This is a genomic window from Streptococcus sp. 2022WUSS083 (assembly GCF_044427155.1).
Lineage (GTDB): Bacteria > Bacillota > Bacilli > Lactobacillales > Streptococcaceae > Streptococcus > Streptococcus hashimotonensis.
Map to the genome: position 1 here is coordinate 288,358 of NZ_JAOTGK010000002.1, position 57,671 is coordinate 346,028.

The 57,671-nt window shown below is 42.2% G+C and carries 52 protein-coding genes, 1 tRNA gene and 1 pseudogene (2 of these 54 only partly in view); 43 read left to right on the forward strand and 11 right to left on the reverse strand.

The window, feature by feature from the left end; translation table 11 throughout:
* From ODU41_RS03405 to ODU41_RS03420, 4 genes and pseudogenes are all read left to right on the forward strand, one after another.
* On the forward strand, positions 1-551 hold the 3' end of the coding sequence (locus ODU41_RS03405) for a bifunctional metallophosphatase/5'-nucleotidase (protein WP_398578652.1). 1,474 nt of this gene lie to the left of the window's left edge; only the last 551 of its 2,025 coding nucleotides appear in the window; its start codon lies beyond the left edge, outside the window; it ends in the stop codon at positions 549-551.
* Positions 552-901: 350 nt separating this feature from the next.
* Positions 902-7,045, forward strand: a pseudogene (locus tag ODU41_RS03410) (DUF445 family protein); the annotation flags it as partial.
* A 762-nt stretch (positions 7,046-7,807) separates the two neighbouring features.
* Positions 7,808-7,927 (forward strand): LPXTG cell wall anchor domain-containing protein, encoded by a 120-nt coding sequence (locus ODU41_RS03415; RefSeq protein ID WP_172089091.1) that lies wholly within the window; start codon positions 7,808-7,810, stop codon positions 7,925-7,927.
* 260 nt (positions 7,928-8,187) lie between these two features.
* Positions 8,188-8,259 (forward strand) — tRNA-Arg (locus tag ODU41_RS03420).
* Positions 8,260-8,365: 106 nt separating this feature from the next.
* Here the strand turns inward: ODU41_RS03420 and ODU41_RS03425 are convergent.
* The 4 genes from ODU41_RS03425 to ODU41_RS03440 all read right to left on the reverse strand — a co-directional run bounded on the left by ODU41_RS03425 (position 8,366) and on the right by ODU41_RS03440 (position 10,770).
* Complete coding sequence (locus ODU41_RS03425) at positions 8,366-9,550, reverse strand: chloride channel protein (protein WP_141591102.1); 1,185 nt, start codon at positions 9,548-9,550, stop codon at positions 8,366-8,368.
* On the reverse strand, positions 9,540-9,818 hold the full coding sequence (locus ODU41_RS03430) for a chorismate mutase (RefSeq protein WP_024413316.1): 279 nt from the start codon (positions 9,816-9,818) through the stop codon (positions 9,540-9,542). Before ODU41_RS03430 ends, ODU41_RS03425 begins: the two co-directional genes overlap by 11 nt.
* Positions 9,819-9,899: 81 nt before the next feature.
* Positions 9,900-10,169, reverse strand: a complete 270-nt coding sequence (gene rpsN, locus ODU41_RS03435; RefSeq protein WP_002940393.1) for a 30S ribosomal protein S14 — start codon at positions 10,167-10,169, stop codon at positions 9,900-9,902.
* Positions 10,170-10,308: 139 nt separating this feature from the next.
* Positions 10,309-10,770, reverse strand: a complete 462-nt coding sequence (locus tag ODU41_RS03440) for a flavodoxin (protein ID WP_012775265.1) — start codon at positions 10,768-10,770, stop codon at positions 10,309-10,311.
* Positions 10,771-10,864: 94 nt separating this feature from the next.
* Here ODU41_RS03440 and ODU41_RS03445 point away from each other — a divergent pair, with 94 nt between their 5' ends.
* From ODU41_RS03445 to serB, 8 genes are all read left to right on the forward strand, one after another.
* Complete coding sequence (locus tag ODU41_RS03445) at positions 10,865-11,809, forward strand: bifunctional oligoribonuclease/PAP phosphatase NrnA (protein WP_398578653.1); 945 nt, start codon at positions 10,865-10,867, stop codon at positions 11,807-11,809.
* Positions 11,796-12,824: an FAD:protein FMN transferase gene (locus tag ODU41_RS03450; RefSeq protein ID WP_398578654.1), complete on the forward strand. Its 1,029-nt coding sequence runs from the start codon at positions 11,796-11,798 to the stop codon at positions 12,822-12,824. The genes ODU41_RS03445 and ODU41_RS03450 overlap by 14 nt, the downstream gene beginning before the upstream one ends.
* Positions 12,825-12,942: 118 nt before the next feature.
* Complete coding sequence (locus ODU41_RS03455; protein WP_012027466.1) at positions 12,943-13,185, forward strand: type B 50S ribosomal protein L31; 243 nt, start codon at positions 12,943-12,945, stop codon at positions 13,183-13,185.
* A 498-nt stretch (positions 13,186-13,683) separates the two neighbouring features.
* A complete protein-coding gene (locus ODU41_RS03460; RefSeq protein ID WP_012027447.1) occupies positions 13,684-14,913 on the forward strand; it encodes an FtsW/RodA/SpoVE family cell cycle protein in 1,230 nt (409 codons plus the stop codon).
* A gap of 13 nt (positions 14,914-14,926) precedes the next feature.
* Positions 14,927-15,466 (forward strand): DJ-1 family glyoxalase III, encoded by a 540-nt coding sequence (locus ODU41_RS03465; protein ID WP_015647132.1) that lies wholly within the window; start codon positions 14,927-14,929, stop codon positions 15,464-15,466.
* Positions 15,467-15,648: 182 nt separating this feature from the next.
* Positions 15,649-17,601, forward strand: a complete 1,953-nt coding sequence (gene gyrB, locus ODU41_RS03470; protein ID WP_015647131.1) for a DNA topoisomerase (ATP-hydrolyzing) subunit B — start codon at positions 15,649-15,651, stop codon at positions 17,599-17,601.
* Between the two features lie 88 nt (positions 17,602-17,689).
* Positions 17,690-19,414 (forward strand): septation ring formation regulator EzrA, encoded by a 1,725-nt coding sequence (gene ezrA / locus ODU41_RS03475; protein WP_013730450.1) that lies wholly within the window; start codon positions 17,690-17,692, stop codon positions 19,412-19,414.
* A gap of 51 nt (positions 19,415-19,465) precedes the next feature.
* Positions 19,466-20,101: a phosphoserine phosphatase SerB gene (gene serB / locus ODU41_RS03480; RefSeq protein ID WP_029171555.1), complete on the forward strand. Its 636-nt coding sequence runs from the start codon at positions 19,466-19,468 to the stop codon at positions 20,099-20,101.
* Between the two features lie 173 nt (positions 20,102-20,274).
* Here the strand turns inward: serB and ODU41_RS03485 are convergent, their stop codons facing one another.
* On the reverse strand, positions 20,275-20,925 hold the full coding sequence (locus tag ODU41_RS03485) for an HAD family hydrolase (RefSeq protein WP_248017644.1): 651 nt from the start codon (positions 20,923-20,925) through the stop codon (positions 20,275-20,277).
* Positions 20,926-21,032: 107 nt separating this feature from the next.
* Here ODU41_RS03485 and ODU41_RS03490 point away from each other — a divergent pair, with 107 nt between their 5' ends.
* Together ODU41_RS03490 and ODU41_RS03495 are read left to right on the forward strand one after the other, a co-directional pair.
* A complete protein-coding gene (locus tag ODU41_RS03490; protein WP_398578655.1) occupies positions 21,033-22,160 on the forward strand; it encodes a glycerate kinase in 1,128 nt (375 codons plus the stop codon).
* The gene (locus ODU41_RS03495; protein WP_228475201.1) at positions 22,151-22,321 is read left to right on the forward strand and encodes a hypothetical protein; all 171 of its coding nucleotides are present in this window, start codon (positions 22,151-22,153) and stop codon (positions 22,319-22,321) included. Before ODU41_RS03490 ends, ODU41_RS03495 begins: the two co-directional genes overlap by 10 nt.
* A 64-nt stretch (positions 22,322-22,385) precedes the next feature.
* Here the strand turns inward: ODU41_RS03495 and ODU41_RS03500 are convergent, their stop codons facing one another.
* Complete coding sequence (locus ODU41_RS03500) at positions 22,386-22,838, reverse strand: DUF1694 domain-containing protein (RefSeq protein WP_024387228.1); 453 nt, start codon at positions 22,836-22,838, stop codon at positions 22,386-22,388.
* Positions 22,839-22,987: 149 nt separating this feature from the next.
* Between ODU41_RS03500 and eno the strand changes: the two genes are divergently transcribed.
* A complete protein-coding gene (gene eno, locus ODU41_RS03505; RefSeq protein ID WP_002935704.1) occupies positions 22,988-24,295 on the forward strand; it encodes a surface-displayed alpha-enolase in 1,308 nt (435 codons plus the stop codon).
* Between the two features lie 365 nt (positions 24,296-24,660).
* Positions 24,661-25,308, forward strand: a complete 648-nt coding sequence (locus ODU41_RS03510; protein WP_398578656.1) for an HAD family hydrolase — start codon at positions 24,661-24,663, stop codon at positions 25,306-25,308.
* 27 nt (positions 25,309-25,335) lie between these two features.
* On the opposite strand, the gene ODU41_RS03515 is transcribed toward ODU41_RS03510, so the two are convergent.
* Positions 25,336-25,521 (reverse strand): hypothetical protein, encoded by a 186-nt coding sequence (locus ODU41_RS03515; RefSeq protein WP_002935693.1) that lies wholly within the window; start codon positions 25,519-25,521, stop codon positions 25,336-25,338.
* Positions 25,522-25,584: 63 nt separating this feature from the next.
* Positions 25,585-26,589: a lactonase family protein gene (locus tag ODU41_RS03520; protein WP_277697041.1), complete on the reverse strand. Its 1,005-nt coding sequence runs from the start codon at positions 26,587-26,589 to the stop codon at positions 25,585-25,587.
* A gap of 135 nt (positions 26,590-26,724) precedes the next feature.
* On the opposite strand from ODU41_RS03520, the gene ODU41_RS03525 reads away from it, so the two are divergent.
* The 3 genes from ODU41_RS03525 to budA are packed head-to-tail and all read left to right on the forward strand — an operon-like array spanning position 26,725 to position 29,830.
* Positions 26,725-27,891, forward strand: coding sequence for an AI-2E family transporter (locus ODU41_RS03525; protein ID WP_012775254.1), 1,167 nt, complete (start codon positions 26,725-26,727; stop codon positions 27,889-27,891).
* The gene (locus tag ODU41_RS03530) at positions 27,881-29,110 is read left to right on the forward strand and encodes a tetratricopeptide repeat protein (RefSeq protein WP_029172460.1); all 1,230 of its coding nucleotides are present in this window, start codon (positions 27,881-27,883) and stop codon (positions 29,108-29,110) included. The genes ODU41_RS03525 and ODU41_RS03530 overlap by 11 nt, the downstream gene beginning before the upstream one ends.
* A 3-nt stretch (positions 29,111-29,113) precedes the next feature.
* Entirely contained in the window at positions 29,114-29,830 is a 717-nt protein-coding gene (gene budA, locus ODU41_RS03535) for an acetolactate decarboxylase (protein WP_398578657.1), read from the forward strand.
* 27 nt (positions 29,831-29,857) lie between these two features.
* Here the strand turns inward: budA and ODU41_RS03540 are convergent, their stop codons facing one another.
* A complete protein-coding gene (locus ODU41_RS03540; RefSeq protein WP_105201818.1) occupies positions 29,858-31,519 on the reverse strand; it encodes an NFACT family protein in 1,662 nt (553 codons plus the stop codon).
* Positions 31,520-32,343: 824 nt separating this feature from the next.
* On the opposite strand from ODU41_RS03540, the gene trpX reads away from it, so the two are divergent.
* From trpX to ODU41_RS03600, 12 genes are all read left to right on the forward strand, one after another.
* Positions 32,344-33,342: a tryptophan ABC transporter substrate-binding protein gene (trpX, locus tag ODU41_RS03545; RefSeq protein ID WP_398578678.1), complete on the forward strand. Its 999-nt coding sequence runs from the start codon at positions 32,344-32,346 to the stop codon at positions 33,340-33,342.
* A 22-nt stretch (positions 33,343-33,364) separates the two neighbouring features.
* Positions 33,365-34,231: an ABC transporter permease gene (locus tag ODU41_RS03550; protein WP_398578658.1), complete on the forward strand. Its 867-nt coding sequence runs from the start codon at positions 33,365-33,367 to the stop codon at positions 34,229-34,231.
* Entirely contained in the window at positions 34,228-34,986 is a 759-nt protein-coding gene (locus tag ODU41_RS03555) for an ABC transporter ATP-binding protein (RefSeq protein ID WP_398578659.1), read from the forward strand. Before ODU41_RS03550 ends, ODU41_RS03555 begins: the two co-directional genes overlap by 4 nt.
* Positions 34,987-35,168: 182 nt before the next feature.
* Entirely contained in the window at positions 35,169-35,654 is a 486-nt protein-coding gene (locus ODU41_RS03560) for a prolyl-tRNA synthetase associated domain-containing protein (RefSeq protein ID WP_015647096.1), read from the forward strand.
* 5 nt (positions 35,655-35,659) lie between these two features.
* A complete protein-coding gene (locus ODU41_RS03565; RefSeq protein ID WP_002935678.1) occupies positions 35,660-36,064 on the forward strand; it encodes a lipoprotein in 405 nt (134 codons plus the stop codon).
* Between the two features lie 255 nt (positions 36,065-36,319).
* Entirely contained in the window at positions 36,320-37,981 is a 1,662-nt protein-coding gene (locus tag ODU41_RS03570; RefSeq protein WP_014638334.1) for a ribonuclease J, read from the forward strand.
* Between the two features lie 64 nt (positions 37,982-38,045).
* A complete protein-coding gene (locus ODU41_RS03575; RefSeq protein WP_114866378.1) occupies positions 38,046-38,822 on the forward strand; it encodes an alpha/beta hydrolase family protein in 777 nt (258 codons plus the stop codon).
* 65 nt (positions 38,823-38,887) lie between these two features.
* Positions 38,888-39,583, forward strand: coding sequence for a M57 family metalloprotease (locus ODU41_RS03580; RefSeq protein WP_398578660.1), 696 nt, complete (start codon positions 38,888-38,890; stop codon positions 39,581-39,583).
* A gap of 10 nt (positions 39,584-39,593) precedes the next feature.
* Positions 39,594-39,959, forward strand: coding sequence for a hypothetical protein (locus ODU41_RS03585; protein ID WP_014638331.1), 366 nt, complete (start codon positions 39,594-39,596; stop codon positions 39,957-39,959).
* A 100-nt stretch (positions 39,960-40,059) separates the two neighbouring features.
* Positions 40,060-41,958 (forward strand): ABC-F family ATP-binding cassette domain-containing protein, encoded by a 1,899-nt coding sequence (locus tag ODU41_RS03590; protein WP_398578661.1) that lies wholly within the window; start codon positions 40,060-40,062, stop codon positions 41,956-41,958.
* Positions 41,959-42,155: 197 nt separating this feature from the next.
* Positions 42,156-42,632 (forward strand): DUF3955 domain-containing protein, encoded by a 477-nt coding sequence (locus ODU41_RS03595; protein WP_398578662.1) that lies wholly within the window; start codon positions 42,156-42,158, stop codon positions 42,630-42,632.
* Position 42,633: 1 nt separating this feature from the next.
* Positions 42,634-43,461, forward strand: coding sequence for a putative RNA methyltransferase (locus tag ODU41_RS03600; protein WP_398578663.1), 828 nt, complete (start codon positions 42,634-42,636; stop codon positions 43,459-43,461).
* Positions 43,462-43,499: 38 nt separating this feature from the next.
* Here ODU41_RS03600 and gatD read toward each other — a convergent pair whose 3' ends face one another.
* Entirely contained in the window at positions 43,500-44,285 is a 786-nt protein-coding gene (gene gatD, locus ODU41_RS03605; RefSeq protein WP_398578664.1) for a lipid II isoglutaminyl synthase subunit GatD, read from the reverse strand.
* Positions 44,285-45,628 (reverse strand): lipid II isoglutaminyl synthase subunit MurT, encoded by a 1,344-nt coding sequence (gene murT / locus ODU41_RS03610; RefSeq protein WP_398578665.1) that lies wholly within the window; start codon positions 45,626-45,628, stop codon positions 44,285-44,287. The genes gatD and murT overlap by 1 nt, the downstream gene beginning before the upstream one ends.
* A 181-nt stretch (positions 45,629-45,809) precedes the next feature.
* Here murT and cdaA point away from each other — a divergent pair, with 181 nt between their 5' ends.
* From cdaA to ODU41_RS03670, 12 genes are all read left to right on the forward strand, one after another.
* The gene (gene cdaA, locus ODU41_RS03615; protein ID WP_024399762.1) at positions 45,810-46,664 is read left to right on the forward strand and encodes a diadenylate cyclase CdaA; all 855 of its coding nucleotides are present in this window, start codon (positions 45,810-45,812) and stop codon (positions 46,662-46,664) included.
* The gene (locus ODU41_RS03620; protein WP_024399761.1) at positions 46,654-47,358 is read left to right on the forward strand and encodes a YbbR-like domain-containing protein; all 705 of its coding nucleotides are present in this window, start codon (positions 46,654-46,656) and stop codon (positions 47,356-47,358) included. Before cdaA ends, ODU41_RS03620 begins: the two co-directional genes overlap by 11 nt.
* A 12-nt stretch (positions 47,359-47,370) precedes the next feature.
* On the forward strand, positions 47,371-48,720 hold the full coding sequence (glmM, locus tag ODU41_RS03625) for a phosphoglucosamine mutase (protein WP_044669590.1): 1,350 nt from the start codon (positions 47,371-47,373) through the stop codon (positions 48,718-48,720).
* A gap of 145 nt (positions 48,721-48,865) precedes the next feature.
* Positions 48,866-50,410, forward strand: coding sequence for an ABC-F family ATP-binding cassette domain-containing protein (locus ODU41_RS03630; RefSeq protein ID WP_009910410.1), 1,545 nt, complete (start codon positions 48,866-48,868; stop codon positions 50,408-50,410).
* 215 nt (positions 50,411-50,625) lie between these two features.
* The gene (locus ODU41_RS03635) at positions 50,626-51,273 is read left to right on the forward strand and encodes a class I SAM-dependent methyltransferase (protein WP_044670467.1); all 648 of its coding nucleotides are present in this window, start codon (positions 50,626-50,628) and stop codon (positions 51,271-51,273) included.
* A 176-nt stretch (positions 51,274-51,449) separates the two neighbouring features.
* Positions 51,450-52,229 (forward strand): serine protease, encoded by a 780-nt coding sequence (locus ODU41_RS03640; protein ID WP_244227894.1) that lies wholly within the window; start codon positions 51,450-51,452, stop codon positions 52,227-52,229.
* Between the two features lie 370 nt (positions 52,230-52,599).
* A complete protein-coding gene (gene sstT, locus ODU41_RS03645) occupies positions 52,600-53,805 on the forward strand; it encodes a serine/threonine transporter SstT (RefSeq protein ID WP_041179221.1) in 1,206 nt (401 codons plus the stop codon).
* Positions 53,806-53,905: 100 nt separating this feature from the next.
* Positions 53,906-55,306, forward strand: coding sequence for a dipeptidase PepV (gene pepV, locus ODU41_RS03650; protein WP_044694083.1), 1,401 nt, complete (start codon positions 53,906-53,908; stop codon positions 55,304-55,306).
* A gap of 40 nt (positions 55,307-55,346) precedes the next feature.
* A complete protein-coding gene (locus tag ODU41_RS03655; protein WP_074391459.1) occupies positions 55,347-55,805 on the forward strand; it encodes a GNAT family N-acetyltransferase in 459 nt (152 codons plus the stop codon).
* Entirely contained in the window at positions 55,792-56,370 is a 579-nt protein-coding gene (locus tag ODU41_RS03660; protein WP_074391458.1) for a uracil-DNA glycosylase family protein, read from the forward strand. Before ODU41_RS03655 ends, ODU41_RS03660 begins: the two co-directional genes overlap by 14 nt.
* 71 nt (positions 56,371-56,441) lie before the next feature.
* The gene (locus tag ODU41_RS03665; RefSeq protein ID WP_208546283.1) at positions 56,442-57,224 is read left to right on the forward strand and encodes a YgcG family protein; all 783 of its coding nucleotides are present in this window, start codon (positions 56,442-56,444) and stop codon (positions 57,222-57,224) included.
* A gap of 72 nt (positions 57,225-57,296) precedes the next feature.
* Positions 57,297-57,671: the 5' portion of a LemA family protein gene (locus ODU41_RS03670; RefSeq protein WP_208546282.1), read on the forward strand. The gene runs 207 nt beyond the window's last position; 375 of the gene's 582 nt are visible here — the first part of the coding sequence; the start codon lies at positions 57,297-57,299; its stop codon lies off the right edge, out of view.

Genomic DNA, 57,671 nt, shown 5'->3' on the forward strand with positions numbered 1-57,671 from the left:
AAGAAAATCCTTACAAGGTTGTTAAAGCCTTCAAAGAAGATGGAACAGAGATTGTTCCGACAGAAACCTATACACTTGTCATCAATGACTTCCTATTTGGTGGTGGGGATGGTTTCTCGATTTTCAAAGAAGCTAAGCTGATTGGCGCTATCAATCCAGATACAGAAGTATTTGTGGAGTACTTGACTGATTTAGAAAAAGCAGGTCAAACGATTAGTGCAACTATTACAGGTAGAAAAGCATTTGTAGAGAAGTACGTAGAAGAACCAAAAGCAGAAGAAAAAGGAGATGCTGCTGGGACAACTACCGATACGAAAATACCTGAAAAAGCAAGCGACGGTGGCGGTAGTGTAGCAAATCAGAAAGCAAACGAGCAACCGGCACCATCTGGAAGTATGGCTCCTATTTTAAATAAGAAAGCTGAAAAAGCATCAGGAAATCAAACACTTCCAAATACTGGTCAAGAAGCCCTAGGCTCCCTTCTTATTAGCTTGGGTGGCTTAGTTTCACTCGGAATGGCTGTCTCAATGAGACGTAAGGAAGGGGAATAATTTTTAGATTATATAACAGATTTTGTAATATTTATATGCAAAAAGTCAGGGTGGTTTGTCCTGGCTTTTTAATTTCATTCATGCTGAATAAACGATTACATAAAATAAAATGCTATATTAATATACACAGAGTAAGCGTATTCTTATTTGATGTACGTATAATCAATTGACAAACTAGTATTTTTGGGATAGAATGGGGTGCTGAGTGTTAAAATATCTATGCTAAATATATATAGGAGTATAAAGGTGTAGCTGTTTATTCAACTTAGGAGAAGTTATATGGGGGAGCTAACATGAGTAGCAAAAAAAGGAACGATTATACAGAAGTCTCGCGCAAAAGCCGAGTAAAGATGCACAAATCTGGAAAACATTGGGTGCGTACGGTGATGTCACAAATTGGACTTATCCAATTAGGCAAACAAACTACTTCTGAAAAAACTAAGGTGAAACTGTCTCCAACACCACAACAAGTTTCTGCAACAAAAGTATTACGTGGTTTGATAGCTGCGAGTGCTGTAGTTGGTGGTGGGGTCTCTGTAGACCAAGTCCTTGCAGAGGATACGGTGATGGCAACCGAAGTAACCACCTCTGTGTTGGTTAATGAAGATACCGTGAGCATGAGCAATGTTAATGCTGATTCAGATACAACTTCACAATCGCACAGTATCTCTGAATCGACAAGCAACTCAGAATCGGTTAGTCAATCAATTTCTACAAGTGAATCTGTTTCAGAAAGTGAAGCAATTTCCACAAGTGAGTCAGTATCAGCTAGTGAATCAGCCCTAAGTTCGGAAACTGCTAGTACGACTAGCCGAACTACTGGTATTATTTATCGTGTTGAATATGTAGATGAAACAGGAAAAGTGGTTAAAAAATATCCACGTTCAGCAATGGTAACCACTACTGATTTGATTGCCAAAACAACTGTGACCGAAACAGCAACACAAATTCCATCAGGCTATCGCTTGGCTGAGAACCAGTCAAGTGTTGCAGAAAAAGAAGTTGTTGAAAAACAGACGAATGTTATTCAATTCCGCATAGAAAAAGCTGAAACTACAAGTACGGTATCATCTAGTGCATATACTACTTTACGTGCAGCAGTTAATGGTTCCAAAGCTTCTTTAAATACTAGTGTGACATCCAAATCATTGGATGAATTAAAAAGTTTTAGTGCAACTGATTTATTGATTGTTGAATCAGGCTATAGTGCTCAACTAAACTATATTAGAGTTGGATCAAAATACGTACAAACTCTTGCTGAAGCCATTGAAAAAGGTTTGACAGGGACATATCAATTTAATTTCACGATTATTGATAATTCTACGGGTTCACATTATACAAAACCTGATGGACAGGTAGATATCGTTACAGCTAGTCTTTCAGTTACGAAGGTAGATAGCACTTCCATCTCACAAAGTATTTCAGCATCTGAAAGTGAATCGAAATCTATCTCTACTTCAGAGTCACTTTCCAATTCAATTTCAACCTCTATTTCTGAGTCGATTATTGAATCTGTTTCTGAGTCTGTGTCAAATTCAGAGTCACTTTCCAATTCAATTTCAACCTCTATTTCTGAGTCAGTGCGCGAGTCAGTAGTCGAATCGGTATCAGAATCAGTGCGCGAGTCGGTAGTTGAATCGGTATCAGAATCAGTTCGTGAGTCAGTAGTTGAATCCTTGTCGGAATCAGTCCGTGAGTCAGTAGTTGAATCGCTATCAGAATCAGTGAGTGAATCCGTTTCAGAATCTATCTCAGAGTCAGTTAGCGAATCTATTTCTGAATCCGTCTCTGAGTCAATTTCAGAATCCGTCAGCGAGTCTATCTCAGAGTCAGTGAGCGAATCTATTTCGGAATCTACATCTGAATCCACATCTGAATCAATTTCCGAGTCAGTTAGCGAATCGATTTCCGAATCCGTCTCAGAATCTATCTCTGAATCCACATCTGAGTCAATTTCAGAGTCGGTTAGCGAGTCAATTTCAGAATCCGTATCAGAATCTATCTCAGAGTCAGTAAGTGAATCTATCTCTGAGTCGGTAAGTGAGTCTCTTTCAGAATCCGTATCAGAATCTATCTCCGAGTCTGTAAGCGAATCAATTTCTGAATCTACATCAGAGTCAATCAGCGAATCAGTATCTGAATCGGTAAGCGAGTCGATTTCAGAATCCGTATCAGAATCCATCTCCGAGTCTGTAAGTGAATCAATTTCTGAATCCACATCTGAATCAATTTCCGAGTCAGTCAGCGAATCGATTTCTGAATCTACGTCAGAGTCAATTTCCGAGTCAGTCAGCGAATCGATTTCAGAATCAGTAAGTGAATCTATCTCCGAGTCAGTCAGCGAATCGATTTCAGAATCTGTATCTGAATCAATTTCTGAGTCAGTATCAGAATCAATCAGCGAATCCGTCTCTGAGTCTATCTCCGAGTCAGTAAGCGAATCGATTTCAGAATCCGTATCTGAATCTATCTCCGAGTCAGTAAGTGAATCAATTTCAGAATCTGTATCAGAATCTATCTCTGAGTCAGTAAGCGAATCAATTTCAGAATCTGTATCAGAGTCCATCTCAGAGTCAGTAAGCGAATCAATTTCAGAATCTGTCTCTGAATCTATCTCTGAGTCAGTAAGTGAATCAATTTCAGAATCTGTATCAGAGTCCATCTCTGAGTCAGTAAGCGAATCGATTTCAGAATCCGTATCTGAATCTATCTCTGAATCAGTGAGTGAATCAATTTCAGAATCTGTCTCTGAATCTACATCAGAGTCTATCTCTGAATCAGTGAGTGAATCAATTTCAGAATCCGTATCTGAATCTATCTCTGAATCTACATCTGAGTCTATCTCTGAATCAGTGAGTGAGTCAATTTCAGAATCTGTATCAGAGTCCATCTCTGAGTCAGTATCAGAATCAATCAGCGAATCCGTCTCTGAGTCTATCTCTGAGTCAGTAAGCGAATCGATTTCAGAATCTGTATCAGAATCTATCTCTGAATCTACATCTGAGTCTATCTCTGAATCAGTGAGTGAGTCAATTTCAGAATCTGTATCAGAATCTATCTCTGAATCTACATCAGAGTCAATTTCTGAGTCAGTAAGTGAATCAATTTCAGAATCTGTATCAGAGTCTATCTCTGAATCTACATCAGAGTCCATCTCAGAGTCAGTAAGTGAGTCAATTTCAGAATCTGTATCAGAGTCCATCTCAGAGTCAGTAAGCGAATCGATTTCAGAATCCGTATCAGAATCTATCTCTGAATCAGTGAGTGAGTCAATTTCAGAATCTGTATCAGAATCTATCTCTGAATCAGTGAGTGAATCAATTTCAGAATCCGTATCTGAATCTATCTCCGAGTCAGTCAGCGAATCGATTTCTGAATCAGTCTCAGAATCTATCTCCGAGTCGGTAAGCGAGTCAATTTCCGAATCTATCTCTGAATCTACATCAGAGTCTATCTCTGAATCAGTGAGTGAGTCAATTTCAGAATCTGTCTCTGAATCAATCAGCGAATCAGTTTCTGAGTCAATCTCTGAGTCAGTTTCAGAATCAATTTCAGAATCTGTATCAGAGTCTATCTCCGAGTCAGTAAGCGAATCTATTTCTGAATCTACATCAGAGTCTATCTCTGAATCAGTGAGTGAGTCAATTTCAGAATCTGTATCAGAATCTATCTCTGAATCTACATCAGAGTCAATCTCAGAGTCAGTAAGCGAATCTATTTCAGAATCTGCATCAGAATCAATCAGCGAATCCGTCTCTGAGTCAATTTCCGAGTCAGTAAGCGAGTCGATTTCAGAATCCGTCTCTGAATCTATCTCAGAGTCAGTAAGTGAATCAATTTCAGAATCTGTATCAGAATCTACATCTGAGTCTATCTCTGAATCAGTGAGTGAGTCAATTTCAGAATCTGTATCAGAATCTATCTCTGAATCTACATCTGAGTCTATCTCTGAATCAGTGAGTGAGTCAATTTCAGAATCTGTATCAGAATCTATCTCTGAATCTACATCTGAGTCTATCTCTGAATCAGTGAGTGAGTCAATTTCAGAATCTGTATCAGAATCTATCTCTGAATCTACATCAGAGTCCATCTCTGAGTCAGTCAGCGAATCGATTTCAGAATCCGTATCAGAATCTATCTCAGAGTCAGTAAGTGAATCCATTTCAGAATCTGTATCAGAATCTACATCTGAGTCTATCTCAGAATCAGTGAGTGAGTCAATTTCAGAATCTGTATCAGAATCTATCTCTGAATCTACATCAGAGTCCATCTCTGAGTCAGTAAGCGAATCGATTTCAGAATCTGTATCAGAATCAATCAGCGAATCCGTCTCTGAGTCAATTTCCGAGTCAGTAAGCGAGTCGATTTCAGAATCCGTATCAGAGTCTATCTCCGAGTCGGTAAGCGAATCAATTTCTGAATCCACATCAGAATCTATCTCAGAATCGGTAAGCGAATCCCTTTCTGAATCTACATCAGAGTCAATTTCCGAATCCGTCTCTGAGTCAATTTCCGAGTCAGTCAGCGAATCGATTTCAGAATCTGTATCAGAATCAATCAGCGAATCCGTCTCTGAGTCAATTTCCGAGTCAGTCAGCGAATCGATTTCAGAATCCACATCTGAATCTATCTCCGAGTCGGTAAGCGAATCGATTTCTGAATCCGTCTCAGAATCTATCTCAGAATCGGTTAGTGAGTCAATTTCAGAATCCGTATCAGAGTCCATCTCAGAATCGGTAAGTGAATCCATTTCAGAATCCGTATCTGAATCTATCTCCGAGTCAGTGAGTGAATCCATTTCTGAGTCAGTCAGTGAGTCAATTTCAGAATCCGTATCTGAATCTATCTCCGAGTCAGTGAGTGAATCCATTTCTGAGTCAGTCAGTGAGTCAATTTCAGAATCCGTATCTGAATCCATTTCCGAGTCAGTCAGCGAATCGATTTCAGAATCCGTATCAGAGTCCATCTCTGAGTCAGTCAGCGAATCAATTTCTGAATCTACATCTGAATCAATTTCCGAGTCAGTCAGCGAGTCGATTTCAGAATCTACGTCAGAGTCAATTTCCGAGTCAGTCAGCGAATCAATTTCAGAATCAGTAAGTGAATCTATCTCTGAGTCGGTAAGCGAATCAATTTCTGAATCCGTCTCAGAATCTATCTCCGAGTCAGTGAGTGAATCCATTTCTGAGTCTACATCAGAATCTATCTCAGAATCTGTATCTGAATCAATCTCTGAATCGGTAAGTGAATCGATTTCAGAATCTGTATCTGAGTCTATCTCCGAGTCAGTAAGTGAATCTATCTCAGAATCAGTAAGCGAGTCAATTTCAGAATCCACATCTGAATCCATTTCCGAGTCGGTCAGCGAATCAATTTCTGAATCTACATCAGAGTCCCTTTCCGAGTCAGTAAGTGAGTCGATTTCTGAATCAGTTAGCGAATCAATCTCTGGATCGGTCAGCGAATCGATTTCAGAATCCACATCTGAATCTATCTCAGAGTCAGTCAGCGAGTCCCTTTCCGAATCTGTATCAGAGTCCCTTTCCGAGTCAGTTAGCGAATCGATTTCAGAATCCGTATCAGAGTCCCTTTCCGAGTCAGTCAGTGAGTCCGTTTCAGAATCTACATCAGAGTCCATCTCAGAGTCAGTCAGCGAATCCCTTTCAGAATCTGTATCAGAATCTATCTCAGAGTCGGTCAGCGAGTCGATTTCAGAATCTACATCAGAGTCCATCTCAGAGTCGGTCAGCGAATCGATTTCAGAATCTACATCAGAATCTATCTCCGAGTCAGTGAGCGAATCCCTTTCAGAATCCGTATCTGAATCTATCTCTGAATCTACATCAGAGTCTATCTCCGAGTCAGTTAGCGAGTCTATTTCAGAATCGGTCAGCGAGTCTATTTCAGAATCCGTATCTGAGTCTATCTCCGAATCAGTCAGCGAATCGATTTCAGAATCAGTATCTGAGTCTATCTCCGAGTCGGTAAGCGAATCCATTTCTGAATCTACATCAGAGTCCATTTCCGAGTCAGTTAGCGAATCGATTTCAGAGTCTACATCAGAGTCCATCTCTGAATCAGTCAGCGAATCTATTTCAGAATCAGTATCTGAGTCTATCTCCGAGTCAGTCAGCGAATCGATTTCAGAATCTACATCAGAGTCTATCTCTGAATCAGTTAGCGAATCTATTTCAGAATCTATCTCCGAGTCGGTTAGCGAGTCTATTTCCGAATCAGTCTCTGAGTCCATTTCAGAATCTGTATCAGAGTCTATCTCCGAGTCGGTAAGTGAGTCCCTTTCAGAATCAGTAAGTGAATCGATTTCAGAGTCTGTATCAGAATCCATCTCTGAGTCAGTCTTTGAGTCCCTTTCAGAGTCAGTAAGTGAGTCTCTTTCAGAATCCGTATCTGAATCTATCTCCGAGTCGGTCAGCGAATCTATTTCAGAATCTGTATCAGAGTCTATCTCCGAGTCAGTAAGTGAATCTATCTCAGAATCAGTCAGCGAGTCGATTTTTGAATCCACATCAGAGTCTATCTCCGAGTCGGTCAGCGAATCGATTTCAGAATCAGTATCTGAGTCTATCTCCGAGTCGGTCAGCGAATCGATTTCAGAATCCGTATCTGAATCAATTTCCGAGTCAGTCAGCGAGTCGATTTCAGAATCTATATCTGAATCTATATCTGAATCAATTTCCGAGTCGTTAAGTGAATCGCTATCAGAATCCGTCTCAGAATCCGTCTCCGAGTCAGTTAGCGAATCGATTTCAGAATCTGTATCAGAGTCCGTTTCCGAATCTACATCTGAATCTATCTCTGAATCGGTAAGCGAATCGATTTCAGAATCTGTATCTGAATCAATCAGCGAATCAGTTTCTGAGTCCATCTCTGAGTCAGTTTCAGAATCAATTTCAGAATCTGTATCAGAATCTATCTCTGAATCAGTGAGTGAGTCAATTTCAGAATCTGTATCAGAATCTATCTCCGAGTCGGTAAGCGAATCGATTTCAGAATCAGTCTCTGAATCAATTTCCGAGTCAGTCAGCGAGTCTATCTCAGAATCAGTAAGTGAGTCGATTTCAGAGTCTGTATCTGAGTCAATTTCCGAGTCTGTTAGCGAGTCGATTTCTGAATCTACATCAGAGTCTATCTCCGAGTCAGTCAGCGAATCCATTTCCGAATCTGTATCAGAATCTATCTCTGAGTCAGAATCAACTCCATCTCGTCAGTCTCAAACTCCACGTAGACAAGGCGTATTGCCAAATACAGGTGAACAGTCTTCAGCTTGGGCTGGAATCCTTGGGGCAGGTCTTCTTCTTGGTGGTTTGTATAAACGCCGTAAAAAAGAAGAGGAAGAACAAGATGGTGTGAAATAATCTAGTTTATTTCGGAAAATAAATCCCAAATAGCGAAGTTCCCTTTTTGAGGAAGCTTCGCTATTTTTTAGTTGAAATATGTAGTGAAAAGATTCATTGGTAAAATAAATGAAATATAGTAATAATTATAAAGAATGTAGAGGAAGATTATTACAGAAGTAGCAAGTAGTGAACTATCATTAAATTTTTATCATGGTAGTATTGCTAGTATAATCTACTCTTGCAATCTGCTCTCTTATGGGTTACAATAGAGAGGCAGACTTCCCTTAGTTAAATGGATATAACAAATTCCTCCTAAGAATTAGTTGCAGGTTCGATTCCTGCAGGGGAGATAAAAATACAACAAAAACCCTTGAAATATCAATGTTTTCAAGGGTTTTGTTTTTTTCTAAAATATGAGCGAGGGGCAAGAAAGGGGCAAACTATGAATCCAATAGTTCATCTCACCTGCACCCCATAAATAGTCTGTTTTCTGTTTATAAGATAGGCTATGGCAAGTACAGGAATAGCATAGGGCAGGATATTAGCGCCGAATACTTCATAACTAATGAAGAGAGGAGCCAGTAAGTTATTGGTGGCTGTTCCAAATACGGCACAATACCCAAGGGCTGCAACAAGTTCAGTTGGTAGACCTAGTAATCCTGCTAAAACAGCCCCAGAACTTGCTCCAATCGCAAAGAGTGGAGTAACTTCGCCTCCTTGAAAACCTGCAGCCAAACAAAGACAGGTGAGTAGGAGTTTTAGTAGCCAATCGTAAGCAAACACTTGTTTCCCAGCTAAACTGGCATCAATCAAATTGGTCCCCAAACCAGCATAACGACCTTGATGGAAGAAAAATAGTAGAATGGTCAATCCAACTCCCATGATAGCTATTTTAATGTAAGGATTTGGAAGCCATCGAGTTGAGATGCTTTTTGCTTGCGCCAGAAACCAAGCAAATAAATTACCGACAACTCCAAAGCAGATGGCAATCAGAAGCCATTTAAAACTATCTGTAAAATGGAATGAGGTAGTAGCGATGGCATGCGAAAATTTCTCCAATCCCAGTAAGTGGGAAGTAGTAGAAGCCGTGAAAGCGGCAACTAGACAATAGGGGAGACTAGTCCAAGAATATTGGCCAACGACTAATACCTCAATGGCAAAGAAACTAGCAGCCAATGGTGTTTGAAATAGCCCAGCAAAACCTGCGGCCATACCAATCTTTGTTATCATGTCTTTGGGCAAGTGTGTGAAACCATGTTTTTGTAACCAATGCGAGAGACTGGCACCAAGTTGGACAGCTACCCCCTCACGACCAACGGAAGCACCAAAAAGATGACTGAGCCAAGTTGTAGAGATGATGAGCGGAATGAGAACTGGAGAAATTTGCACATTCTCCCCTTGTCCAGCTTTGAAGATTAAGCCCATGCCTGCATGGACTTCCCTCCCCCATTTTTGATAAATGAAAACAATCACTATCCCTGCAAGTGGTAGAAAGGGGATTAGAAAAGTAAAATATTCAGATCGTAAGTCTCCAACTCCTAGTAGAATTTTCCCAAAGAGTGTGGTGATTATTCCTGCACCGACTCCAATTAAGCTGGAAAAGAAAAGGAGTTGGATGGCTTGTTTCATCTTATTGCTCATGATTCGCTAACTTGGAAGATTGATAGGCTCTTGATTGGGCCATCATATCGCTAAAGGTTGCTTGAATGGCAGAGCGGTAATCATCCTTTTGGACTAATTTTCCAACTCTTTCAAGGACAGCATTTTCTCGGCTGGTATCCAAAACAGGCTTACCTGTTGCTCGTTTGTAGGCTGTGACTTGGTCGACCAACTCCATTCGTTTTTCAAGTAGTTCAACCAATTGGCTATCAATCGTGTTAATCTGTTCGCGGATGCAATCCAAATTCATCTTATAGACCTCCGTATATTGTTTCAGTTGTTTTTTAGTATAGCAAAAAACAAGGCAGAATACTAGCCTTGTTTGAGGAAGTTACCAACTTGCTTTTTTAACCCCAGGAAGTTGACCAAGATGGGCTAATTCACGGAAGGTAATCCGACTCACACCGAATTTTCGCATATAAGCATGCGGACGGCCATCGGTCCTGTCGCGGTATTTCAGTCGATTTGGATTTGAGTCGCGAGGTAATTTTCGAAGTGCTTGATAGTCACCTTTTTCTTTGAGACTTTTTCGCAAATCCGCATAACGTTCGATTAATTCCAACTGTCTCTGATAGCGTGCCATTTTTGATTTTTTAGCCATAAAATTCTCCTTTTTCTAAAAACTTAACCAGTTAATTATACATCAAAAAAATAAAGATTGCAAACAATAGGTGTACAATCTTAATAAGAGGCTAAAAGAAAACAGACTAGACCTATTGATAAGCCAGTCTGTTTGTCAGTTAATTCATTGTATCTAATTTTGCAACAAGGTCTGTCGCGAATTGCTCAAGGTTAACAATATCCTCATCTTCAGCGGCAAGGTCTACCTTAACATTTTCGGCACCCTTAGTTGCACCACGTGAACCCAACATGACATCAAAGTCATCTACTGCACTACAGAAGTCATCATAGAAGGTATCGCCAGAACCACAAACACCGTAGACCTTACCAGTCAAATCTAAGTCAGCTAGGTCAGCATAGAAATCAACAATTTCATCTGGAAGTTCACCGTCTCCACCGTAAGAATAGGTGTAGCTGGCTACCACGATGAGGTCTGCATCCAAGATTTCTTCTGTTTCAATGGTCGTACATTCGTGAACCTGTACTTCCAAACCTAACTCTTCTAGCTTACTGGCGACGATGTCAGCAATTTCTTCTGTGTTACCAGTCATACTAGCGTAAACTATTTTTGCTAGTGCCATAATTTCCTCCAAATTACATAGTAATTCCATTATACCACACTCCCATCATTTTCAAAAGGGGAAGTTTATGCTAAAATGATGAAAAGGAGTTGCTATGACAATTTACAGTAAAATTATTGAAAAAATTCACGAATACGACACAATCATCATTCATCGCCACAAAAGCCCGGATCCGGATGCCATTGGTAGTCAAGTTGGCTTGCAGAAACTCTTGCAGAAGAATTTTCCTGAAAAAACCATCAAGGTAACCGGTTTTGAGGAACCAAATCTTGCTTGGATGGCAGGAATGGACGTAGTTGCAGACCAAGACTATCAAGGAGCCTTGGTTATCGTGATAGACACTGCCAATACGGCGCGTGTGGATGACGACCGCTATACTCAAGGAGATTTCTTGATTAAAATCGATCATCATCCCAACGAAGAGCCTTATGGTGACCTGCTCTGGGTCAATACGGAAGCTAGTTCTTGTAGTGAAATGATTACGGAACTAGCCATCCAATGCCAACTGGAACTAGATGGAGAGATTGCTCGTCTACTCTATGCAGGAATTGTTGGCGATACGGGACGTTTTCTTTATCCGGCGACTAGCTCACGCACTTTTGAAATTGTTGCCCGACTTCGTCAGGAAGATTTTGACTTTGCAAGGATGTCTCGCCAGATGGATACCATTGATTTCAAGATTGCCAAGCTGACAGGTTACGTTTACGACAACTTGGAAGTCGATGAGCACGGTGCAGCACGGGTCATTTTGACACAAGCTATTCTCAAAAAATACGGGGTGACCGATGCGGATACATCATTTATCGTTGGAGCTCCAGGACGGATTGGCACTGTACAATCTTGGGGGATTTTTGTGGAACAAACTGACGGAAATTACAGGGTTCGTTTACGCAGCAAGTACATTCCGATAAACGAGATTGCCAAGCGCCACGATGGCGGTGGCCACCCACTAGCCAGCGGTGCTAACTCTTATTCCCTTTCCGAAAATGAGCAAATCTATCAAGAAATTCAAGAGGTTGTGAGGAATGCAAGCAAGTAGCCGTTCCCTTCGTCTAATGGGAACCATCATAGAAACTAAAATTTGGCACTCAGATGCAGAACCAATTTTAGATCAGGTTGAAGAGTTGCTCTATCTATATAAGGACAGATTCTCTGCCAATGATTTGACGTCAGAATTGATGGAGGTCAATCTAAACGCTGGTGTTCAAGCAGTTCCTGTTGCCGATGACCTGTATGAATTGATTAAATTGGGCAAAGAACACAGTCTGGCTCAGGGATCTTTTTTGAATATAACCATTGGTCCCCTTGTGCAAAGCTGGCGGATTGGATTTAGTGATGCCAAACTTCCAACCCAAGAAATGATCAGTGAAAAACTCCAACTCATCAATCCAAGGGACATTGAATTAGATGATGAGGAGCAGACAGTCTATTTGAAAAAAGAAGGCATGGCGATCGACTTGGGTGCTCTTGCTAAAGGATATGTGGCAGATAAGATTGTCGACTTCCTTAAAAGAATAGGTGTGGAGGCTGGACTGATTAACCTGGGTGGCAACGTCCTGACCTTTGGTCAAGCTCCCCACAATCCAGATGGTTTCTGGCGAATTGGGATTCAGGATCCGCAGAAACCACGTGGTGAAAATGCCCTCGTCCTCAACATAGGAGAAGAATCGGTTGTCACCTCTGGTATTTACGAACGAACCCTTACCGTGAATGGAAAGACCTATCATCATATTTTGAGTTCCGAGACCGGATATCCAATCGAGTCGCAGCTGGCTAGTTTGACCATTGTGTCCAAACAATCTGTTGATGGTGAGATTTGGACGACTCGACTGTTTGGTCAGGAAATAACTCGGATTTATAAGATGGTAGAAGAAACTGATGGTATCGAGTCGGTTCTGATTGGGCTGGATGGAAGGATTCTAGTGACCTCAGGGCTTTCTGAGAAAGTTCTTGCTGGTAAAGAAAGAATTTCTGATAGCTTGGGCAGTCCTTCAAGAGGGGGATTTGGCGCCAGAGTAACTTCTGACCTTGCTTCAGGTGCTTCTGTACTATAACTTGAAAAAATATTAAAAAAATAGGTAAAAAGACTTGCCATAAGAACAAACTTTTGGTAAACTTAAATGGTTATAATCTATGGCTCGGAAAGAGTCCATGGCAGAAAGGAATTTTAAAATGAAAAAAGATATCCATCCAGAATATCGCACTGTTGTCTTCATGGACACAACTACTGGCTACAAGTTCCTTAGCGGTTCAACTAAGAAATCTAACGAAACAGTTGAATTCGAAGGTGAAACTTACCCATTGATCCGTGTGGAAATTTCATCAGACTCACACCCATTCTATACTGGACGTCAAAAGTTCACTCAAGCAGATGGACGTGTGGATCGCTTCAACAAAAAATACGGTCTCAAATAAAAAAACAGTCCTTAACGGACTGTTTTTTCACGAGCTTGAAAATAAAAGAGCGAGTTATGGTCCAGTGGACCATTTTTTCTTTGACTCTAGAAATAAGAGAGAGCTTTTTTCGTGCGTGATTGCCAAAATGATTGCCATTGGTTTACATACTCATGAATTGAGCAAACTTATGGGGTGTGGGGGTAAAGCATTATATTTCAGCCTGTTCGAAGGTATGAAGATATACGTATTTTATGATTTGTGTACTAGTAATACTCTTCGAAAATCAAAGTTATCCGTTGTCAACTTGCCTTGATGAGTGAAAAGCTCCAGTGGAGGTTTTCAGCCTGTTACCTTGAAATAAGAAAGTAACAGAGTTCTATCTTCGACTTCGTTTCCTAGGCTACTTTTGATTTTCGTTTAGTATAAATCGTATCCCCACTGATGTAACTAGATTTTTAGTTTCAATGAGAGATGATTTCTGCTATAATGGAACGAGTAAGAATTTGAAGTGAAAGTATGAGGAAATTGATGAAAAATAGGGGCACAATCGATAGTCGAGTAGACTACTCACTTATTTTACCGGTCTTTTTTTTATTAGTTGTGGGGATTATTTCTCTCTACATTGCGGTTAGTCAAGATTATCCGGATAATGTTGTACAGATGGTTGGTCAACAAATTGCTTGGATAGGAATTGGAACAGTGGCAGCTTTTTTGGTCATGTTCTTTTCCACTAAGTTTCTGTGGCAAATCACACCTTACTTGTACGTACTTGGGTTAGGACTTATGGTATTGCCTTTGTTTTTCTACAGTCCAGACTTAGTAGCGTCAACGGGAGCAAAAAACTGGGTAACGATTGGTGGAATGACTCTTTTTCAACCATCCGAATTTATGAAAATTGCCTACATCATTATGTTGTCAAGGGTGATTGTCACCTTTCATAAATATTATCCAAATCGAAAAATTCGTGAGGATTTTATGTTGATTGGTTATATGACACTGTTTACTATCCCTGTCCTGATTTTGTTGGCCTTACAGAAAGATTTAGGAACTTCCTTAGTATTTGTAGCAATCTTTAGCGGAATGCTTCTATTATCAGGAGTTTCTTGGAAAATTCTATTACCGACTGCCTTAACGGGGATCGTTTTGGTTGGTGGATTTATGCTGATTTTTATTTCTCCTGGTGGAACAACATTTCTCCACAATTTGGGGATGGATACTTATAAAATCAATCGTATTGCAGCCTGGCTTGATCCCTTTAAAAATGCCCAATCAACGACCTACCAGCAAGCTCAAAGTTTGATAGCTATCGGAAGTGGTGGCTTAAAAGGACTAGGTTTCAATAAAACAAATCTTCTTATACCTGTTCGAGAAAGTGATATGATTTTTACGGTGATTGGAGAGGACTTTGGTTTTATTGGTGGGACGGTATTGATTGGACTATACTTGTTGCTCATTTATCGAATGCTGCGGGTAACGTTGAAGTCAAACAATCGATACTACACCTACATATCAACTGGCTATATCATGATGCTCTTGTTCCATGTGTTTGAAAATGTTGGCGCTGCAACTGGTTTGTTACCTTTAACAGGTATTCCTTTACCGTTTATCTCCCAAGGTGGCTCGTCCATGGTTTCAAATTTGATTGGTGTTGGTCTAGTGCTGTCAATGGGGTATCAGTCACGATTAGCTGATGAGAAGGAAACAAATCGATCACGTCGCTATAGAAAAATTACGATAAAACGTTAGAAAGTTGGTTTATATGACAAGAGTTGCGGTTGTTTTAGCCGATGGTTTTGAAGAAATCGAAGCATTGGCCCCTGTAGATGTATTCCGTCGAGCTCATTTTGACTGTCAGATTGTTGGTTTAGATAGTCATGAAGTGGAGGGATCGCACGGTATTCGTGTTCAAACTGACCAAGTCTTTGATGGAGACCTGTCTTCCTTTGATCTGATTGTTTTACCAGGAGGAATGCCGGGTTCTGTTCACCTTAGAGATTCAGAGTCACTGATTACGGAATTGCAAAGAGCGGTTGCATCAGGAAAATCAGTAGCAGCAATCTGTGCGGCTCCAATTGTTCTGGATAAGGCTGGTTTGTTAGATAGTCGTCACTATACATGTTTCCCAGGGAAAGAAAAAGACATTCCATCAGGTATTCATCTGGAAGAGGATGTGGTCGTTGATGGTCCAATTATCACTAGCCGAGGTGCTGGAACAAGTTTGGATTTCGCCTATAAATTGGTTGATTTATTTGGTGGAGATGGGGAAAGCCTAGCTCAAACAATGGTTTATCATAGTTAAAGTAATGAAGAAGATGGAGCTAATGTTTCCTCTTCTTTTTTTCTATCAAAATATTAGAAAATATGGTATAATAAAGGGTATTCGTTAGAATGATTTTTGCTCTAAAAATATGTTTCGCTTTTATCCAGATGGATTGGCTTTTCTATTTTTAAGGAGCAACAAATAGAAAATAAGGAAAAGAAATGACAGAAGAAATCAAAGATTTACAAGAGAAGGCTCAAGAATATGATGCCAGTCAGATTCAAGTCTTGGAAGGTCTTGAAGCTGTTCGAATGCGTCCAGGGATGTATATCGGCTCAACATCTAAAGAAGGTCTCCATCACTTGGTTTGGGAAATTGTCGACAACTCAATCGATGAGGCGCTGGCTGGTTTTGCGGATAAAATTGAAGTTTATATTGAGCCAGATGACTCCATCACGGTTATTGATAATGGACGTGGGATTCCGGTAGATATTCAGGAAAAAACTGGTCGTCCAGCGGTAGAAACTGTCTTTACAGTGCTCCATGCAGGTGGTAAATTTGGCGGAGGCGGTTATAAGGTCTCAGGGGGATTGCACGGCGTAGGTTCATCAGTCGTAAACGCCCTATCTACTCAGCTAGACGTCCATGTCTACAAAAATGGTCAGGTATATTTCCAAGAGTATAAACGAGGTGAAGTCGTTGCAGATTTGGAGGTTGTTGGAGAAACAGACCGTTCTGGTACAACTGTACATTTTACACCTGACCCAGAAATTTTTACTGAGACGACTGAGTTCGACTTTGCAAAATTAAATAAGCGGATCCAAGAATTGGCCTTCCTAAATCGTGGTTTAAATCTCTCTATTACGGACAAACGTGAGGGAGTGGAGCAAACAAAGGAATATCACTATGAAGGTGGTATTGCTTCCTACGTTGAGTATCTTAATGAGAACAAGGATGTCATTTTTGAGACCCCTATCTATACAGAAGGTGAAATGGATGATATTACCGTTGAGGTTGCCATGCAATATACGACGAGTTATCATGAAAACGTAGTGAGTTTTGCCAACAATATTCACACACATGAAGGTGGTACCCATGAGCAAGGATTCCGTACAGCTCTGACACGTGTTATCAACGACTACGCCAAGAAAAATAAAATTCTCAAAGAAAATGAGGATAATTTAACTGGTGAGGATGTGCGTGAAGGCTTGACAGCGGTCATTTCTGTTAAGCACCCAGGTCCTCAATTTGAGGGACAAACTAAGACAAAACTTGGGAATAGTGAAGTGGTCAAAATTACCAACCGCCTTTTCTCTGATGCCTTTGCAGAATTTCTTTTGGAAAATCCCCAGATTGCTAGACGGATTGTTGAAAAAGGGATTTTGGCAAGCAAGGCTCGTATTGCTGCTAAGCGTGCGCGTGAGGTAACTCGTAAGAAATCGGGTCTTGAAATCTCAAACCTCCCAGGTAAGTTAGCGGATTGTTCCTCAAATGATGCAACGAAGACAGAGCTTTTCATCGTTGAGGGGGACTCAGCCGGTGGTTCAGCTAAATCCGGTCGAGACCGCGAATTTCAGGCTATTTTACCGATTCGTGGTAAGATTTTGAACGTAGAAAAAGCCAGCATGGACAAGATTTTGGCCAACGAAGAAATCCGTAGTCTATTTACAGCTATGGGAACTGGCTTTGGTGCGGATTTTGACGTTAGCAAGGCACGTTATCAAAAATTAGTCATTATGACAGATGCCGATGTCGATGGTGCCCATATTCGGACACTCCTTCTGACATTATTTTACCGCTACATGCGTCCTGTTGTAGAAGCGGGATACGTATATATCGCTCAACCACCTATTTACGGTATCAAGGTTGGAAGTGAGATAAAAGAATATATTCAACCTGGGGTTAATCAAGAGCAAGAATTGCAAGATGCCTTAGAAAGACATAGTACGGGACGGTCCAAGCCAACGATTCAACGTTACAAAGGTTTGGGAGAAATGGATGATCATCAGTTGTGGGAAACTACGATGAATCCTGAAAATCGTCTCATGGCACGCGTTTCAGTTGATGATGCGGCAGAAGCCGATAAGATTTTTGACATGCTAATGGGAGATAAGGTTGAACCTCGTCGAGAGTTTATCGAGGAAAATGCTGTTTATTCAACATTGGATGTTTAAAAACTAAAAAAACAAGTGCATATACTAGAGATTTATGGTATAATTAAGCGATATTTTCTAGTAATTACTATGAGCTAAGGAGATTTACATGCCTACAGGAACAATCATCTTAATCGTTTCGATTGTTATTATTTTAATCATTGCCTATGTAGCTTGCCTGATTGTTCGTAAACGAAATGACAACCTTTTGGTTGCATTGGAAGAACGTAAGGAAGAGCTATTTAACCTTCCAGTTAATGAAGAAGTCGAAGCTGTCAAAGCACTTCATTTGATTGGTCAAAGTCAGGTGTCATTCCGTGAATGGAATCAAAAATGGGTTGATTTGTCGCTCAATTCATTTGCCGACATTGAAAATCATATCTTTGAGGCAGAAGGCTATAACAATGCCTTTCGCTTTGTGAGTGCAAAGAATGCTATCGACAGTATCGAAAGCCAAATTGACTTAATTGAAGAAGACATCGCCTCTATCCGTCATGGTTTGATGGAGTTGAAGGAGCAAGAAGAGAAAAACTCTGGTCGCGTAAAACATGCGTTAAACTTGTTCGATAGTTTACAGGAAGCTGTTCGTGAAAATCCAGATAGCTACGGTGAGACACTACCAGAACTTGAGAAACAATTGAAAAATATTGAAGTTGAGTTTTCTGAATTTGTGATGCTCAATTCCTCTGGTGACCCGATTGAAGCTTCTGAAATCCTTGATAAGACTGAAGAGCATATGATTGCCCTCAATCAAATCATGGATCGCATTCCAAGTTTGATTGAACGAGTTACAAAAGATTTCCCAGAGCAATTGGAAGATTTGGAGTCGGGTTATCGTAAACTGGTTGAGCAGAATTATTTGTTCACAGAAGCTAACATCGAGTCACAGTTCCAAAATATTCGCGTTTCAATTCGTGAAAATACTGCTTTGATTGTTTCCTTTGATTTGGATGCCGCAGAAGCTGAAAATGAGGGAATTCAAGCAAAAATTGATCATTTGTATAAAGTCTTCAATCGTGAAATCGAAGCGAATAAGGAAGCTGTTAAGATTAGTAAAAACTTGCCAAAATTCTTGGAGCATGTTGTCCAAAATACACAGCTCTTGGATGAGGAAAGCCAACGCCTAAACGCAACTTACTTGCTGGCAGATAGCAAACTTTCACGGATCAATCAGCTTAAAGCTCGTTTGGAATCGATTGAAATTGTTGTTACAGAAAGTGTGGAAGACATTGAAAATCCACAAGTTGCATATTCTATTTTGGAAGAGCGTTTGGATCATTCATTGGCAAGCTTGAAAGAAATCGAAGAGGAGCAGCTTGTTTTAGCTGACTATCTTAAATCACAAGAATTGTCAGAGAACACAGCGCGTAAGAAAGCTACACTTTATATCAACAAATTGCATACCCTTAAGCGTTATATGGAAAAACGCAACCTTCCAGGAATTCCAGCTGAATTTTTAACAAACTTCTTTAGAACGAGCGATCATGTGGAAGCCTTGATTGCCGAGTTAGACTATAAACGAATCAATATCGAAGTTGTTAACCGTTTGTTGGAAAATGCAACGTATGATATGAATCAATTGGAAGAGTTAGCGTATTTGATTGTGCAAAATGCGACTTTAACAGAGCAGTTGCTACAATACTCTAACCGTTATCGTTCATTCGATGAAAGTGTGCAAAAAGCATTTAACCGTTCATTATCAATTTTTGAAAAGGATTTTGATTACCAAGCAGCATTTGAAGAAATTTCATTTGCTCTGGAAACAGTTGAACCTGGTGTAACAGAGCGTTTTGTACGTTCATACGAAAAAACTCGCGAAGCCATTCGCTACTAGATAAAAAGCCATTTGGCTTTTTATTTTTATACTTTGAAAGGAATATCGGAAATGACAACTGGATTATTAGTTATGGATGTTGATTCAACATTAATTTTGGAAGAAGGAATAGATCTACTTGGAGAAGAGGCCGGTTTAGGAGAGCAGGTTGCAGCAATTACCGAACGTGCTATGCGTGGGGAATTGGATTTTGAAGAAGCCTTACGTGAACGTGTGGCGTTGTTAAAGGGACTGCCTGTTTCTGTGTTTGATCGAATTATCAAAAAAATCCACTTTACGCCTGGAGCAGCAGAATTAGTCTCAGAATTAAAAATGCGAGGCTATAAGGTAGCAGTCGTTTCAGGCGGGTTTCATGAAACAGTCGATCGATTAGCTGCACAGTTAGAGTTAGACTATGTTCGGGCTAATCGATTAGAAGCAGTAGATGGAGTATTGACGGGACAAGTATTGGGTGAAATTGTAACGAAAGATACTAAAAAAGCATGTTTAGAAGAATGGGCGACAGAAAATGGGCTGAGTCTATCTCAAACGATTGCCATGGGGGATGGAGCAAATGATCTACCAATGATTCAACGAGCAGGAATTGGAGTAGCTTTCTGTGCTAAACCGATTGTCCAAGAACAGGCGCCCTACCAAATAAATGAAAAAAATCTCTATAAACTAATAGAGATTTTAGATAGTAAATAATGGGAGCGGGAAAGAACTCGACTAGTCAAAAAAAGAGTTCGTCTTCCCGCCCCCGCACAGTTGATTAGGTCAGATTTGGAGTGTAAAACACGAACAAATCTGCCAATCAACTACTGCGCTGAGATGTTGACACGAACCCTGAGAAGCGAGGTTGGTCTTTTTGCCCAGCCTCTTTATTCTGTTGTCAGTAAAATCCTTTTCAAATCTTGGACGGTTTCGACAATCATGGTGGCCCCAGCCTTTTCAAATTCCTGTTTGTTCCCATAGCCGTAAAGAACACCGATAGCGGGAAGTTGGTGTTTGCGTGCTCCTTCAATATCATGTTCTCTATCTCCAATCATCACAGCATGGTTTGGATATGCTTCTAATTGATTTATAGCATAGCCGATGACGTCCGTCTTACTGATGCGACTACTATCCAGACTAGCACCGGCAATGACATCAAAGTAGTGAGCGATACCAAAATGTTCTAGAATCTGTTTGGCAAATATTTCTGGCTTTGAGGTAGCAATTACTAGTGTTTTTCCAGCTGTTCTCAATTCTTCAAGCAGAGGGAGGATTCCAGGATAGAGTTGATTTTCAAACATTCCTTTTTCTTTAAAATAGACACGGAAAGCGTCAACTGCTGCTTGTGTATCTTCAGTGTTGAGTTGGTAGAATTTTGAAAAAGATTCATAGAGTGGCGGGCCGATGAATCGGTTTAAATTGGCTGTATCTGGTTCTTCAATTCCCATTTTTTCTAGTGCGTAGGCGACGGAGTTTAAGATTCCTTGTCCAGAATCAGTAAGAGTTCCATCTAAGTCAAATAATATAGTTTGATACATACTTATCTCCTTTCTTTCAGTATAACACAGACGATGAAAAACAGAAAAGATTTATTGAAAGCTGAATAGTAGCGTGATATACTAATAATATAAAGGAGGTTAGTATCATGCATATTCTCATTGCTCCGGATTCATTTAAAGAGTCTCTTTCAGCTATAAAGGTTGCTGAAGCGATTAAAAAAGGATTTTCTAAGGTTTATCCACAAGCAGGGTATGACTTAATTCCCCTAGGAGATGGTGGCGAAGGGACAGTTGAGAGTCTAATGCAGGCCTTATCCTTGGATGGAACCCAGACTTGGGTGACAGGTCCATTTGGAGATAAAATTAAGGTTTCCTATGCGGTTAAAGATGATCTTGCGGTTTTTGAAATGGCTGAGATTGTAGGGCTGGCAAGCATCCCGCATGAAAGAAGGAGTCCTCTCTTTATTAAGACACAAGGGGTTGGGGAGCTGATTGTGGAGCTCGTTCAAAATGGTGTTAAACGCATATTTATAGGAGTAGGTGGCTCTGCCAGTCATGATGGTGGTATCGGAATGGCGGCAGGTTTAGGAGTGAAATTTTATAATCGAGAGGGAAAAGAAGTAGAGGCAATTGGAGCTCATATCGGGGAGATTGTCAGCTTTTCCACAGAGGATATGTTGGTAGATCTATCTCAGGTCAGGATTGATTTGGTAACGGATGTGGAGAATCCGCTTTGCGGACCAGCGGGTGCCACATTTGTTTTTGCAGGTCAGAAAGGTCTAGCCTCTGCTGAATTTGAACTAGTAGACAAGAAAATGGAGTCCTTTTATAAATTAGTTAATCCAATGCTACTCGATTTGGCAGGAGCGGGTGCTGGAGGAGGTATGGCAGCAGGTTTAGTCCAATTTGCTGGTGCTCGCATTCAAAAAGGCATCGACTTTGTCTTGGATCAGTTGGACTTTGATCATCGCGTCACCAAAGCGGATCTGGTTGTGGTCGGAGAAGGGCGGATGGATGCCCAAAGCTTATCAGGGAAGACTCCGATAGGAGTAGCTAGACGGACGCCGACGGGGATTCCCATCATTGCAATTTGTGGTAGCCTCAAAGGCGATCTTCCCGAGTTTCCTTTTGAAAATATCTGCGCCGCTTTTCCGATAATTGCAAGCGTTGAAAGTTTGGAGGACACGCTTCAAAAAGCAGAAAAAAACCTGGTCCGCACGGCAGAGCAGGTGGCAAGAATTCTTCAGTTAGGAGGCCAACAAAGATGGAATTAGTGAAATATGTGGCTATTATCTTATTTATTTTTATTTGTCTTGTAAAGCTAGTATCCGTTATGAGACTTTCCGAAAAAGAAAGGGGAATGGAAATGAATGTAATAAAGGCAAATGGAGCAATGTTCTTTTTCAATGAAAAAATGAAAGAGGCAGATTGCTAGGAATCCTTTGTCTAACCTGTATTATTTTGCTTTAATATTTATGTTGATTTATCGATAAATAAGTCTAACCAAATAATTTTTTCCAGAAGGAAGGTTTTGCATCTTCCTTTTTTTCTTCTGGTTTTGAGATAAGATTTGGAAATATGGATTCTAAGCTAACTTCTTCATTATCCACAGCGTGATTTGTGTGAAAGACAAGTGCGTAGGGAGATTGTCCTATTTTTTCATCGATGATAGCGGTAGTAATGCCAAAGGTCTGAGCAATTTTTAGTAGTGAAATTTGTTGCTTGTCAGACAGGGCTGGCGAGAGTTTGAGGAATAGAGGAGAGTATCTGTTTGCTAGTTTTTGGCAAATTGTATCGAACTTATTTCCGACGACTTCACTACTCAAATCGTCAAAGGAAACGAGCAGGACAACCCGTTCGCGATAGGTTCCCATGTATAGACGTTGTTCATCTGGATTCAATCGTGTTTCGCCAGAGGCTTTCTGTAGTATGGTAGTATTTAAATCGTTCATGGTTTCAGTATAACATACTCAGTTAACTTTGAAAAGGAAGGCGTTTACATCATTTCTTTCAGTAAAATAACCTGTTTTTTCTTGAAAAATCCCTTCTTTTAGGGTATGATAGCTATGTAACAATTTTAAACTCAAAGGAGAGTAATATAATGTCAATTATTACTGATGTTTACGCTCGCGAAGTCCTTGACTCACGCGGTAACCCTACACTTGAAGTTGAAGTTTATACTGAATCAGGTGCTTTCGGACGTGGTATGGTTCCTTCAGGAGCTTCTACTGGTGAGCACGAAGCAGTTGAGCTTCGCGACGGTGACAAATCTCGTTACCTTGGTCTTGGTACTCAAAAAGCTGTTGACAACGTGAACAACGTGATTGCTGACGCTATCATCGGTTTTGACGTTCGTGATCAACAAGCTATCGACCGCGCTATGATCGCTCTTGACGGTACTCCTAACAAAGGTAAATTGGGTGCAAACGCAATCCTCGGTGTTTCTATCGCTGTTGCGCGTGCTGCTGCTGACTACCTTGAAGTGCCACTTTACACTTACCTTGGTGGATTCAACACTAAAGTATTGCCAACACCAATGATGAACATCATCAACGGTGGTTCTCACTCAGACGCTCCAATCGCTTTCCAAGAATTCATGATCTTGCCAGTTGGCGCTCCTTCATTCAAAGAAGGTCTTCGTTGGGGTGCTGAAGTATTCCACGCTTTGAAGAAAATCTTGAAAGCTCGTGGTTTGGTAACAGCTGTTGGTGACGAAGGTGGTTTCGCTCCTAAGTTCGAAGGAACTGAAGACGGTGTTGAAACAATCATCGAAGCTATCGAAGCTGCTGGTTACGAAGCTGGCGAAAACGGCATCATGATCGGTTTCGACTGTGCGTCATCTGAATTCTACGACAAAGAGCGTAAAGTTTACGACTACACTAAATTCGAAGGTGAAGGCGCTGCTGTTCGTACTTCTGCAGAACAAATCGACTACCTTGAAGAATTGGTTAACAAATACCCAATCATCACTATCGAAGATGGTATGGATGAAAACGACTGGGATGGCTGGAAAGCTCTTACTGAGCGTCTTGGCAAACGCGTTCAATTGGTTGGTGACGACTTCTTCGTAACAAACACTGACTACCTTGCACGTGGTATCAAAGAAGGTGCTGCTAACTCAATCCTTATCAAAGTTAACCAAATCGGTACTCTTACTGAAACATTTGAAGCTATCGAAATGGCTAAAGAAGCTGGCTACACTGCCGTTGTATCACACCGTTCAGGTGAAACTGAAGATTCAACAATCGCTGACATCGCAGTTGCAACTAACGCAGGCCAAATCAAGACTGGTTCATTGTCACGTACAGACCGTATCGCTAAATACAACCAATTGCTTCGTATCGAAGATCAACTTGGTGAAGTTGCAGTCTACAAAGGCTTGAACTCATTCTACAACTTGAAAAAATAAAACAGTCTGGGAGACTGTTTTATCCCCGAGCTAGAATAGTGAGGGTTATAATAAGAACAAGTCTGGAAAGTTCCAGACTTGTTTTTCAATGTCTGGGAGACTGTTTTATCCCCGAGCTAGAATAGCGAGGTTTATAGTAAGAACAAGTCCGAAGATTTTCGGACTTGTTTTTCTATGTACAGTGTGCTAATTTATTTTCGGGCTAACAAAGTGAGGGACAGCAAAACTCTCTAGGTAGTTTTCTTTGCCTTGATATTGATAAAATGATATTCTAAAAAGGCAGATCAACTTAAGTATTCTCATTTTGAAAAGAGATGGAGAGTGGGATGATAGAGTGGGATGATAGAGTGGGATGATAGAGTGGGATGATAGAGTGGATATTTTTTGATTTGGGTTCGACGCTTTTAGATGAAGAGGCTGCTTATGGTTATTATATAGACAAGTGTGTGAAGAAGTTAGAGTCTCTGGATATAGAGGTTTCATCAGATTCTTATAAAAAGAAAATGGTGGAGTATGCTCATAAGTCGCTGGACCCTATTCGTGCGACCTGGCAATATTTTGCACCGACCGAGCCACGTCCTTTGTGGACAAATGAGGGTGTGAGCCTGTATCCTGAAACAATAGATGCTCTAGAGAAGTTATCACAAAACTATCGATTAGGGATTATTGCCAATCAGTCTAGTAGTATTAGAGAACTACTTAAAGAGTGGGGAATTGAGTCTTATTTTCAACTCATCATCCTCTCTGAAGAGGTTGGTTTATCTAAACCAAATACAGCTATTTTCACACTTGCCTTGCAAAAAACAAACATCCCTGCAGATAGAGTTGTCTATGTCGAGGATAGGTATGATAATGACATTCTACCTGCTAAATCTTTGGGAATGTGGACTGTACGGATACTGACAGGTTTTGGGAAGCATGCCAGTGAAAATGAAAAATTGAAGAGCGATTGGGTAATTCCTTCATTGCAAGAGATAACAAATATTTTTGAACAAACAAAAAAACTAGACTGAACATTCTCAGCCTAGTTTTTACATGTATTAGAACAAGCCTTTAACTTTATCTAAAAGACCGTTAACACCTTCAGAACCTGATAACAAGCCTTTTGCCTGTTCCAAGTATTCACCGAATTGGTCCTTGTTTTCTTCGATAAATTGTTTTGCACCATCAAAGTCTTTGTTTGCAATCAATTCTTTTACTTGGTTAAAAAGATCTACTGGATTCATGTTGAAATCACCTCCTATGAGACTATTAAACCAAAACTGGACGGATTTCACAACTGAAACGACTTATAAAAATGTAACGCAAACTGCTTCAGGAACATAGAAATCGTGTGAAAGCTCAGTCAAACAGCCATTTTCGGCATCTCTTTTGAATACAGTTGCATTGTCAGAATCTTGATGGACAACAATCAAATGCTTTTCATCAGGACTAAGCGTGAAATCGCGAGGAGTTTTTCCATTTGTTGGGACGATTTCAACTAATTCTAAGCTGGCATCAGCAAGCGTTTTGTAGACTGCGATAGAGTCGTTTCCGCGGTTGGATCCATAAATAAATTTACCATCCTTTGTGATGCGGATAGCGGCAGTTCCGTTGAAACCAGTATGGTCTTCTGGGAGAGTAGAGACAGTTTGTAGGTGTTCAAATTGTCCCCAGCCGTCGTAGATAAGCACCTCAATAGTTGAATTGAGTTCACAGATGAGATAGGCAATTTTTGCGACAGGATGGAAGACAATGTGACGTGGACCACTTCCTGGCGCAGCCTGATAGGTTGCGATTTTCTCTACTTTTCCTTGGTCAGATACCTTATAGGTTACCACTTGATCACATCCTAAATCACAGGTTACTAAAAATTTATCGGGCGTCAAATCAGAAAAGTGAACATGGGCGGAAGCTTGGTTTTCGTGCGGCCCAGATCCCTCGTGTTGAGCGACATCAGCTAATTCTAGTGAACCATCCGCCAAACGTTTATAAACAAGTAGTTGCCCTTTGTGGAAATTGGAACCATAAACTAAATCTCTTGCTTCATCTACAGCGACATAGCAAAGTGGTGCGCCCTCTGATACAACATGGTTGAGTAGAGTATAGTCAGCATTAAAGGCAGCGATACCTCCTAGACCATTTTCAGCGCCGACGGAGTATAGATGTCCGGCCTTATCAAAGGCAAGGTAGGTAGGGTTAGGTTCTTCAGTGACCAATTCTAGATTGCTAAGTTGTCCTGTTTCAGAGTCAAAATTTGCTTTATAAATTCCTTTTGATTCACGTTTTGTGTAGGTACCGAAATAGATAGTCATAGGATTCTCCTTTTTGGAAATGATTGATAAAATTATACCATGTTTTTCTGAGAAAGTCGTAGAAATTCTGTAGTTGATTTTTACAAAAATCCTTTCTCCATGTTACAATAGAAAAAAAGACTAGGAGTGTATTAGATGGAGGATAAGCATCAAAAATTTAGTCTGACTTGGTTTTTCCGCTTGTTTTTAAATAGCCAAGCGGTGACATTTTTATTAGTAACCTTGCTGACTTTTTTGACTATATTTATTTTTAGTAAAATTAGTTTTTTATTCAGACCAATAGGAAGCTTTTTAGAAATTGTATTGTTACCGATGATTTTAACAGGTCTTTTGTATTACCTATTAAATCCGATGGTTGACTGGATGGAAAAGCATAAAATTTCTCGTACAGTTGGTATTTCCATTCTCTTTGTTTTAATCAGTCTTCTCATTATCTGGGGACTGGCGGTGGCAATTCCGAGTATTCAAGAGCAAGTGACATCTTTTGCGCAAAATCTTCCTTCGAATATCCAGAAAATCGAAGGACAGGTAACTGGGCTCCTACAGGATCAGCGCTTTGAACAATTTAGACCAACAGCTCTGGAGATGTTAAATAAGGTCAATGATCAGATCGTTGCCTATGCTCAGAAGTTTTCTTCAAGCGCTGTGAACTGGGCAAGTAATTTGATTTCAACCGCTTCACAGATTATTGTTGCTATTTTGATTATGCCCTTTATTCTCTTTTATCTGTTACGGGATGGTCAGTATTTGAATAAACACATTACCCAATATCTACCAACCAAGTGGAGAGAACCGATTGGAACAGTACTATCAGATGTGAATGGGCAATTATCAAACTATGTTCGTGGTCAGGTGACCGTTGCGATTATTGTTGCCCTGATGTTCTCAGTGATGTTCTCAATCATTGGTCTTAGCTATCCAATAACTTTGGGGGTGATGGCTGGTTTCCTCAATCTAATTCCGTATTTGGGTTCTTTCTTGGCCATGATTCCAGCTGTTATTTTAGGATTGATTGCTGGTCCAATCATGCTGATAAAGGTTTTAGTAGTCTTTATGATTGAGCAGACTATAGAAGGTCGTTTTGTGACACCATTGATTATCGGAAGCTCCCTAAGTATTCATCCGATTACCATTTTATTTGTATTATTGACAGCTGGTCAGATGTACGGTGTCCTAGGAGTTCTTCTGGGAATTCCAATATATGCCTCTATTAAGGTTTTAGTGAAAGCGGCATTTGAATGGTACAAGGCACACAGTGGTTTGTATGAAGATGAAGAAAATGAGGTTGTGAATGAACAATAGTGAAAAAATGTTGGTTTGTTTGGACCAACAGGATTTAGACAAGGCAGATAAGTATTTCAAGCGCGCCTTGGTGCAAGATGATAGCGAAACGCTTTTGTCCTTGGCAGCCTATTTAGAAGGCATTGGTTTTTTCCCACAGGCTAGACAAATCTATGAACAGGTCAAAGAAGAATTTCCCGAAGTACTGATCAATCTTGCCCAAATAGCATTTGAAGATGGCTTGGTTGAAGAATCTTTTGGATACTTGGAGGAAATTTCAGAAGACAGTTCTGTCTATGTGGAAGCCTTGTTGGTTAAGGCGGACCTGTATCAGGCAGAAGGCTTGTCGGATGTGGCGCGTGAAAAATTGTTAGAAGCAAGTCACTTATCAGATGAACCCATCATCCTCTTTGGCTTAGCAGAATTGGATATGGAACTGGAGCTTTTTAATGAGGCTATTTCCTACTATGCCCAGCTGGATAATCGTGAAATCTACGAATTAACGGGAGTTTCTACCTATCAGCGAATTGGTATTGCCTATGCAAGTTTGGGGAAATTTGAAGCGGCCATTGAATTTTTGGAAAAAGCTGTTGAGTTGGAATACGATGACCAGACGGTTTTTGAGTTAGCAGCTCTGCTATTTGAACGAGAAGAATACCAAAAGGCCAATCTCTATTTCAAGCAGTTGGATACCATCAATCCTGATTTTGAGGGCTATGAATATGCCTATGCTCAGTCGCTTCATGCCGAGCATAAGATTGATGATGCCTTGGCTATGACTCAAAAAGGCCTGGCTAAAAATGACTTTGATGCCAATCTCTTGCTTCAGGCTTCACAGTATGCCTATGAATTGCATGACGAGGCGGGGGCAGAAGATTATCTTCTACGGGCAAAAGAGGTGGCAGATGATAGTAACGAACTAGCTCTGCGCTTGTCCAATCTGTATCTTGAGCAGGAACGATTTGAAGAGGTTGTGGCTTTATTTGATGAAGAGGTAGATAACGTTCTAGCTCGCTGGAATATGGCCAAAGCCTATCAAGCTCTAGAAAGAGATGATGAAGCGAGTGAGCTTTACGATGAATTGGCTGGAGAATTGGCTGAGAATCCTGAATTTTTGGCTGATTACGTAGCGGTTTTACGTCAACTTGGTCGTTTGGATGAGGCAAAAGAGCAAGCTAGTCGTTATATCCAATTGGTGCCAGACGATTTAGCCATGCAAGAATTTTTGAATGAAGAGTAGGTTATGCAAGTAAATCGATTATTTCAATACAATACCTTAGGTGCCTTAATGGCTGGACTGTATGGCGGCTCCTTGACGGTTGGCGAATTGTTGGAACATGGTGATTTGGGTTTGGGAACCCTGGATTCCATTGATGGTGAGCTGATTGTCTTGGATGGAAAGGCTTATCAGGCCAAGGGAGCAGGAGAGAAACCAGAAGTGGTTGAAGTTCCAGCTGATATGAAGGTTCCCTATGCGGCGGTCATTTTCCATGAGGCAGAAGTCATTTTCAAACAACGCTTTGAAATGACTCATGAGGAATTGCATCAGCGAATTGAGTCCTATTATGATGGGGAAAATCTCTTTCGCTCCATCAAAATCAAGGGGACGTTTGCTCGGATGCATGTCCGCATGATTCCCAAATCGGCTTCGGATGTTCGTTTTGCAGAGGTGGCAAGTCGCCAGCCTGAATATACGGCTGAGAACATTTCGGGAACCATAGTTGGTATTTGGACGCCAGAAATTTTCCATGGTGTTAGTGTGGCTGGCTATCATTTGCATTTTATTTCGGATGATTTGACCTTTGGGGGTCATGTCATGGACTATATTATTTCAGAAGGAATGGTGGAAGTGGGACCAGTCGATCAGCTAGATCAACGCTTTCCAGTCCAAGACCGCCAGTATCTTTTCGCTAAGTTAAACGCTAAGGAAGTCAGAGAAGATATTGATAAGGCGGAATAGGTTTCAATACAGAAAAATCCATGAAAATCAATTGATTTTCATGGATTTTATTTTGTCTTCTGTTGGGGTGACACGGAGGGTCTTCTGACCGCGGTAGGTCACAAAACCAGGCTTACCACCTGTTGGCTTATGCAGTTTCTTGGCTTCAATCATATCGACTTGAACCAAGTTGGAATGTCTAGCCTTGGAGAAGTAGGCAGCCAACTCGGCCGCATCTGTCTTGACTTCGTCGCTTGGGTCCAAGTTGTCTGTGATGACCACATGACTACCTGGAATGTCTTTGGCATGGAACCAGAGTTCGCCTTTCTTGGCCATTTTGAAGGTCAGCTCATCATTTTGCAGGTTATTTTTCCCGACCAGAATAATGGTCTTCCCGTCCGTCGCCAAGTATCGCTCAGGTTTCTGACGCTTATGGATTTTCTCACGGTGGCGACGTTTGAGGTAGCCTGTTTCAATCAGCTCTTCACGGATCTCATCAATCTCAGCAAGACTAGCTTGTCCCAGCATGGTGTCAACGGACTCCAGATAGACAATGGTCGCCTTGGTTTCCTCAATCAAGTTGGTCAGGTGCTTGACCGCCTCCTTGAGTTTCTGGTACTTCTTGAAGTAACGTTGGGCATTCTGGCTAGGAGTCAAAGCCACGTCCAACTCAATCTCCAGCTCCTCGCCCGTATAGTAGTTGTCTAAGCGCACGCTCGGCTGATCGTTGGGCACCTGGTGCAGATAGGTGGTCAGGAGCTCGCCCTTTTGCCGCACCAACTCCGCCGTTTCTGTATCTGCCAATTCCTGCTCCTGCTTGACCAACTTCTTGCGATTCTTCTCCAGCTCACTGGCCACCCGCTTGATCAGCTCATTGGCCTGCTGGGCCACCCGATCCCGCTCCGCCTTGTCCTGATAATAGAAGTCCAGCAGACTGCTCAGGCTCTCAAAGTGTGGCTGGTTTTCTGGGCTATTGGCAAATGGCAGAGCAGCATAGGACTTGTCTGTCAGGCTAGGCTGTGTTGCCTGGTCAAAAAAGGCACGGAAGTTCTTCAGGCGGTCTGACTGCAAATGACTGGCCAGTTCAGAAGCCGTATCCCGACCCAAACCTTGAAAGACCTGTTGGAGATTTTTAGGACTCAGTTCCTGAGTCGATAGGATTTCAAACAATTTCTCATCAGACACCGTATAAGGATTGAGAGAATGCGTTTCCGGTGGACGAATGTAGGTGGAACCAGGCAAAATGGTCCGGTAGGAATTTTGCGAGAAACCGACATGCTTAATTGCCTCGATAATCTTCTGTTCAGACTTATCTACCAAGATGATATTGCTGTGCTTACCCATGATTTCCACAATCAAGGTAGCTTGGATATGGTCGCCAATCTCATCCTTGTTGGACACAGAAAATTCTAAGATGCGGTCATTGTCCAACTGACGAATCTCCTCGATAATGGCACCCTGCAAGTATTTCCGTAGAATCATGGTAAAGGTATTGGGAACCTTTGGATTGGTAAAGTCCGACTGGGTCAGCTGAACCCTCCCGAAAACCGAATGGGCGGACAGGAGCAACTTATGGCTCTGACGGTTGCTGCGAATGTTCAGAACAATTTCCTGTTCAAAGGGCTGGTTGATTTTCTGAATCCGCCCACCTTCTAAATTGGCCCTTAACTCAGCCGTCATGTGATGTAAAAAAAATCCGTCAAAAGACATGGTTTTCCTCTTTCTAATAGCTATAACTCAGTCTAGTATATCATATTTTGATGTTTTTTGATGAGACTGGTAGTCCCTACTGACAGAAAAAGTTTTCAGAAAATTTAATCAAAAGTATTGACAAAGATTGATGGATGCCGTATAATCGTCTGTAATCAGAAGAAGTAGTAAAGCAGAAGTCTTCAGGGAGCCTGTGGTACTGGGAACAGGTGGCGGAGTTTTATGAAATGGGCTGATGTGCATTTATGTCTATTTTATGATGTCGTTAGTCGGTCTTGCCGTACCACCAGTACTGCCTTCACCCGACTGCCTAGTCCTAAAATGCCCTAAATTCACAAGGATTGTTTGGCATAGCATACTTTGCGTAGACTGTTTTGGCTGAGTACGAGGCAGGTCGACGCAGCTTATACTGGCGGTATAGCAAGGAGAGCTAACAAAGTACTCAGCCAAAACAATCACGCAAATGAACTTAAAACAATGATAGTTCGGTCCGCACACCTTACAGTGCAACTCCTTGTTAGAGGAGATGAGATATGGGAGGATTCTATACAATTCCCATAAGTGAGGTGGCACCGTGTCATTGACGCCCTCGCAGGTTGGTTTTTCCTGCGGGGGCTTTTCCATTGTCTTCGTAGAGTGCTTTTATATTGCGTCACGTTCGGCTTGCCTAACCTGAGTTATGTCTGCGCCTCCGTTCCTTATCTAAAAGCAATCTACTTTGACAATTATTAACAAAACGAGGTAATCATGATGAAACGATGGCGATGGTGGAATAGTATACTGATGATGTAGGATTTGTTTATTAAAAAGGAGAATTAGATATGATGAAAAATAAGAATTTACTTGCTACAATTATTGCCCTTACTGTGATGGTGGTTGCTGCCTTGTTTTTGACGCAAAAAGAACAGAACAATTCAACGAATAGCACAGCAAAAGTTAAAATTGGGGTCCTCCAATTTGTGACGCATGATTCACTAGACGAAATTTACAAGGGAATCAAAGCAGGACTTGAAGAAGGTGGTTATACCACAACTGAGAATCTCTCAATTGATTTTATGAATGCAGAAGGTGATCAATCCCAAGTTCAAACCATGAGTAAAAAATTGGTGGACAATGGCAATGAATTATTGATTGGTATCGCAACACCTGCTGCACAGGGATTAGCAAACGCTACGACAGAATTACCCATTATCATGGGAGCTGTGACAGATCCAGTCGGAGCCAACCTGGTGACGGATTTGAAAAATCCTGGTGGAAATATCACAGGGGTATCAGACCAAACACCAGTAGCAGACGCAGTTTCTCTCATTAAAGAAATTACACCAGACGCTAAAACTATCGGTGTCCTCTATTCTTCAAACGAAGACAATTCAAAAATTCAAGTAGCGGAATTTAAGGCTGCAGCAGAAGAGGCTGGCTATACTGTTCTTGAATATGCAGTTGCTTCTAGTAATGAAATTGCAGCGACAGTAGAGGTCGCAAGTAGTAAAGCAGATGTTCTCTTTACACCAGTAGATAACACAGTTGCCTCAGCATTTTCAACTGTCGTATCTGTGGCAAATAAAACCAAAACTCCGATTTTCACCAGCGTAGAAGATATGGTAGAAGGCGGAGGTATCGCATCTGTTACCCTTAGCCAATATGACTTGGGTGTGGCAACTGGTAAGATGGCTGCGAAAATTCTTGATGGTGCCAATCCAGAGGATACACCTGTACAAATCTTTAACGAGGGTACCGTTGTTGTCAACCAAAAAGTTGCTAAAGAATTAGGAATTACCTTGTCAGATGATGTGATTAGTAAAGCAAGCAAGGTTATCGAATAAGAGATAAGAGAAAAGGAAAAATATGATTGTATCAACAGTTTCACAGGCTCTTTTATGGGCTGTACTAGGTTTGGGAATATTCGTTACCTTTCGGATTCTGAATTTTCCTGATATGACGACAGAGGGCTCTTTCCCGCTTGGAGGAGCGGTTGCTGTTACCTTATTGACGCAAGGAGTTCATCCTATCTTGGCTACTCTAGCAGCAGTTCTTGTTGGCTGTTTGGCGGGCTTTGTCACAGGCTTGCTTTATACCAAGGGGAAAATTCCCACTCTTCTGGCTGGTATCTTGGTCATGTCTTCCTGTCACTCTATCATTCTATTTATCATGGGTAGGGCAAATCTAGGCTTACTGAATACCAAACGTTTACAAGATTTCCTTCCTTTTTCTGAGCAAATTAATGGTCTCTTGCTAGGTCTAGGTAGCCTAGCGGTGGTGATTGGTGCCTTGATGTTCTTCCTATACACTCGCCTTGGACAGGCCTTTATTGCAACAGGGGATAATCCAGATATGGCACGCAGTTTTGGTATCAATACAAGTCGAATGGAGTTGCTGGGTCTTGTTCTTTCAAATGGGATCATCGCACTTGCAGGTGCCTTGATTGCACAACAAGAAGGCTATGCGGATGTGTCGCGTGGTATTGGTGTCATTGTGGTCGGTATGGCTAGTCTGATTATCGGTGAGGTAATTTATGGTAACCTTACTATGTTAGAACGGTTCTTGGCCATTGTTGTCGGAGCGATTTTCTATCAGTTCTTAATTTTGGTGGTCATTTCCCTCGGTATCAATACCAGCTACCTCCGTATCTTCTCGGCCATGATTCTGGCAACTTGCCTCATGGTTCCTGAGTTGAAAAATAAACTTCTGAAAGGAGCTAGTCTGTCACGATGAAAGCAATTGTTGAATTAAAAAATGCCACCAAGGTGGTGACAAACGGTTTTGATGAAGAACGTGTGATTTTGGATAATGTCAATCTGACCATCTACCAGGGTGATTTTATTACCATTTTGGGTGGAAATGGGGCTGGGAAGTCAACCCTCTTTAATGTCATTGCTGGAACCCTACCCTTGACTAGTGGTTCAGTCCATATTCTTAGTGAGGACGTAACCAATTGGCCTGCAGAAAAACGTGCTAAGTATCTGGCACGTGTTTTCCAAGATCCTAAAATGGGGACGGCGCCACGGATGACGGTGGCAGAAAATCTACTGATAGCTAAGTACCGTGGCGAGGGACGGGGCTTAGTGCCACGCAGATTGGCCCAACAGACGGAAGAATTTGCCCAGCTTTTGCCGAGAGTGGGAAATGGTTTGGAAAAACATTTGGACACGCCAGCAGGGCTCTTATCAGGTGGTCAACGCCAGGCATTGAGTTTGTTGATGGCGAGTTTGAAACAGCCTGAACTTTTACTCTTGGATGAGCATACTGCAGCCCTCGACCCTAAAACTAGCCAATCCTTGATGCAATTGACTGATGAATTGATTGCGACCAAGGGAATGACGGCCCTCATGGTCACTCACCAGATGGAAGATGCGTTGCGTCACGGTAATCGCTTGATTGTCATGAAAAATGGTCAGATTATTCAGGATCAAACGGCTGAAGCAAAATCCAAGATGAAACTGGAAGATTATTATAAGTTGTTTGATTAAGAACCTGTGTGGATAGTTCGCAACTTCCAACCAAGTTTGGTTTTGGCTAAAACTGAATCTTATATCAAACAGATCACTTGTGAATACAGGTCTAAAGTCTGGAGTAATCCAGGCTTTTATTATCCTTTGAATTTTTAGTTAAAAAGCAGTATAATATACTAAGTATATCAAGAGGTGCTGTCATGGATAAATTGGTTTTTGAAAGCTTAGCTGACTTGGGAATGGACTACACCATTGTAGAGCATCCACCAGCTCGGACAACTGAGGAAGCAGACCGTTACATTGAAGGGTTAGAAGGAGTACGGACCAAGTCCATGTTTCTGACTAATAAGAAAAAGACTGCATTTTATTTACTGATCATGGATGACCAGAAGCAGCTGGATATGGACCAGTTTCGTGATTTGGTGGGAGCCAACCGTATTCGGATGGCCTCGAGTGATAGCTTGATGGAAAAAATGCACTTGCCTGCGGGTGCGGTATCTGTTTTTGGCTTGTTACATAATGTTGATAAGGATATTCAAGTCTTTTTTGATAAAGAAATCCTTTCTGAACCCATTCTAACCTTCCACCCCAATGTTAATACGAAAACAATTTTTGTAAAGACAGAAGATGTTTTGCGTTTTGTAGAAGAGATTGGCTTTTCAGCAACGATTGTTGACTTGGGGTAACAAAGATGAGAAAATGTTTAGCTATTTGTAGTCTGTTGTGTTGTCTTTTTTTGGTAGGATGTCGGACAGGAGCAGCTTATCAGGCAGAGATTGAACCGATGGAACAATCAGAATTGTATACGGAAAAAGAGATTGAGGCGGCTATTCTTGTAGTTCAAGATTACTTTGATCACCATTTTAACAGTTGTAAATTGCTGACTATCGGTTACAGTGGTGATAATGAAAAGGAATTTGATGAGTGGGCGGAGCACTATGGTGCAGAGGAAGCTATTATCCTAACTTCGTCTTTTAAGGTAGCAGCTGAGGGGGCAGAGCCCACCTTAGAGCCTAATAGTACCCATACGGATTGGAAATGGATTTTAGTGCGGAATGTTGGTGGTAAGTGGGAACATAAGGGACATGGTTACTAATGTATATGTAGAACTTCGTTGATTTTCAGCGGAGTTTTTTGTAAATTTTCTTGAAAAAATGTATAATAGAAGCGATAGCTATTTAGGTATTTCTATTTAAAAGTTGCGTTGATGGTTGAATATAATTTTGAACCAACGTGTGTCTTTTGCAAATAGAACTCCGACATAGCAGACTGTAATTCGACTTGGAACTCCCAAGGACCGTTGGTAAGAAAAATAAAATGGACACCTGTGGGATGTCCAAAAGGAGTAAAGATGAGTACAATTAAAATTATGGCTCTTGGAGGTGTGCGGGAAAATGGAAAAAACCTGTACATTGCCGAAGTGAATGAACATATTTTTGTTTTGGATGCGGGGGCAAAGTATCCTGAGAATGAACAGTTAGGTGTGGATGTAGTTGTCCCAAATTTCGATTATTTGGAAGAAAATAAGCATCGTGTAGCAGGGGTCTTTTTATCTCACGGGCATGCAGATGCTATCGGAGCGCTTCCTTATCTCTTGGAGAAAGTGAAAGTGCCAGTATTTGGTTCGCACTTGACTATCGAATTGGCTAAGCTACTTGTCAAGGGGAATAATGCTACTAAGAAATTTAATGATTTCCATGTTATCAATGCTGACACTGAAATTGATTTCGGGGATTCAGTGGTATCTTTCTTTCAGACGACCCACTCTATTCCAGAGAGTTTAGGAATTGTCGTTAAGACGGATGAGGGAAATATTGTCTACACAGGTGACTTTAAGTTTGACCAGGCGGCAGATAAGTTTTATCGTACGGATTTTGGGCGATTGGCTGAAATCGGTAACGAAGGTGTGTTGGCCCTCTTGTCAGACTCAGCTAACGCAGATAGCAATGTTCAAGTAGCGAGCATGCATGAGGCTGGGGAGGAAATTCTCAATACGATTGCTGACTGTGACGGGCGAGTTATTGTGGCAGCAGTTGCCAGCAATATTGTACGTATTCAACAGATTTTTGACGCGGCAGAAGCAACTGGTCGTCGTGTCGTATTGACAGGACATGATGTGGAAAACATTGTCCGAACAGCGATTCAATTGAAAAAACTTCGTTTGGTCAGCGAACGCTTGTTGGTAAAACCAAAGGATATGAACAAGTATGAAGACCATGAATTGATTATTTTAGAAACTGGTCGTATGGGCGAGCCGTTAAATGGATTGCGTAAAATGTCTATCGGTAGACATCGCTATGTTGAAATCAAAGAAGGTGATCTAGTTTATATTGTTACCACTCCAAGTATTTCAAAAGAAGCGGTTGTTGCTCGTGTGGAGAACTTGATTTACAAGGCTGGTGGTACCGTAAAATCTATCACAAAGAATCTTCGCGTCTCCGGGCATGGGAATGCGCGTGATTTGCAGCTCATGCTCAACATTATGAAGCCTAAATATCTTTTCCCAGTTCAAGGGGAGTATCGTCAATTGGATGCTCACGCTAAGGCTGCGCTTGAAATCGGTATGTATCCAGAAAACATTATCATCGTTAAGCGTGGGGATGTCATGGCTTTTGAAGAGGGGGATTTTGTCCATAGCGGAGCGGTTCCTGCTGGTGATGTCATGATTGACGGAAATGCCATGGGCGATGTTGGAAATATCGTCCTTCGTGACCGTAAGATCCTCTCAGAAGACGGTATCTTTATCGTGGCTATCACTGTCAACCGCCGTGAGAAAAAAATCATTTCTAAAGCCAAGGTCAATACTCGTGGTTTTGTCTACGTGAAAAAGAGCAAGGACATCTTGCGTGAGGCATCAGAATTGGTGAATACAACGGTGGAAAATTACTTTACAAAGGATAGCTTTGACTGGGCAGAGCTTAAGAGTGCTGTTCGCGATGATTTAGCAAAATTCCTCTTTGACCAAACTAAACGTCGCCCAGCTATTTTGCCGGTAATTATGGAAGTCAAGTAAGCTGATTTATATACATAAGAAGAGCCGAGGGAAACTCAGGCTCTTTACCATAAGGAGAAGATTTATGGCAATAATGAAAATTGAATACCACTCAGAAGCTCTAGATATGTCTAGACAGGTTACGGTTTTATATCCAGATCGCAATCGTGTGGAAAATCCTGATGACAACGACATTCCTGTCCTATATCTTTTGCACGGTATGGGAGGAAATCAGGATTCCTGGCTGAATCGTTCTACAGTGGAACGGTTGGTTCGTTATACCAATCTTATCGTGGTTATGGTCAATACAGATAAAGGCTGGTATACCAATACCACTTACGGTATGAATTACTTCGATGCCATTGCAGTAGAGTTGCCTCAAATTCTCAAACGATTTTTCCCAAATATGTCTGACAAGCGGGAGAAGAATTTTATCGCTGGTTTGTCTATGGGTGGTTATGGGACCTTCAAGATTGCCATGATGACCAATCGTTTTTCACACGCAGCTTCGCTTTCAGGCGCATTGTATTTTGATTTTGATAATCCAGCGGCAGCAGAATTGGGAAGTCTTTCGTATTGGCGAGGAGTATTTGGTGACATTTCTGATAAACAGAATCCAAATAATTTGTTAGAAATTGCTAAACAATCCGATAAAAAGACCAAATTTTATGCCTGGTGTGGTGAGGAAGATTTTCTTTTTGAAGGACATCAAAAGGCAGTTGGAGAGCTGAAAGAGCTAGGCTTTGATATCGAAGCGAGTTTCGGTCCTGGTAAACATGAGTGGTACTACTGGAATCAGCAGATTGAGAAAGTATTGGCTTGGTTGCCAATTGATTTCAAATTGGAAGAAAGACTGTCCTAGTGTTTAAGAAAAGTTTCAGAAATTATGGCTATACTAAAACCTATTTCTAGAAAGAGGTATAGTCTATGAAACTTATTGGAAATATTCTACGGTGGATTTGGCGGACATTTTGTGGTCTGATTTGGTTATCACTGGTGTTATTAGCTTGTGGTCTAGGTCTGTTATTCTATTTTCAACAGGAAGCAGCGCCTCAGATGTTACAAACTCTAGCTCAAGAAGTGCAATTGATGGTCAAAGGGCAGTCTGAAGTGACGATTGAAGAAGGTGTTAATACCATTAAGCACCTGACGACGGATACGGTCAATACAGCTGATCATGGTCGATGGGAAAGCAATACTGCGACTGTTTACATTGAAACCCAGAATCCAACATTTGTAGCTGCCTATGAAACAGCTATTGCCAATTGGAATGCGACAGGGACCTTCACTTTTGTGATGACAAGTGACCCAAGTCAGGCCGATATTATTGCAACAGAAATGAATGATGGAAATACCCAGGCAGCAGGCGAGGCCAATTCAACGACTAACTTATTAACCAATTATTATAGCTCTGTAACGGTGCGTCTGAATAGTTTTTATTTATCAAACGACCGATATGGTTATGATATGGATAGAATTATCCATACAGCTGAGCATGAGTTGGGCCATGCTATTGGCCTAGATTATGAAGATAGTCAGACCTCCGTTATGGAATCGGCAGGTTCTAATCATGGTATTCAGCAGGCAGATATTGATGCGGTCCTTGCCTTGTATTCAGAATAGAAGGGAAAATATGCTTCGAACAATTACAAACACAATAAAACGTTATCCTGAGCAAGCTCTGCTCTTTCTCTATAATGCTGGGATTTTTGCATGGATGCAGTCTACCAGTCATTCGATCATGGAACAAATCGGTATAGATAGCAACTGGTTTGATAAAATCCCCGAACCAATCAAGGCCTGGACAGGTGCAAGTCTAGAGAGTATGCAAACCTTACTCAATTCTTCCGCTTGGGGATGGCTGATTGTTTCGATGATTTTGATGCTGGTCATCCGCTTTGTCAAGGGCTTGATTAAGTTTGTCATCATGCTGATTATTATCGGCGGTGGTCTTTATCTGCTTTGGCAGAATAGGGAATTGCTTAGCGGTTTGGTCTAAATATTTTTTGAGAAGGACAGTGACGGGAAAGTCGCTGTTTTTTGTTGAAATCAGAAAAAGGATTCCGCACTGTTACCCTAAATTATGGTACAATATTGCTATGATTATTCTAAGTGGAAACAAGATTGAACGCTCTTTTGCGGGCGAAGTTTTATTTAACAATATCAACATTCAAGTCGACGAGCGGGATCGGATTGCCCTTGTCGGAAAAAATGGGGCAGGCAAGTCTACTCTGCTCAAAATCCTTGTGGGAGAAGAAGCTGCGACCAGCGGTGACATTTCTACCAAGAGAGATTTATCGCTTTCATATCTGGCACAGGATAGCCGTTTTGAGTCGGAAAATACCATTTACGATGAAATGCTCCATGTCTTTGACGACCTGCGGATGACGGAGAAACGCCTGCGGTCTATGGAAGAACAAATGGGCAGTCTTTCTGGTAATGAGCTCGACCAGCTCATGAAGACCTATGATAGTCTGTCGGAAGAATTTCGTCTGGCAGGTGGTTTTAACTATGAAGCAGACATCCGTGCTATTTTGAACGGTTTCAAGTTTGACCAGACCATGTGGGACATGAAAATCTCCGAACTCTCAGGTGGTCAGAACACTCGACTTGCTCTGGCAAAAATGCTACTTGAAAGCCCAGAGCTATTGGTGCTGGATGAGCCAACAAACCACCTGGACATTGAAACCATTGCCTGGCTGGAAAACTATCTGGTCCACTACAAGGGAGCCTTGATTATCGTCAGCCATGACCGCTATTTCTTGGACAAGGTGGCGACACTGACACTGGATTTGACCAAGCATTCCTTGGATCGTTATGTGGGCAATTATTCTCAGTTTGTCGAGCTCAAAGAGCAGAAGTTGCAAACGGAATTGCAAAACTATGAAAAGCAGCAGAAGGAAATTGCCAAGTTAGAAGATTTTGTCCAGAAAAATATTGTCCGTGCTTCGACCACCAAGCGTGCTCAGGCTAGACGCAAGCAGTTGGAAAAGATGGAGCGACTGGACAAGCCGACAACTGGTCAGAAGTCTGCTAACATGACCTTCCAGTCGGACAAGACTTCAGGCAATATCGTCTTGACAGTGGAAAATGCTGCGGTTGGCTACGATGGAGATATCCTTTCTCAGCCTATTTCCATTGACCAAAGAAAACTGGATGCCATTGCCATTGTCGGTCCGAATGGAATCGGAAAAACTACCCTGCTCAAATCCATCATCGGAGCTCTGCCATTTATCAAAGGGGAAGCCAAGCTAGGTGCCAATGTGGAAGTGGGCTATTACGACCAGACCCAGTCTGCCCTGACACCTTCCAACACAGTCTTGGAGGAGCTCTGGTCAGCCTTTCCGACCATACCTGAAGTGGAGATCCGCAACCGCCTGGGAGCCTTCCTCTTCTCAGGCGATGACGTCAAAAAGTCTGTTTCCATGCTATCGGGTGGGGAAAAGGCCCGCCTGCTCCTTGCTAAGCTATCCATGGAAAACAACAACTTCCTCATCCTCGATGAGCCGACCAACCACCTGGACATCGACAGCAAGGAAGTGCTGGAAAATGCCCTGATTGACTTTGACGGCACCCTGCTCTTTGTCAGCCACGACCGCTATTTCATCAACCGCGTCGCCACCAAGGTGCTGGAAATCTCGGAAACTGGGTCCACGCTCTACTTGGGCGACTATGACTATTATTTGGAGAAAAAGGCAGAGCTGGAAGTAGAAGCCCAGCCTGACCAGCTAGAAAGTACTAGCCAATCAGCCGGAGCCATGGACTACCAAGCCCAAAAGGAAAACCAAAAAGAGCAACGCAAACTGGCCCGACGCATCGAGCAAATCGAGGCAGAAATCGAGACCATCGAAAACCGCCTGAGTGAGCTCAACCAAGCCATGCTAGAAACCAACGACATCGGCCAGCTGACCGATTACCAAAAAGAAATCGATCAATTGACCGCCCAACAAGAAAACCTCATGGAAGAATGGGAAGCATTATCCGAGCAGATAGGTTAGGTTGACAGGAAGTTTACAGTCTGTAAAATAGTGTCTGAAAACCTTGATAAATCAAGCCTGCAAGCAGGTCTTGCGGAGCTAGCAAGACCACCTTTCGCTAAAAAAGTCCAGAGCAAGCCAGCCTTTCTAGGAAAACATCGAGCGACAGGCTAAGATAAAGTCAGGACCTGCTAGACAGGGCCTAGCGAGGAGAAGAAATGAACTTTGGACAGCAAATCAAAGATTTACGTAAGAAGGAAGGTTTGACTCAGGAGCAGTTTGCCCTCAAACTCAATGTGACACGGCAGGCCGTTTCCAACTGGGAAAATGACAAAAACCTGCCCGACTTGGAACTCTTGATTCTCATGTCCTCTGTCTTTTCGAACTCCTTAGATCAACTTATCTTAGGAGGAACTGACATGAACAACATGACAGAAAAACTTGTAAAAGACGGTCGCGAAGGCCGCCGTACCCAGATGCACCTGACTATTACCATTATTGGTAGTTTTCTCATGCTACTCGGCTTCGTCTGCTTTGTCATCAAGGCCAACTCGGTCGAGTATATTGATGCCGAGGGCATTCTGCATGAAAATTTTTATCTCATTCCAGTCGGCTACTTGCTGGTCTTTACAGGGGCCATTGCCACGCTCCTATCAGGACTAGCTCTGCACCGCTTTAGAAAAGGATACAAATAAGATGACCAAACACCTACGTTTTGCCAATAGCGACCAATTTTTCGCCTGTCCACATTGTGGGCAGGCTCTTGGTCTTGACCTCAACAGCCTCCGCTGTCCCAACCGCCACACCTTCGACATCGCCAAGCAGGGCTATGTCAATCTGGCACCCCAGGTCAAGCAGTCCGCCAACTACCACAAGTCTAGCTTTGAAAACCGCCAGGCCTTTTTAGAGGCGGGCTATTACGAACATCTCTATGCGGCTTTGGAGGGAAAAATAGCAGAGCTGGGCTTACGGTCTGTCTTGGACATCGGTTGCGGGGAGGGCTTTTATTCCCGTAAGTTAGCCGAGAAAATGGACTTGGACATTCTTGCTTTTGATATTTCCAAGGACTCTATTCTCTTGGCAGCCAAATCTGACAGGACCAAGTCGGTCAAATGGTTTGTCGGTGACTTAACCAAGTTGCCTATTCAAGATAAGACCATTGACGGTATCTTGGACATCTTTTCCCCAGCTAATTATCAGGAGTTTGCCAGAGTGCTGAAAGCTGGTGGGGCTATTCTCAAGCTGGTCCCAGGCCCTAATCACCTCAAGGAGCTCCGCCATTTAGCCAAAGACCAACTCCGCAAGGAATCCTATGACAACCAAGATATCGTAGACCATTTCAAGTCTTACCTGGGGCAGGTGGAGCAAGTGCTAGTCAGTCGAACCATGCCGATTAGCCTAGAACATGCCCAAGTCTTGGCAGACATGACACCCCTCTTTTTCCAAGTGGACCAGTCCAAGCTGGATTTGAGTCAGTTGATCGAGATTACGGTTGAGGGAGTGCTTTTGGTTGGAACGATATAAAAAATGAAACCGCCTCTGTTACCAGAAGCGGTTTTGCTTTATTTCTCAAACTCTGCCTTGCTTTTCACATCGCCGTATTCTTCAGCGACTTCTTTGCTGAGGATGTCAGCGTAGCTGGCAAGTTGGATGTCTTGTCCGTATTTTTTACGGAGGGCAGTTGTGACCAAGCGGTAGGCTAGGTTGGCATTGCGAGACAGGATTGGTCCGTGGAAGTAGCTGCCGAAGGTGTTTTTGTAATGCAGGCCTTCGCCGCCGTCTTCCTTATTGTTGCCATTACCATAGACAACCTTGCCCAGCGGTTTTTGGTTGTCAGCTAGGAAGGTGCGGCCTTGGTGGTTTTCAAAACCATAGTAGGTTTCGTTAAATTCATCATTGTGAATTTTGATGTCACCGATGTAACGGTTATTGGTCTGGTTGAGGGTGTAGTGGCCCATGATACCCAGTCCGTCAATCTTGCGGCCGCCAGCTTCGATATAGTATTGACCGAGCAATTGGAAGCCACCACAGATAGCCAGCATGACACCGTCATTTTCGATAAAGTCTGCTAGGCTGTCTTTTTTAGTCGGTAAATCTTTTGCAAGAATGGATTGTTCATAGTCCTGTCCACCGCCGAAAAAGGCGATGTCGTAGAAATCCTTGTCAAAATCATCTGTCAGGGAAACGATGTCTACCTGGACACGAGCACCGAGCTTTTCAGCTACATACTTGAGCATGAGGATATTGCCGTTGTCACCGTAGGTATTCATCAAATCGCCGTAGAGGTGAGCGATGTGGAGATTATAAGTGTAGTCTTTTTCAGGACTTTTTAATGACGTATAGACCATTATTTCATCTCCTTTCCAACAGCTTGGCGTTGAGCCAGCAAGTCACGGAATTCCAGCATAGCCGTATAGGTCGCGAGGATATAGGCATGCTGACTGCTGGACTGCTCAATCAAGGTCATGATGTCTTCCAGTTTTGGTGTTTCAGTAATCTGGTCCTCTGGATAGCCAGTCACACGGAGGCGACGGGCAATTTCAGACGAGCGAACACCGCCTGCAAAGACTTGTGGAATGTCCATTTGAGTGATTTGTTCAAAGTCGGCGTCCCAAATCCAGCTGGTATCAATTCCGTCAGCGTAGTTGGCATTGAGAAGGACGGACAGGCTAAAATCGTAAGGAGCTAGTTTCATCATTTCAATGGCCTGGGTTGCACCGACAGGGTTTTTAATCAAGACCAGAGTACAATCTTTATCGCCCAATTTAAAGGTTTCTTGGCGACCGAAAACTGCCTTGGACTTGTCAAAACCAGCCTTGATTTTCTCAGGAGATACGCCGAAAAATTCTGCCACGCTGACAGCTGCCAGGGCATTGTAGATATTGTAAAGCCCACCGATGTTGATTTTGTAATCCTGACCGTCAATGGCAAAGGTAGAAGAAGTATTGGTGATTTCTTTTAACTCTGTCAACTTGTAATCCAGCTCAGGTCGGCTAAAGCCACAGTTGTTACAGATATAGCTACCCAAATTAGCGTAGGTATTGAGCTTGTACTGGATAATCTGGTGGCAATGCGGACAGAGAACGCCTTCGGTATTGTAATGGGCCAGACGAGGCTCATGCTCTTCCGTCGCAAAACCGTAGTACTTAACTGGATTGATAATGCTCGTCGAGTTGAAAAGTGGGCTGTCACCGTTGGCGAGAATGGTTGCCTGTGGTGCCTTGGCTGCCCCGTCCAAAATCATCTGGTAGGTGGTATAAATCTCACCATAGCGATCCATTTGGTCGCGGAAGATATTGGTGAAGACAATCAGGCTAGGCTTGATAAAGTCGGTCACACGGGCCAGGCTGGCTTCGTCAATCTCCAAGACGGCAATCTTCTTGCCATTTTTATTTTTCTTGGCAGATAAAAAGGTGGCTGTAATCCCTGTAATCATATTGGCACCGCTGGTATTGGTCGTAATTTCGCCAAAGGCTTCTTGGAGGATGCCAACTGTCAGGGCGGTGGTCAGGGTCTTACCGTTAGTACCTGTCACAACAACGACTTCATAATCCTTAGCCAAACTATCTAAAATATGTTTATCGAATTTGAGGGCAATTTTTCCAGGCAGGGTAGTACCACGTCCTAGTTTTTTCAAAATGAACTGGGAACTTTTTCCTGCTAGAATACCCAAAGCTGTATTTATTTTCATGGGACTATTTTATCATAAAGGTCACTGATTTTCTAGAATGGAGTGTGTTGGAATGTGATATATTCCTGCAGTAAATCTGTAATATTTTTAACAGGAAGGTCACTATTTTCTAAAGAAAAGGGGAAAAAATATGGTATAATGAGTACATTACTATGTATGAGTTAGAAAGTATGAGAATGATATGTTAAACCTAAACCAGTTACTGGATACAGGGTATTGGTCGAGTTTGATAGCCAGTCCTTGGACCGCACTGTTGCACCTAATTGATATTAGTATAGTTGTTTATTTGATTTATAATTTTAGTAAGGCTATTGCAGGTACTAAAATTATGACATTGATTCGAGGGGTTTTTCTCTTCATTATTGTCCAGATTATAGCTAGTTTATTCGGTCTGCAGACGATTGCTTGGCTGATTAATCAAGTAATCACGTATGGAGTTATTGCAGCAGTAGTTATTTTTGCACCAGAGTTGCGTGCCATGCTTGAAAAACTTGGCAGGACAACTCAAATTTTTGGGGCAAATACTGTGAGTGCAGAAGAAAAGCTAATTGTTGCTTTTCTCAAATCTGTTGCTTATATGTCTCCGCGTAAAATTGGTGCACTTGTGGCAGTAGAACAAGCCCAAACATTACAGGAATATAGAGCAACGGGGATTCCTCTCAATGCGGATATATCTCAGGAATTATTAATAAATATTTTCATCCCGAATACACCGCTACACGATGGGGCCGTAATTGTCAAGGAAGACAAGGTAGCGGTTGCTTGTGCTTATTTGCCCCTGTCAGAGAGCGCAGGAATTTCAAAGGAATTTGGAACACGACACCGTGCAGCCATTGGCTTATCGGAGGTATCTGATGCGTTTGTGTTTATTGTTTCTGAAGAAACTGGCAGTATCTCTATTGCACGAAACGGGATATTCAAACATGACTTGACTTTGGATGAGTTTGAAGCAGAGTTGCGAGCGACTTTTATTTCTGAAAATGTAGAGAAAAAGTCCATCTGGAAGCGATTAGGAGGTGGCAAACATGAACGATAAGTTTAAAGCTGTAGGTCACTTAGCCCTATCTATTTTTCTAGCATTGTTGCTCTTTTTCTATGCAACAACCACCAACTATAAAAATTCAGAATCAGCTGCACAGAACACGGAGTCAGAAACCTATGTTCACACACTGAACAATGTACCGATTGAAATTGAATATGATACAAACAAGTATTTTATTTCTGGATTTTCTTCGACGGTGGCAGTTGAATTAAGGGGCTCTAATCGTGTTCTCCTACAGAGAGAATCAGATGAGTCAACTCGGACTTTTCAAGTGACTGCGGATTTGAGAGAGTTGAGTGATGGGACACAAACTGTCAAGCTACAATTGACCAATTTGCCGGCAGGAGTGAGTGCGACACTGGCACCAGATGCGATTACCGTCAAGATTGGTAAAAAAGTTAGCAAGGCATTCCCAGTAGCAGGTCGAGTCTATAGTAATCAATTGGCAGAAGGTTACAGTCTGTCTAAGGTTTCAGTCAACGTAGATACCGTTAAAGTGACAACGGATGAAGAAACAATGGCTAAGATTGATCGGGTCGAAGCTGTTGCGATGGATGTGAGCAATCTGTCTGAGAATTATAGTGGTACAGCTAAATTACAGGCTGTAGATAGCGACGGCAATGTCTTGCCAGTTGTACTGTCTCAGACGGAAGCAAATATGCAAATTATACTTACAAAAACAAAATAAGAGGTTATGAAAATGGGTAAATATTTTGGGACAGATGGTGTCCGTGGAGAAGCAAACGTAGAATTAACGCCAGAATTAGCATTCAAATTGGGTCGTTTTGGTGGTTATGTCCTTAGCCAGCATGAGACGGATGTTCCTCGTGTCTTTGTGGCGCGTGACACACGTATCTCAGGTCAAATGTTAGAGGCTGCCTTGATTGCAGGACTTCTATCAGTAGGGATTCATGTGTATAAATTGGGAGTTTTGGCGACACCGGGTGTTGCCCACCTAGTCAAAACTGAAAAAGCAAGTGCAGGTGTCATGATTTCTGCAAGTCATAACCCAGCGCAAGATAACGGTATCAAATTCTTTGCTGGTGATGGTTTCAAATTGGATGATGCATTGGAAGCGGAAATTGAGGCTCTTCTTGATGCTGAGGAAGACACATTGCCACGCCCATCTGCTAAAGGTCTAGGAGATGTGGTAGAATATCCAGAAGGTCTACGTAAGTACCAGCAATTCTTGGTGTCAACTGGTACAGATTTGGACGGTATGAAAGTTGCACTTGATACAGCTAATGGTGCCGCAGCAACATCTGCACGTCAAATTTTTGTAGATTTGGGAGCAGATTTGACAGTAATGGCTGAAAAGCCAGACGGTTTAAATATCAATGAAGGCGTTGGCTCAACCCACCCAGAAAAATTGCAAGAACTGGTCAAGGAAACAGGTAGTCAAATTGGACTTGCCTTTGATGGTGACAGTGATCGCTTGATTGCCGTCGATGAAAATGGTGATTTAGTAGACGGTGACCGTATCATGTACATCGTTGGTAAATACCTTGCTGATCGAGGTCTATTGGCCAAAAATACCATTGTGACCACAGTTATGTCCAACCTTGGTTTCCATAAGGCTTTGGATCGTGAAGGTATTGAAAAAGCTGTGACCGCAGTTGGTGACCGTTATGTGGTTGAAGAAATGCGCAAGGAAGGCTACAATGTCGGTGGTGAGCAGTCAGGACACGTGATTCTGATGGATTATAATACCACAGGCGACGGCCAGTTGACCGCTGTGCAATTGACCAAAATCATGAAAGAAACTGGTAAGAAGTTGTCAGAATTGGCAGCAGAAGTGACCATTTACCCACAAAAATTGGTCAATATCCGTGTGGAAAACAGCATGAAAGACAAGGCAATGGAAGTGCCTGCTATTGCAGCTATCATTGAAAAAATGGAAGCAGAAATGGCTGGCAACGGTCGTATCTTGGTACGCCCAAGTGGTACTGAGCCCCTCTTGCGTGTCATGGCAGAAGCGCCAACGGATGCTGAAGTCGATTACTACGTGGACACCATTGCCGATGTGGTCCGTGCGGAAATTGGAATTTAAGCAGAAATCAATCATTTGTTAAGATGATTTCATTGTCTTGAACTACCAGATTGATTAGGTGGCTAGTAGTTCCACTCAAGACTGCGAGAATAAAAGTAAAAACTGGAGTTTGGTTACTCCAGTTCTTTGATGTTGTGAGGAAATTATGAGTATTTTAGAAGTAAAGAATTTAAGTCATGGTTTTGGTGACCGCGCAATTTTTGAAAATGTCTCCTTCCGTCTCTTGAAAGGGGAACATATCGGACTTGTCGGTGCCAATGGAGAAGGGAAATCGACCTTCATGTCCATCGTGACAGGTCAATTGCAGCCAGATGAAGGCAAGGTTGAATGGTCACGTTATGTAACGGCAGGTTATTTAGACCAGCATGCTAAATTAGAAAAGGGTCAATCAGTCCGTGATGTCTTGCGGACAGCATTCGATGAACTTTTCAAGACAGAAGCTCGCATCAATGACATTTACATGTCTATGGCAGAGGAGGGTGCCGATATGGATGCCCTCATGGAAGAGGTTGGCGAGCTACAAGACCGTCTGGAAAGCCGTGATTTCTATACGCTTGATGCCAAGATTGACGAAGTAGCGCGTGCGCTTGGTGTCATGGACTATGGCATGGACAAGGATGTGACGGAGTTATCAGGGGGACAACGGACTAAGGTTCTTTTGGCAAAATTGCTCTTGGAAAAGCCTGACATCTTGCTTCTGGATGAGCCGACCAACTACTTGGATGCTGAGCATATTGACTGGCTCAAACGCTACTTGCAGAACTATGAAAATGCCTTTGTCTTGATTTCGCATGACATTCCTTTCTTGAATGATGTGATTAATATTGTATACCATGTGGAAAATCAACTCTTAACCCGTTACACAGGCGACTATTACCAATTCCAAGAAGTTCATGCTATGAAGCGGGCTCAGTTGGAGGCAGCCTATGAGCGCCAGCAGAAGGAAATCGCAGACTTGCAGGACTTCGTTAACCGTAATAAGGCCCGTGTTGCGACTCGAAACATGGCCATGTCTCGTCAGAAGAAATTGGACAAGATGGAGATTATTGAGCTTCAAGCAGAGAAACCAAAGCCATCATTTGATTTCAAAATGGCTCGAACTCCAAGTCGCTTTATCTTCCAAACGACTGATTTGGAAATTGGTTATGACCGTGTATTGACACGTAAACCGCTCAATCTGACCTTTGAACGCAACCAGAAGATTGCCATTGTCGGTGCCAACGGTATCGGTAAATCCACTCTTCTTAAAAGTTTGCTGGGGATTATTCCACCGCTGGGCGGTTCTGTGGAGCGTGGGGAGTATTTGGAACTAGGCTATTTCGAGCAAGAAGTAGCTGGTGGCAATCGTCAGACTCCGCTTGAAGCCGTTTGGGATGCCTTTCCAGCCCTTAACCAAGCAGAAGTACGAGCAGCCTTGGCTCGTTGCGGTCTGACTTCCAAGCATATCGAAAGCCAAATTCAAGTTCTTTCAGGTGGTGAGCAAGCCAAAGTTCGCTTCTGTTTGCTTATGAACCGTGAAAACAATGTCCTGGTTCTCGACGAGCCTACCAACCACTTGGATGTGGATGCCAAGGATGAACTCAAACGTGCCCTTCAAGCCTACAAGGGCTCTATCCTCATGGTCTGCCACGAGCCTGATTTCTATGAAGGCTGGGTGGACGATGTATGGGATTTTAATGAATTGACTTAAGAAACAAGCTATCGCAAGGTAGCTTTTTCTTTGTGCTTATACTATAATAGAATGAGCATGGTAAAGGAGGTAAAAAATGAAAAGAACAGAACGAGGTCAGATTTGCTAGGCCTCTCCAGAGGAAGTAAAACGGTCTGGGGATAGACCGTTTTAGCTCAACAACTAGAAATAAAGACTTGTTGACGAACTCTTTTTGACCAGTCGAGTTCTTTCCCATTCGCGTTTTTTTGACGGTTGGAAATGACTGGTTTGAAAAAGCCCAAGGTAAGAAATTGCTGGGTTTAGCCTGCGGTGGTGGTCAACAGGGACCAATCTTTGCGGCTCACGGTTACCAAACGACCATTATGGATTTTTCAGAGGAGCAGTTGGCTAAGGATTGGCTGGTTGCTGAGCGAGAAAATCTGGATTTGCAAACGGTCCAGGCAGATATGACACAGTCTTTTCCTTTTGAAGACGAGAGTTTTGACATCATCTTTTGTCCGGTTTCAAATGTTTATATCGAAGATTTGACCAATATGTGGCAGGAGTCTTATCGGGTTTTGAAAAAAGGTGGCTTGCTCATGGTTGGCTATATGAACCCTTGGATTTATATCTTTGACGGGGACGATGTTTGGGACCGTCCAGACAAGACCTTGATACCCAAGTATAGCCTACCTTTCAACGCACGACAATTAGAAGAAGCAGGACAAATTACGATTGACCCAGAATATGGCTATGAATTTAGCCACACCTTAGAAGAACAGATTGCTGGGCAATTACGAGCTGGTTTTGCCATGATTGATTTTTATGAATCCAAAGACAGTCGCAATCGCTTGACTCAATTTGCCTCAGATTACCTAGCGAATTTATCGATAAAGTGGTAGGCAAATACTTCTGATAGAAAGTATTTTAACAGGACTAGTTAGATAAGCACTGGTCCTATTTTTGAGCTATTGTCAATGGATGAGAAGAGCCTAAATTGTTGAACAAAAACACTTGGAAACGCTTGCATTTTGTAATTAGGATTGATATAATGAAAGAAAAAACAGGAGGTTTTCAAATGAAAACGAAATTACTGCTTGGCGTAGCCCTTCTTAGTGTCGGTCTATCGGTGGCTCCTCCTGCAATAGTAGAGGTTGAAGCACAGACGACTCACGTTTCAGATCCAGCTCTACGCAATAGTTATCCATATAATTTATCTCATTATTTGGAAGTAAATGTTGGTTCCGGTCAAACCAAAAAAGGTTCATCCATTCTAATAGCTCCGAATACTTTATTAACCGCAGCTCACGTAGTGGCAGATGATGGGACTGGACGTGTGACCAGCCAAACTTGGTCTGGAAATGCTGTTTGGGGCGATGCTTCACCATACTATGAACTGTCAGAAATTAAGAGAACCAATACCTTCAATCCCTTCATTCCGATGCCAGGATATGGTGGAACATGGGATGCTAGTCGTGACGTAGCCCTTGTGAAAATCACCACCCCTAGCAGAAAAACACAGACAGCCAATACGGCAAATGCTCGGCTAGGAATTTACCGTAACACCTATGACCTAGTTGGCCGACAATTTCTAATGGTCAGCAACAGCATTAATCTCTACGGACGTTGGGAATACGAATATGGAACCATTACGGAAGTCCGTTATGACGGTTTGCTTCAAACCAATATCACAGGTGTTAAGGGGCAATCCGGCTCACCTGTTGTTGTAGACGGTTGCATTATCGGTGTCGTATCCAATATTGATTCTAATTCAAAAATCGTTATTACTCCGTTGACTATGGAGATGAAAACACAATTATTTGATAAGAATGGTATCAAAAATATTGATATTTACTAGAGATATTCTTGAGCCATCAAAGTCCTGCTTTACTGATAAGGCAGGGCTTTTCATTGCAATCCTAACATATTTTTTGCACATAAATAAAAATTATAGGTCAGTGTTACCTAGCTATCATTTGAAATAAAAGTAAGTAGTGGATTTAGCTGTTTAGGTAAAAAAATGATTGCGTAAATCGTTGAGATCTGGGCAGTAAGTAGATAAAGCTTATAAAGTATTTTATTTTGATTACAGATGTATATTTATTCGTAAAAAAATGGGCACCACACATAGATTTCGTCATGCAGAAAATAGATTTTAGAAGCCAAGGCTATTGACCTGACTGGATTTTTCTGCTATGATTGAAAAATGTTTGTTTGGAGGTAAATGAGTGAATAAAATAATATCTGTATGGAAAAAAATGAATTTAATCCGAAAAATCGGAATTGGTGTTGTTTTGGGAGTGTTACTAGGCTTAATTGCTCCAAAAATAACGGTCATTGCTCTCTTTGGTAGTCTATTTGTAGGAGCATTGAAAGCTATAGCCCCTCTTTTGGTTCTGACACTAGTTGCACATGCTCTATCACAAGCTCCTGCTGGTCAAAAATCGAATATGAGGACAGTTATTTGCTTGTATCTATTTGGCACTTTTGCGGCGGCCTTCATTGCTGTAGGAGCAAGCTATTTATTCCCTATTAAACTGGTTCTTTCTACTACAACGACTACGGACATTACTCCTCCACAAGGGATTGCTGAAGTATTCCAAGATTTGTTATTGAAAATAGTCGACAATCCGATCAATGCTCTTGCAACAGCTAATTATATTGGTGTGTTGACATGGGCGGCAGTGTTTGGCTTGGCCTTTCGTCATGCAAGCAAGACAACAAAAGATTTATTGCAATCTGCGGCGGAAGTGACTTCTAAAGTTGTAGGCTGGATTATTGGTCTGGCACCATTTGGTATCATGGGATTGGTTTTCGATACCATTGCAAATAATGGTCTGACAGCTTTAAAAGACTATGGTTTACTGCTCTTACTCTTAGTTGGAAGCATGATTTTTGTCGCGCTTGTTGTCAATCCCTTGATTGCTTTTCTTGTAATGAAGAAAAATCCGTACCCGCTGGTATTTGAATGTCTTCGGGTTAGTGGGGTTACGGCATTTTTTACAAGAAGTTCAGCAGCTAATATCCCTGTCAATATGCAGCTCTGCAAACGTTTAGGAGTGGATCCAGATACATACTCAGTATCCATTCCGCTCGGTGCCACAATTAATATGGCTGGCGCGGCTATTACGATTAATATTTTAACAATGGCAGCTGTTCATACACTTGGCATTAGTGTTGATTTCAGCTCAGCTCTTCTTTTATCCGTTGTTGCATCACTATCAGCAGCAGGAGCATCTGGGGTAGCCGGTGGCTCGCTGCTCCTCATCCCAGTAGCATGTAGTCTTTTTGGTATTCCAAATGAGTTAGCCATGCAAGTAGTTGGAGTCGGATTTGTGGTCGGAGTGATTCAGGACTCTTGTGAAACAGCCCTCAACTCATCAACCGATGTTTTGTTTACAGTTGTAGCAGAACGATCTGCTTGGAAAAAATAGAAAGAAGTTGGGAGACCAACTTTTTTTCTTCGCTTTACTTCTGAAATCTCTTTCATTTTGTGATAAAATAGACTTACTTTGATACTGAAAAGGAGAACATATGACAGTAAATTTTAGAGCAGAGTTTGACAAACGCAAAGATGAGTTTCTAGCGGACCTCTTTGACCTCTTACGCATCAATTCTGAGCGTGACGACAGCCAGGCAGATGCCCAACACCCATTTGGGCCAGGACCAGTGCGTGCCTTGGACAAGTTTCTAGAAATTGCTCAGCGTGATGGCTATCCGACCAAGAACGTTGACAACTACGCAGGTCACTTTGAGTTTGGTGAAGGCGACGAGGTCCTCGGTATCTTTGGTCACTTGGACGTGGTGCCAGCAGGAAGTGGCTGGAACACTGACCCATACGAGCCGCAAATCATCGACGGTAAGCTCTTTGCCCGCGGATCCTCTGACGACAAGGGACCGACCATGGCTTGTTACTACGGCTTGAAAATCATCAAGGAGTTGGGCCTTCCGACCTCTAAAAAAGTCCGTTTCATCGTCGGTACCGACGAAGAGTCAGGCTGGGCGGACATGGATTACTACTTTGAGAACGTTGGTCTGCCATTACCAGATTTCGGATTCTCTCCAGACGCTGAGTTCCCGATTATCAACGGCGAAAAGGGAAATATCACAGCTTATCTTCATTTTGCGGGGGAAAATAGCGGAGCTGCTAAACTGCATTCCTTCACAGGCGGCTTGCGTGAGAACATGGTGCCTGAATCTGCGACAGCTATTATCTCTGGCGACCTAGCAGATCTGGACAGCAAGTTGGCAGACTTCACAGCAGCCTATGGCCTAAAAGCTGACGCGGAAACCCTTGAAAACGGTCAAGTTCAAGTCACCGTCATCGGAAAATCAGCCCACGGTTCAACCCCAGAAGAAGGTGTCAACGGAGCAACCTATTTGGCAAAATTCCTCAGCCAATTCGCCTTTGACGGAGCAGCTAAAACCTATCTTGACTTGGCAGGACAAGTCCTCCTGGAAGACCACGATGCCCAAAAACTCGGCGTAGCCATCTACGATGAGCAAATGGGAGCTCTTTCTATGAACGCTGGTGTCTTTAAGTTTGATGAAACCTCATCTGATAACACCATTGCCCTCAACTTCCGTTATCCAAAAAATACCAACCCTGAAACCATCAAGGCTGGTTTGGAAAAACTGGGCGTGGAAGCTGTTAGTCTGTCTGAGCATGGCCATACCCCACATTACTGCCCAATCGATGACCCAATGGTCGCAACCCTCTTGTCTGTTTATGAAAAACACACAGGCTTGAAAGGTCACGAACAAGTGATCGGTGGCGGAACATTCGGACGCTTGCTCAAACGTGGTGTTGCCTACGGAGCTATGTTCCCAGGCGATGTCAATACCATGCACCAAGCCAACGAATTTATCGAAGTTGAGCAACTCTACCGCGCAGCTGCCATTTACGCAGAAGCTATCTACGAACTAATTAAGTAATACATGAAGACGGGTTCGCCCGTCTTTTTTAGGAGGGAAAATGGAACTGAAAGAACTCACACTTGCAGATATAGAAATGGTCAAACAGCTCTTCTTATCTGTATTTAGTCAGGAGCCATGGAATGATGATTGGTCTGACGAGGAACAACTGGACCGCTATCTAGGCGATTTGCTGTCACATCCCAGAGCACTTTGCTTTGGATTGCTTGACCAAGGTAGCCTCATAGCCTTTTCTCTAGGGCACATTCGCTACTGGTATGAGGGGACCGAATACCGTATTGAAGAGCTCTGTATTGCTCGCAACTACCAAGGACGAGGAATCGGACAAGCCTTTCTAAAAAGAATTGAGGAGCAGTTGATTGAGAGAAAGATTGATCATATTCTCCTGCAAACCGAACGCAATGTACCAGCTTTTTCCTTCTATAAAAAATGTGGTTTTCATGCCCTGGAAGAAGATGTGACGATGTTCAAGAAAGTAGGACGTCATGGAACTTGCTGATATTCGTCAGGCGATTATGGAGGATTTAACCAATCAACCTTTTACGAAAAAAGGGATAAAGCCACTTTTCCAAGCACCGTCTACTGCAAAAATCCTCATTATTGGACAGGCGCCGGGATTAAAAACACAAGAAAAAGGTCGCCTCTTTGATGATGCTAGTGGAGAGAATCTGCGGAAATGGTTGGGAGTAGATAGGGAAATCTTCTATGAATCTGGCCATTTTGCTATTCTTCCTATGGATTTCTATTATCCAGGAAAAGGGAAGTCTGGGGATTTGCCGCCTCGCAAGGATTTTGCGCCCAAATGGCACCCGCTCATTATGAAGCAACTACCCCAGATTGAGCTGACCTTGTTGATTGGTAAGTATGCTCAGGACTATTATTTAGGAGAATCCCATAGGACTGTGACCGAGAGAGTGGAGAATGCAGGTGATTACCTACCCACCTATTTTCCCCTACCTCATCCATCGCCAAGGAACAATATCTGGCAAGCTAAACATCCCTGGTTTGTTGAACAGACTCTACCGTTACTGAAAAACAACATAAATATATTGTTGGGAAAATGATAATATGATATAATTGTATATATATACCTAATAAATTTTTCTTATCTTTGTTCATCGAAGGAGGTGTTCTGATGAGAAAATGGAAAAAAATTATCATCGGCTGTTTCGCTATTCTAACGGTTTGCTTGCTATTTGCACCCACACTAGCTAGAGCAAATCAGATTCCAGACCGACCCACAGGTACAACGGTAGTGGATGAGACGCAGTTACTCTCGAGTGAGACCATTGCAGAAATTGATCAACTCAATCGAAATTGGGCAAGCACCGAGCAAGCTTTACAGGTTGGTGTTTATGTAACAGAAAGTCTGTCTAGTGATATTGAAAGTTTGGCTAATGAAACCTTTCGTCACTGGCAGGTCGGTTTTGCAGGAACGGACAACGGAATTCTTTTAGTGGTTGCCATAGCTGACAGAGCATTTCGGATAGAAACCTCAGACAATGCTGCCACAGTCATCACGGATGTGGAAGCCAAGGATATTCTGGAAAGTGCTAGGGAGTTTTTCCGTCAAGAAGACTACAGTGGAGGAATTTCCTATATCGTCAACTCCATTGGGGATAGGTTTTATGGTACAAGCATTGGTAAAAATCAGTTAGCTGCTATAGAAGAAGGTACAAGTGAGGAGGATGACGGCTTCTGGCTGTTTCTCATAGTTATTCTGATCGCTATCCTATTTGGTATCATTGACAAATCTAGTCGTGGTGGTGGAGGTCCAGGCAATCTACTCTGGATGTTGGTTGATGATCATCATCACTATCACAATCATCACTCGTCTAATTCCTCCTCGTCTAGTTTTGGCGGAGGTAGTTGGTCAGGTGGTGGAGGCGGCGGTGGCGGAGCCTCTTCTGGATGGTAAGGTATCGTATAAGGCTTCTGATAGTTGTTTGCTTTTTTACGAATGTTTAATCGTAGTTAGAAAGGAAATCTTATGAAAAAGAAATGGTTAGCCATACTTCTCCCGATTCTCGCTCTGCTGTTTTTAGGAATGGGAGCAGTTGGGCAATACAATGGCTTAGTTGACAGTTATACTGAGGTTGAAAATGCGCAAGCCAATGTAGACACACAGTTGCAACGTCGCTATGACCTAATACCGAATGTCGTGGCAGCTGTCAAAGGCGCCATGGAACACGAGGAAGAAATATTTACTGCTATTGCAGAAGCGCGTGCTAAAATCGGTTCCAGCCAAGTAGGAACCAGTGGCTACAATCAGGCACAAAGTCAGCTGGATTCGGCAGTGTCTCGCTTGTTGATGGTGACGGAAAATTATCCGCAATTAACAGCCAACCAACAGGTATCTGGCCTC

Excerpts from the sequence above, each read along its gene's own strand:
- ODU41_RS03510 (WP_398578656.1), top strand. The coding sequence starts at position 24,661 with ATGATAGAGTGGATATTTTTTGATTTGGGTTCGACGCTTTTAGATGAA.
- ODU41_RS03640 (WP_244227894.1), top strand. The coding sequence starts at position 51,450 with ATGAAAACGAAATTACTGCTTGGCGTAGCCCTTCTTAGTGTCGGTCTA.
- ODU41_RS03460 (WP_012027447.1), top strand. The coding sequence starts at position 13,684 with ATGAGGAAATTGATGAAAAATAGGGGCACAATCGATAGTCGAGTAGAC.
- cdaA (WP_024399762.1), top strand. The coding sequence starts at position 45,810 with ATGTTAAACCTAAACCAGTTACTGGATACAGGGTATTGGTCGAGTTTG.
- ODU41_RS03575 (WP_114866378.1), top strand. The coding sequence starts at position 38,046 with ATGGCAATAATGAAAATTGAATACCACTCAGAAGCTCTAGATATGTCT.
- ODU41_RS03515 (WP_002935693.1), bottom strand. The coding sequence starts at position 25,521 with ATGAATCCAGTAGATCTTTTTAACCAAGTAAAAGAATTGATTGCAAAC.
- ODU41_RS03465 (WP_015647132.1), top strand. The coding sequence starts at position 14,927 with ATGACAAGAGTTGCGGTTGTTTTAGCCGATGGTTTTGAAGAAATCGAA.
- ODU41_RS03490 (WP_398578655.1), top strand. The coding sequence starts at position 21,033 with ATGCATATTCTCATTGCTCCGGATTCATTTAAAGAGTCTCTTTCAGCT.
- ODU41_RS03565 (WP_002935678.1), top strand. The coding sequence starts at position 35,660 with ATGAGAAAATGTTTAGCTATTTGTAGTCTGTTGTGTTGTCTTTTTTTG.
- ODU41_RS03620 (WP_024399761.1), top strand. The coding sequence starts at position 46,654 with ATGAACGATAAGTTTAAAGCTGTAGGTCACTTAGCCCTATCTATTTTT.
- serB (WP_029171555.1), top strand. The coding sequence starts at position 19,466 with ATGACAACTGGATTATTAGTTATGGATGTTGATTCAACATTAATTTTG.
- ODU41_RS03660 (WP_074391458.1), top strand. The coding sequence starts at position 55,792 with ATGGAACTTGCTGATATTCGTCAGGCGATTATGGAGGATTTAACCAAT.
- glmM (WP_044669590.1), top strand. The coding sequence starts at position 47,371 with ATGGGTAAATATTTTGGGACAGATGGTGTCCGTGGAGAAGCAAACGTA.
- ODU41_RS03495 (WP_228475201.1), top strand. The coding sequence starts at position 22,151 with ATGGAATTAGTGAAATATGTGGCTATTATCTTATTTATTTTTATTTGT.
- ODU41_RS03550 (WP_398578658.1), top strand. The coding sequence starts at position 33,365 with ATGATTGTATCAACAGTTTCACAGGCTCTTTTATGGGCTGTACTAGGT.
- pepV (WP_044694083.1), top strand. The coding sequence starts at position 53,906 with ATGACAGTAAATTTTAGAGCAGAGTTTGACAAACGCAAAGATGAGTTT.
- ODU41_RS03555 (WP_398578659.1), top strand. The coding sequence starts at position 34,228 with ATGAAAGCAATTGTTGAATTAAAAAATGCCACCAAGGTGGTGACAAAC.
- murT (WP_398578665.1), bottom strand. The coding sequence starts at position 45,628 with ATGAAAATAAATACAGCTTTGGGTATTCTAGCAGGAAAAAGTTCCCAG.
- trpX (WP_398578678.1), top strand. The coding sequence starts at position 32,344 with ATGAAAAATAAGAATTTACTTGCTACAATTATTGCCCTTACTGTGATG.
- ODU41_RS03445 (WP_398578653.1), top strand. The coding sequence starts at position 10,865 with ATGACAATTTACAGTAAAATTATTGAAAAAATTCACGAATACGACACA.
- ODU41_RS03430 (WP_024413316.1), bottom strand. The coding sequence starts at position 9,818 with ATGAATTTGGATTGCATCCGCGAACAGATTAACACGATTGATAGCCAA.
- ODU41_RS03440 (WP_012775265.1), bottom strand. The coding sequence starts at position 10,770 with ATGGCACTAGCAAAAATAGTTTACGCTAGTATGACTGGTAACACAGAA.
- ODU41_RS03585 (WP_014638331.1), top strand. The coding sequence starts at position 39,594 with ATGCTTCGAACAATTACAAACACAATAAAACGTTATCCTGAGCAAGCT.
- ODU41_RS03540 (WP_105201818.1), bottom strand. The coding sequence starts at position 31,519 with ATGTCTTTTGACGGATTTTTTTTACATCACATGACGGCTGAGTTAAGG.
- ODU41_RS03595 (WP_398578662.1), top strand. The coding sequence starts at position 42,156 with ATGAACTTTGGACAGCAAATCAAAGATTTACGTAAGAAGGAAGGTTTG.
- ODU41_RS03500 (WP_024387228.1), bottom strand. The coding sequence starts at position 22,838 with ATGAACGATTTAAATACTACCATACTACAGAAAGCCTCTGGCGAAACA.
- ODU41_RS03455 (WP_012027466.1), top strand. The coding sequence starts at position 12,943 with ATGAAAAAAGATATCCATCCAGAATATCGCACTGTTGTCTTCATGGAC.
- ODU41_RS03520 (WP_277697041.1), bottom strand. The coding sequence starts at position 26,589 with ATGACTATCTATTTCGGTACCTACACAAAACGTGAATCAAAAGGAATT.
- ODU41_RS03485 (WP_248017644.1), bottom strand. The coding sequence starts at position 20,925 with ATGTATCAAACTATATTATTTGACTTAGATGGAACTCTTACTGATTCT.
- gyrB (WP_015647131.1), top strand. The coding sequence starts at position 15,649 with ATGACAGAAGAAATCAAAGATTTACAAGAGAAGGCTCAAGAATATGAT.
- eno (WP_002935704.1), top strand. The coding sequence starts at position 22,988 with ATGTCAATTATTACTGATGTTTACGCTCGCGAAGTCCTTGACTCACGC.
- budA (WP_398578657.1), top strand. The coding sequence starts at position 29,114 with ATGCAAGTAAATCGATTATTTCAATACAATACCTTAGGTGCCTTAATG.
- ODU41_RS03630 (WP_009910410.1), top strand. The coding sequence starts at position 48,866 with ATGAGTATTTTAGAAGTAAAGAATTTAAGTCATGGTTTTGGTGACCGC.
- ODU41_RS03580 (WP_398578660.1), top strand. The coding sequence starts at position 38,888 with ATGAAACTTATTGGAAATATTCTACGGTGGATTTGGCGGACATTTTGT.
- ODU41_RS03560 (WP_015647096.1), top strand. The coding sequence starts at position 35,169 with ATGGATAAATTGGTTTTTGAAAGCTTAGCTGACTTGGGAATGGACTAC.
- ODU41_RS03425 (WP_141591102.1), bottom strand. The coding sequence starts at position 9,550 with ATGAGCAATAAGATGAAACAAGCCATCCAACTCCTTTTCTTTTCCAGC.
- ODU41_RS03665 (WP_208546283.1), top strand. The coding sequence starts at position 56,442 with ATGAGAAAATGGAAAAAAATTATCATCGGCTGTTTCGCTATTCTAACG.
- ODU41_RS03570 (WP_014638334.1), top strand. The coding sequence starts at position 36,320 with ATGAGTACAATTAAAATTATGGCTCTTGGAGGTGTGCGGGAAAATGGA.
- ODU41_RS03590 (WP_398578661.1), top strand. The coding sequence starts at position 40,060 with ATGATTATTCTAAGTGGAAACAAGATTGAACGCTCTTTTGCGGGCGAA.
- ODU41_RS03525 (WP_012775254.1), top strand. The coding sequence starts at position 26,725 with ATGGAGGATAAGCATCAAAAATTTAGTCTGACTTGGTTTTTCCGCTTG.
- ODU41_RS03600 (WP_398578663.1), top strand. The coding sequence starts at position 42,634 with ATGACCAAACACCTACGTTTTGCCAATAGCGACCAATTTTTCGCCTGT.
- ODU41_RS03450 (WP_398578654.1), top strand. The coding sequence starts at position 11,796 with ATGCAAGCAAGTAGCCGTTCCCTTCGTCTAATGGGAACCATCATAGAA.
- ODU41_RS03530 (WP_029172460.1), top strand. The coding sequence starts at position 27,881 with ATGAACAATAGTGAAAAAATGTTGGTTTGTTTGGACCAACAGGATTTA.
- rpsN (WP_002940393.1), bottom strand. The coding sequence starts at position 10,169 with ATGGCTAAAAAATCAAAAATGGCACGCTATCAGAGACAGTTGGAATTA.
- gatD (WP_398578664.1), bottom strand. The coding sequence starts at position 44,285 with ATGGTCTATACGTCATTAAAAAGTCCTGAAAAAGACTACACTTATAAT.
- ezrA (WP_013730450.1), top strand. The coding sequence starts at position 17,690 with ATGCCTACAGGAACAATCATCTTAATCGTTTCGATTGTTATTATTTTA.
- ODU41_RS03655 (WP_074391459.1), top strand. The coding sequence starts at position 55,347 with ATGGAACTGAAAGAACTCACACTTGCAGATATAGAAATGGTCAAACAG.